This window comes from Enterobacter cloacae complex sp. IR5401, from assembly GCF_049238425.1.
Classification (GTDB): Bacteria; Pseudomonadota; Gammaproteobacteria; order Enterobacterales; family Enterobacteriaceae; genus Enterobacter; species Enterobacter hormaechei_C.
Window position 1 is genome coordinate 402,241 of the sequence record NZ_JBMKHN010000002.1, and the last position, 57,316, is coordinate 459,556.

Sequence of the window (57,316 nt, forward strand, 5' to 3'; positions counted from 1 at the left end):
GATCGCAGACAAAATCATAACCCTGGATTCACATGCATCTTACACTCTCGAACTATTTTCGCTATGGTTAGGGTTAAGCGTTGCTGCTGGCACAGTCACGGCAATATAATGAGAATTGTTATCATTCAAAATGCTTGAGGAGTAAGAAATGGCTAATACTAAGCTTGTCCTGGTGCGCCACGGCGAAAGCCAGTGGAACAACGAAAACCGCTTCACTGGTTGGTATGACGTTGATCTGTCCGAGAAAGGCGTGAGCGAAGCAAAAGCGGCAGGTAAACTGCTGAAAGAAGAAGGCTTCACCTTTGACTTTGCTTACACCTCTGTGCTGAAACGTGCCATCCATACCCTGTGGAACATTCTGGACGAGCTGGATCAGGCCTGGCTGCCGGTTGAGAAATCCTGGAAACTGAACGAGCGTCACTACGGTGCGCTGCAAGGTCTGAACAAAGCGGAAACCGCAGAAAAATACGGTGACGAGCAGGTTAAGCAGTGGCGTCGTGGTTTTGCGGTTACGCCTCCAGAGCTGAGCAAAGATGACGAGCGCTACCCGGGCCACGATCCGCGTTACGCGAAGCTGACTGAGGCTGAACTGCCGCAGACCGAAAGCCTGGCGCTGACCATCGACCGCGTTGTGCCTTACTGGAACGAAACCATTCTGCCACGCCTGAAAAGCGGCGAGCGCGTCATTATCGCTGCTCACGGAAACTCCCTGCGTGCGCTGGTGAAATACCTGGACAACATGGGTGAAGATGAAATCCTCGAGCTGAACATCCCTACCGGCGTGCCGCTGGTGTACGAGTTCGACGAAAACTTCAAGCCAGTTAAACATTACTACCTGGGTAACGCCGACGAAATCGCTGCAAAAGCGGCAGCCGTGGCGAACCAGGGTAAAGCGAAGTAATATTTGCCGGATATAAAAAAAGCGTGGAGAAATCCACGCTTTTTTATTACCCGCGACATACTTAGCCGCGACGCGCTTTAACCGCATCCGCCAGCTGACGCAGGATCGCATCGGTATCGTCCCAGCCAATGCAGGCATCCGTCACGCTCTTACCGTAGACCAGCGGCTCGCTGCCCTCCAGGTTCTGGTTGCCTTCAACCAGATGGCTCTCAATCATCACCCCAATCACTGCGCGTTCACCGCTGGCGATTTGCTGACACACATCTGCGCCGACTTCCATCTGCTTTTTGAACTGTTTGCTGGAGTTGGCATGGCTGAAATCGATCATCACCTGCGGTGCCAGACCTGCTTTCTCCAGCCCTGCTTTTACCTCCGCTACGTGTTTAGCGCTATAGTTAGGCTCTTTACCGCCGCGCAGTATGATATGGCAATCGCCATTACCGCTGGTATTCACGATAGCCGAGTGGCCCCACTTGGTCACCGACAGGAAGCAGTGCGGCGCGCCCGCCGCATTAATGGCGTCAATGGCGACCTTGATGGTGCCATCAGTGCCATTTTTGAAACCCACCGGGCATGACAGGCCAGACGCCAGCTCGCGGTGAACCTGAGATTCAGTCGTACGCGCACCAATAGCGCCCCAGCTCATCAGGTCAGCCAGATACTGCGGGGTGATCATATCGAGGAATTCTCCGGCAGCAGGCAGCCCGCTGTCGTTGATCTCCAGCAGCAGCTTACGCGCAATGCGCAGGCCGTCGTTAATCTGGAAACTGTTGTCCATATGCGGATCGTTGATTAACCCTTTCCAGCCCACGGTGGTACGCGGTTTTTCGAAATAAACGCGCATCACGATTTCCAGTTCGCCTTTCAGCTCTTCACGCAGGGCGAGCAGACGCGACGCATACTCTTTGGCCGCAGCAGGATCGTGAATGGAGCATGGCCCGATCACTACCAGAAGACGATCGTCGCTACCTTTCAGGATCTTGTGGATCGCCTTGCGGGCATGAGACACCGTGTTGGCGGCATTTTCGGTGGCGGGGAATTTTTCAAGGAGCGCTACGGGAGGTAATAACTCATTGATCTCTTTAATGCGTAAATCGTCGTTCTGATAATTCATCTTCTTTCCGGCTCTGCCATATCTTTAGTAATGAAAGCAATCCTTTCAATCTAACTTGTCGGCCACGAAGTGTAAACGGGCTTTTACACTTCGCGCAGATAATTCCTGGAATTCGCCTAAAATACGCAACAAAATAGCGAAAAATGAGATCTGGCCTAAGCTTTTTACTTGTAACGACTGTTTTTAAATATTTATACGCGATTCCATCCTGACATAATTCAGGAGTCCGGAATCTTTCGCCACTGAACAAGATGCACTGTTGGAGAATGTTATCCAGCGTAACGATAAGAACAGGAGCACCATGATGAAAATGACGAAACTGACTACGCTTTTCCTGACGGCAACCCTTACCCTGGCAAGCGGTAGCGTACTGGCTGCTGATGCAGGCTCATCCGGCAGCAACGGCGACGCGAATGCCGCTGCCGAAGCAGGCCAGGTTGCGCCGGATGCAAAACAGAATATTGCGCCAAACAATGTTGATAACAGTAATATCAACACGGGCAATACCAATACTGGCGGGACGAACACAGGCACGATGAACCATGAGGGTATGACTACCGACGAGGTGCATAAAAACTCAGTCTGTAAAGACGGGAAATGCCCGGACCCGAATGACAAAGTGGGCAGCGATGCCAATACCAAAACGGACGGTACTACCCAGTAACCTTCCATAAGGTAAAACAGGGAGAGCGAATGCTCTCCTTTTTTATTTAAGCTCTTAAAAACGCTACACTAAAAATAATAATAAATCAGGAACGATACCATGGCGCACTCCCACTCCCATTCCCACTCCACTGGCGATGAAAATGCCAAACGGCTTTTGCTGGCTTTTGGCGTCACTGCCACCTTTATGATTATTGAGGTCACAGGCGGACTGATATCCGGATCGCTGGCGCTGCTGGCCGATGCAGGACACATGCTTACCGATGCCGCGGCGCTGCTCTTCGCGCTGCTGGCCGTGCAGTTTGCCCGTCGCCCTCCCAATACCCGCCACACCTTTGGCTGGCTCAGGCTGACCACGCTTGCCGCCTTTGTGAATGCGATTGCCTTAGTGGTGATTACCATACTCATCGTCTGGGAGGCTTTTCAGCGCTTTCGGCATCCTCAACCGGTAGCTGGCACAACGATGATGATGATTGCCATTGCCGGCCTGGTTGCCAATATTCTGGCGTTCTGGATATTACATCGCGGCAGCAGCGAAAAAAATCTGAACGTGCGGGCCGCAGCGCTGCACGTGCTCGGTGATTTGCTGGGTTCTGTTGGTGCGATTGTGGCCGCGCTGATCATTATGGGTACGGGCTGGACCCCCATCGACCCGATTCTTTCCGTGCTGGTATCGTGCCTGGTATTGCGCAGTGCCTGGCGGCTGTTAAAAGAGAGCGTCAATGAGCTGCTGGAAGGCGCGCCCACATCACTGGATATTGGCGAACTGAAGCGCAACCTGAGTCGCTCCATTCCTGAGGTTCGTAACGTCCATCACGTTCACGTCTGGCTGGTGGGTGAGAAACCTCTTATGACGCTGCACGTTCAGGTTGTTCCACCCCACGATCACGACGCGCTGCTTGAACGTATTCAGCATTTCCTCGAGCATCACTATGAGATTGCGCACTCCACTATCCAGATGGAGTACCAGCCTTGCAGCGGGCCAGACTGCCACCTTAACGAGGCGCAGTCCGGCCACTCACACGCACATCATCATTAACGGGAAAGCGCGCGAGAGCCACGCTCACGCGCGCTGTTAATCCACATGCGGCTGCCGTTGAGAGCAATGAAGGTCAGGAGCATATACTCCAGCGACATGGCATAAACGCCCTGAAGGGCAAAAATCACCACGCTAATCACGTTAATCACCACCCACAACAGCCAGTTCTCAACGTATTTACGGGTCATCAGGATCATTGCGGCAATCGACAGCACCATCATGCAGGAATCCCAGAACGGGAAGGCATCCGGCTGAAGCTCAGGCATCGTCACGTTCAATCCCAGTCCCGACATCACCGAGACCGCCACGCGCGTCAGGAAGGCAAATACCGGATCAATAAAGACGGTCATAAAGCCGATAGCCACCACGCAGGCCGCGAACCAGGCGATGGCTTTAGGCAACGGCAGCCAGCGGATTTGCAACTCCGCCTCCTGCTGGCTGTTTTGCCGAGACCAGGCGTACCAGCCATAGATATTGGCCGCGAAGAAGAACAGCTGTAGAAGCAGGCTGGCGTAGAGCTGGATCTGGAAGAAGATGATCGCAAACAGCGTGACGTTTATCAGCCCGAACGCATAGTTGCTGATCTTCTCAAGGCTGGCCAGCCAGATACAGAGTAAACCGGCCAGCGTACCCACCGCTTCAATCCACGACAGGTCATAGCCGCCCGCACCAATCGGGATATGAACCAGGATGTTCTGTGTGCTAAAAAAATCCATTTTTTCTCCGGGGCGTAATAAGTTAAGTACGTAGTGTAGCCGCAAAATCCAGCATACGGTTAAGTGGAATTAACGCGCCTTCACGCAGAGCGGCATCCACGTGGATCTCATGCGCTGCGCCACCGTTCTCAAGCGCCTCCGAAATCGCTTTGAGCCCATTCATCGCCATCCACGGGCAATGCGCGCAGCTTCGGCAGCTCGCCCCTTCTCCGGCGGTTGGCGCTTCAAGCAGCTCTTTTTCCGGCACGGCCTGTTGCATTTTGTAGAAGATACCGCGATCGGTCGCCACGATGAGCTGCTTGTGTGGCAGCGTTTTTGCCGCGTTAATTAACTGGCTGGTTGAGCCGACGGCGTCCGCCATGTCGACGATCGACTGCGGAGATTCCGGGTGCACCAGTATCGCGGCCTGCGGGTATAAGCCTTTCATCCGGGTCAGCGCCTGGGTCTTGAACTCATCGTGGACGATACAGGCCCCCTGCCAGCACAGCACATCCGCACCGGTCTGTTTTTGTACGTAGTTTCCCAGGTGACGATCGGGCGCCCAGATGATTTTCTCCCCCAGGCTGTCCAGATGTTCAATCAGCTCAACGGCGATACTGGACGTCACTACCCAGTCCGCCCGGGCTTTCACCGCCGCAGACGTGTTGGCATAGACCACCACGGTACGGTCAGGGTGGGCATCACAGAAGGCGGTGAACTCATCAATCGGGCAACCGAGGTCAAGGGAGCAGTCGGCATTCAGCGTCGGCATCAGTATGGTTTTTTCCGGGCTGAGAATTTTTGCCGTTTCGCCCATGAAGCGCACACCTGCAACCAGCAGGGTGGAGGCAGGATGTTTAGCACCGAAACGCGCCATTTCCAGGGAATCTGAGATACAGCCGCCCGTCTCTTCCGCCAGCTGCTGAATTTCCGGGTCGGTGTAGTAATGCGCCACCATCACCGCATCACGCTCTTTAAGCAGGCGCTTGATTTTCTCTCGATAGAACTGTTTTTCATCCCGGCTTAGCGGAGCAGGCTTTGGCGGGAAGGGATAGATTGCGGTTTCGGGATCAAACATCACACTCATTATGGCTTCTCGTTTTACTGGCTTAACAATATTGCCTTTGTTTTGCATGAGATAACAAAAATGAGGCAATGGTGTTTTGTATACTAAACAAGATAGCGAATTTGAGGGGGAATGTCATCGGGAAATGATGCCGGTAGCATCTGTCGGGTGGCGGCTTCGCCTTACCCGACCTGCAAGGCACTGGCGAACGACAGATAGCAAAAAGGCGCCTTTAGGGCGCCTTTTTACATTGGTGGGTCGTGCAGGATTCGAACCTGCGACCAATTGATTAAAAGTCAACTGCTCTACCAACTGAGCTAACGACCCCTTACGGGATGTACTTCAAATCTATTCAGGCTGGTGGGTCGTGCAGGATTCGAACCTGCGACCAATTGATTAAAAGTCAACTGCTCTACCAACTGAGCTAACGACCCATTCGGGTGTTGCCTGAATTATCACTCGGTACCAATAAAATTGGTGGGTCGTGCAGGATTCGAACCTGCGACCAATTGATTAAAAGTCAACTGCTCTACCAACTGAGCTAACGACCCGAGTGGTGGGTGATGACGGGCTCGAACCGCCGACCCCCTCCGTGTAAAGGAGATGCTCTACCAACTGAGCTAATCACCCACTCTGTGCTGCCGGAACTGCTTTAAGTGGTGGGTCGTGCAGGATTCGAACCTGCGACCAATTGATTAAAAGTCAACTGCTCTACCAACTGAGCTAACGACCCACTTTTGCGCTGCTTTCACGTTGTTTGATATCCCGTGGCAACGGCGGCATATATTACTGATTTAAGAATTCTGCGCAACAAAAATTTCGATGAAGATCACTTAACTGCTTAGGAATCATGCTGCACGACCAGAAATAACGCGATTTCTGGTCATGCGATAATCAACCCATCGAACTCAAACGTTTTTGTGCCTGTTTGGCGCCGTCTGTACCCGGGAATTTCGCAACCACCTGCTGATAAACCGCTTTGGCTTTTGCAGTGTCGCCTTTGTCCTGCATGATCACGCCGACTTTATACATCGCATCAGGCGCTTTCGGCGATTTCGGGTAATTTTTCACCACAGAGGCAAAATAAAACGCCGCATCATCCTTTTTACCCTTGTTGTAATTCAACTGACCCAGCCAGTAGTTCGCATTTGGCTGGTAAGTGGAATCAGGGTACTTCTTAACGAAGTTCTGAAACGCAACGATAGCATCGTCCTGGCGCGATTTGTCCTGCACCAGGGCAATGGCCGCGTTGTAGTCCGTATTCGCGTCACCGCTTTGTACAGGCGCACCAGACGACGCGGAGGCATCTGCCGCAGGTGCAGGCGTCGCCGCACCGCTTTGATCGCCTGCTGCTGGCTGTGCTGCTGCTCCGCCGCTGTTCAGGCTATCCATCTGCAACAAAATTTGCTTCTGGCGCTCCACAACCTGATTAAGCTGATACTGACTCTCCTGGATCTGACCACGAAGGGAATCAATATCATTCTGGTTATCGGAAAGCTGCTGCTGGAGTTGAGTTAAAAGCTGGCTGTGAGCGTTAGAAATACGCTCGAGTTGAGTGACTCGATCTTCTACCGAGCCTGAGCCGACACTACTGATTGGTGCCTGAGCAAAAGCGGCCCAGGGGGCCGCTATTCCAACCAGTAACGACAGACTCATCAGATGATGTCTGAAGTTACTGCTCATGCAATTCTCTTAGTAAACGAGTACGGCACGACGGTTTTTGGAGTAAGCCGCTTCGTCGTGACCCAGTACTGCTGGTTTTTCTTTACCGTAAGAAACGATGGAGATCTGGTCAGCAGAAACGCCTTTACCCTGGAGGTACATTTTAACAGCGTTTGCACGACGTTCACCCAGGGAGATGTTGTACTCCGGAGTACCACGTTCGTCCGCATGACCTTCTACGGTGACTTTGTAAGACGGGTTGCTACGCAGGAAGTTTGCGTGCGCATCCAGCATTGCAGCGAAGTCAGAACGAATGTCGTATTTATCCAAATCGAAGTAAACGATGTTGTTCTGCTGTAACTGCTGCATCTGAAGACGCGCTTGCTCTTCAGAAGACATATTGCCATTGCCGTTAGCGTCCATACCGGTGCCGGCACCCATCATGCCTTCGCCGCTCTGGTCATTGCTGGCGTTCTTGTTAGAAGAACACGCTGCGATTGCCATAACAGGCAGAGCGATCATCAGCCCCTTCAGCACTTTGTTCAGTTGCATTTCTAAGATTCCTTTAGTAATCAATTAATTATTATTACAGATACGGCGACCAGGCAGGTGATTTTACCTGTCCATCAGTTGCCGGAAGACGCGCTTTGAAACGCCCATCTGTAGAAACCAGATTCAGCACGGATCCCATCCCCTGAGAAGAGCTGTAGATTACCATGGTGCCGTTAGGTGCCAGACTTGGCGTTTCATCCAGGAACGTTGACGACAGTACTTGTACGCCCCCCGTTACCAGATCTTGTTTGGCAATGTGCTGCTGACCACCCGCAGTACTGACCATTACCATTGTTTTACCATCGGCACTGACGTCAGCATCCTGGTTCTGAGAACCTTCCCAGGTAATACGCTGCGCTGCTCCGCCGTTGATATTCACTTTATAAACCTGTGGACGACCTGCCTGGTCAGACGTAAATGCCAGATTCTGGCTGTCCGGGAACCAGGTTGGCTCAGTGTTGTTGCTACGACCATCCGTGACCTGACGGATCTGACCAGAACCAATATCCATCACGTACAGGTTCAGGCTACCGGTTTTAGACAGGGCAAACGCCAGTTTGGTACCATCCGGAGAGAACGCAGGCGCACCGTTGTGACGTGGGAATGACGCAACCTGACGCACAGCACCGTTAGAGAGCGTCTGGATGACCAGCGCGGAACGGCCGCTTTCGAAGGTCACGTACGCCAGCTTAGAGCCGTCCGGAGACCATGCCGGAGACATCAGCGGCTGTGGTGAACGGTGTACGGTGAACTGGTTGTAACCATCGTAGTCAGAGACGCGCAGCTCATAAGGGAACTGGCCGCCGTTGGTCTGTACTACGTACGCGATACGGGTACGGAACGCACCTTTAATACCGGTCAGCTTCTCAAACACTTCGTCACTCGCCGTGTGGCCTGCATAACGCAGCCACTGCTTGTTCACCTTATACGTGTTTTGAGCCAGAACGGTACCCGGCGCACCGCCAGTATCCACCAGCTGATAAGCGACGTTATAGCCGCCGTCTGGCGCAGGAGTAACCTGTCCGACAACCACGGCATCAATACCCAGTGCAGACCATGCAGCAGGTTGAACTTCCTGAGCTGTACCCGGCTGCTGCGGCAGACGAGAACGATCTAAGGGGTTAAATTTACCGCTGTTACGCAGGTCAGCTGCAACAATGCCGCCAATATCTTCAGGCGCAGCGCCCGGGCCTGCCCACTGGAACGGAACGACACCGATTGGACGCGCTGAGTCGTTCCAGTCGGTAATGTCGATGCTTACTGTGGCATGCACTGCTGACGTCAACAGTACTAAAAAACCAAAAGCTAATCGTAATGCCTGCTTCATCATATCTCCCTTATCCGAACAATAAGTCCTGGATAATTTAGCAGAAGGTTAACAAACTCAAATACACAAAACTATCAGAACCCGATAACAGCAGCTCTGCTTATGGCTTAAAGTTCAGCGAAGCGTCTTTGAACACTTCATAGACAGCCTGTGATGGAGGTTTTGGCAGTTTTGCCTGATTCACTGCCACAAGTGCAGCCTGGCATAATGCTTCATCTCCCCCTTCTGACTCAACGCTCAGCACCATACCATCCGTAGCCAGTTTAATATGCAGTCGGCACGTTTTCCCGGTATAGAGCGATTTATCGTTAAGTCTGCTGGCAATAGCCGCGGCAATCTGATTCTTATAGTCGTTGATCTCAGCGCCAGAAGCACCGTTGTTCTTAGTGTTACCACTTCCTGCCGGTGCTGCGTTACTTCCTTTCGCCCCACCGCCCGTTTTCGGTGCATTCTTACCGGAGCTCAGGTCCCCCAGCAGATCGTCAACCCCTGCGGCAGCGGCTTTTTCCGCAGCAGCGGCCTTCTTAGCTGCGGCTTTTTCAGCAGCAGCTTTCTTATCAGCAGCGGCTTTCTCAGCTGCCGCTTTTTTATCAGCAGCGGCTTTTTCCGCAGCGGCGGCTTTTTCTGCCGCAGCTTTCTCGGCCGCGGCCGCTTTTTTCGCAGCATCGGCAGCCGCTTTCTTCTCTGCTTCCTGCGCAGCTTTTTTGGCGGCTTCCGCTTCGGCTTTCTTCTGTGCGTCAGCGGCAGCTTTTTTCGCCGCTTCGGCTTCTGCTTTCTTCTTCGCATCAGCAGCGGCTTTCTTCGCCGCTTCGGCTTCCGCTTTCTTCTGCGCATCAGCAGCAGCTTTCTTCGCGGCTTCTGCGGCTAACTTAGCTTGAGCATCTGCCTGCGCCTTCGCGTCTGCCGCGGCTTTGGCTGCCGCCTCTTCCGCCTGCTTCTGCTGTTCCTGAGCTTTCTTCGCTGCGGCTTCAGCCTGTTTCTGCTGCTCCGCCTGCTCTTTAGCGGCTTCCTGCGCCTGCAAACGCTCTTTCTCAAGCTGCTTCAGACGTTCCTGCTCGGCGGCCTGCTTTTCACGCAGCTCTTCCGCCTGCTGTTGCGCCTGTTTTTCACGCTGTTCTTCCGCGCGTTTTGCGCTCGCCTGCTGCTGTTGCTGGCGATTATAGTTCTGCACTACCGCACCGGGATCCACCATGACGGCGTCGATGGACGAGCCCCCATCGCCGCCTGATGCATCAAGGTGCTCATCGAACGAACTCCAGATCAGCGCTGCAAAAAGAAATACGTGCAGCACTGCGGAGACGATTATCGCTCGCTTAAGCTTGTCGTTCTGTTCGGTTGCCTTTGACACTATCGGTTCCCAAAAACTACGCAGATGATCAAATAGGCTGAGTCATTAAGCCAACTGACTTAACGCCCGCGCTATGTAGCAAGTTCAGCGCTTTGATAATTTCATCATATGGTACGTCTTTCGCACCACCGATTAAGAAGACCGTCTTCGGATTTGACTCCAGACGTCGTTGCGCTTCAGCAATAACCTGCTCTGGCGGAAGCTGATCCATACGATCTTTCTCTACCACCACGCTGTACTGCCCTACGCCGGAAACCTCAATGATGACCGGAGGATCGTCATTGGTGCTTACCGCCTGTGATTCTGTCGCATCCGGCAGATCAACTTCCACGCTCTGGGTGATGATGGGCGCTGTCGCCATAAAGATCAGCAGCAGCACCAGCAGCACGTCCAGTAACGGAACGATATTGATTTCGGACTTGAGCTCGCGACGACCTCGTCCACGCGATCTGGCCATGGTTTACCCCTTGTTGCTCTCGGTGCTGGTAAACGCCTGACGATGCAGAATCGCGGTGAACTCTTCCATAAAGTTGTCGTAGTTCAGTTCCAGTTTGTTCACGCGCTGGTTCAGACGGTTGTACGCCATTACCGCCGGAATTGCGGCGAACAGACCGATTGCGGTCGCGATCAGTGCTTCTGCGATACCCGGTGCAACCATCTGCAACGTTGCCTGCTTCACCGCCCCCAGGGCGATAAAGGCGTGCATGATCCCCCACACCGTACCAAACAGGCCGATATACGGGCTGATGGAGCCAACGGTTCCGAGGAAAGGAATATGCGTTTCAAGATTTTCCAGTTCGCGGTTCATGGAGATGCGCATCGCACGCGACGCCCCTTCTACCACGGCTTCCGGCGCATGGCTGTTAGCGCGATGTAAGCGAGCGAACTCTTTGAAACCGCTGTAGAAAATTTGTTCGGAGCCTGAAAGGTTATCACGGCGTCCCTGGCTTTCCTGGTACAGACGAGAAAGCTCAATTCCCGACCAGAACTTATCTTCAAACGCTTCGGCTTCGCGGCCGGCGGCATTAAGGATACGCGTTCTCTGGATGATGATGGCCCAGGATGCGATTGAAAAACCAATCAAAATCAACATGATAAGTTTAACCAGAAGGCTTGCCTTCAGGAACAAATCAAGGATATTCATGTCAGTCACTGCTTAAACTCCGCGACAATAGACTTAGGAAGCGCACGAGGCTTCATTATGGTTGGATCAACACAGACAATCAGGACTTCAGCTGAGTTCAGTACCGTGTTCTCTGCATTGACTATCCGCTGCGTGAAAACCAGTGAAGTTCCGCGCATTGATGTAATTTCTGTTTGAACTTCGAGCATATCGTCGAGTCTGGCAGGCGCAAAATACTCAAGCGTCATCTTGCGTACCACGAAGGCAACTCGCTCAGCCAACAGCACCTGTTGACTAAAGTGATGATGGCGCAGCATCTCTGTGCGTGCCCGTTCATAAAAAGCAACGTAGCTGGCGTGGTAGACCACACCACCGGCATCGGTATCTTCGTAATAGACACGTACCGGCCATCGAAACAGCGTTGTATTCACTTTACATCCCGGTAATACAAGAAAAGTTGGAGCTTTCAAACTTCGCTACTATACGCGCGGGAATGATGGTTTGGAATGGGGGAAAGTAAACGGAGAGTAAATTTTTATGGGCCATGGTAAGCCCATAACGTTAACGGACATTTCTTATTCAGTAGAAGAAGAAAATCAAACCGGCGAGGAGAACCAGATCGGCAATCAGTGGGCAGAAGATGCCCTGCCAGTGTAGCGCTTTCGGACGAAAGCCGACACCGTGAATCACGCCTGCGCACACAGCCCACATAATCAGGAAACCGTGCCAGATTTCAAGCTCGCTGGTTTTCGCCGCGAAGCGCGACGGGTCCCAGAAGATACAGCCTGCCAGCAGTAATGCCATAATGAGGGAAAGCGCCCTCAGGGGGCGCTTATCCATTACCGCATATAAGGTTGCGATAATATTCATTAGTGCTTTTCTTCACCTGCTTTGGTCGCTTCTACATGCTCAAGCGCCAGGGCAGTGATGACACCAAACGCACAGGCAAGAAGCGTCCCTAAAATCCATGCGAAATACCACATATTCAGCTCCTTACTTAGTACATAGAGTGGGTGTTGCTTTCGATATGTTCTTTAGTGATGCGACCGAACATTTTCCAGTAACACCAGGTGGTGTAGAGCAGGATAATCGGTACGAACACGCAAGCAACATAGGTCATTAAGTTCAGCGTCAACTGACTGGACGTTGCATCCCACATGGTCAGGCTGGCATTCATCATGGTGCTGGATGGCATCACGAACGGGAACATCGCAATCCCCGCCGTCAGGATGATGCACGCCAGCGTCAGTGAAGAGAATACGAACGCCAGAGCGCCTTTCTCCAGACGAGACGTCAGCACGGTCAGCAGCGGCAGCAGCACACCCAGAGCCGGGATAGCCCACAGCGCAGGAGTATTGTTGAAGTTCACCAGCCATGCACCGGCCTGACGCGCCACTTCTTTGGTCAGCGGGTTAGACGGTGCAGTATGGTTGATCGCGGAGGTCACCACGTAACCATCAATACCGTACACCACCCACACGCCAGCCAGCGCGAAGCAGACCAGCGTCACCAGCGCCGCCACCTGAGCGGTAGCGCGGGAACGCAGGTGCAGTTCACCTACGGTACGCATCTGGAGATAGGTTGCGCCCTGGGTGATGATCATCGCCACGCTCACCACGCCCGCCAGCAGACCAAACGGATTCAGCAACTGGAAGAAGTTACCGGTGTAGAACAGACGCATATATTCGTCGACGTGGAACGGTACGCCCTGCAACAGGTTACCGAACGCCACACCAATGACCAGCGGTGGAACGAAGCTACCGATGAAGATGCCCCAGTCCCACATGTTACGCCAGCGGGTGTCTTCAATCTTGGAACGGTAGTCGAAACCCACCGGACGGAAGAATAAAGAGGCCAGCACCAGAATCATCGCCACATAGAAGCCGGAGAACGCAGCCGCGTAGACCATCGGCCAGGCAGCGAACAGCGCGCCGCCTGCGGTGATCAGCCACACCTGGTTACCGTCCCAGTGCGGGGCGATGGAGTTGATCATGATTCGACGCTCGGTGTCATTACGACCGAGGAAACGGGTGAGCATGCCCACGCCCATGTCGAAACCATCGGTGACCGCGAAACCAATCAGCAGAACACCGATCAGCAGCCACCAGATAAAACGCAATACTTCATAATCGATCATTTGATGACTCCTGTCTTAGCGTGCCGGCTGAGTAGTCGCAACAGACTGCTCGTAGTGATAGCGACCGGTTTTCAGGCTGCTTGGGCCAAGGCGCGCGAACTTGAACATCAGGAACAGTTCAGCCACCAGGAACAGGGTGTACAGACCGCAAATGAGCAGCATGGAGAAGATCAGGTCGCCTGCGGTCAGGGAGGAGTTCGCTACCGCTGTTGGCAGCACCTCACCGATTGCCCACGGCTGACGGCCATATTCCGCAACAAACCAGCCGGACTCGATAGCAATCCATGGCAGTGGGATACCGTAAAGCGCGGTGCGCAGCAGCCATTTTTTCTCACCGATACGGTTACGAATGACTGACCAGAACGAGGCCGCGATGATCAGCAGCATGATAATGCCGCAACCCACCATGATGCGGAACGCGAAGTACAGCGGCGCAACGCGTGGAATAGAGTCTTTGGTTGCCATCTGAATCTGCGCTTCCGTCGCGTCAGAGACGTTCGGGGTATAGCGTTTCAGCAGCAGACCGTAACCGAGGTCTTTCTTCACGTCGTTAAATTGATCGCGAACGGCCTGGTCGGTAGAGCCGGCGCGCAGCTGTTCCAGCAGCGAGTAAGCTTTCATCCCGTTACGGATACGCTCTTCATGCTGCACCATCAGATCTTTCAGGCCAGTCACCTGTTTGTCGACGGAGCGCGTGGCGATAATACCCAGAGCGTAAGGAATTTGAATGGCGAAGCGGTTTTCCTGCGCTTCCTGGTCAGGCACGCCGAACAGGGTAAACGCTGCCGGTGCCGGCTGGGTTTCCCATTCAGCTTCAATTGCGGCGAGTTTGGTTTTCTGCACGTCGCCCATTTCGTAACCGGATTCATCACCCAGAACAATAACGGACAGAATCGCGGCCATACCGAAGCTTGCTGCAATAGCAAAAGAACGCTTGGCGAACGCGAAGTCACGGCCGCGCAGCATATAGTAGGAGCTGATGCCCAGCACGAACATCGCGCCGCACACATAGCCAGACGCCACGGTGTGAACGAATTTAACCTGGGCAACCGGGTTCAGGACCAGCTCAGCGAAGCTGACCATCTCCATACGCATGGTTTCGAAGTTGAAATCAGATGCGATTGGGTTTTGCATCCAGCCGTTCGCCACCAGGATCCACAGTGCGGACAAGTTGGAGCCTAATGCCACCAGCCAGGTTACCGCCATATGCTGGACTTTACCCAGACGGTCCCAACCGAAGAAGAACAGACCTACAAAGGTGGATTCGAGGAAGAAGGCCATCAGACCTTCAATGGCCAGCGGCGCACCGAAAATATCCCCCACATAGTGGGAATAGTAAGACCAGTTTGTCCCGAACTGGAACTCCATGGTCAGACCGGTTGCCACGCCCAGCGCAAAGTTGATACCAAACAACTTGCCCCAGAACTTGGTCATATCTTTATAAATCTGTTTGCCGGAGAGGACGTAAACCGTTTCCATGATGGCCAGCAGGAACGCCATACCGAGCGTCAGCGGCACAAACAGGAAGTGGTACATCGCGGTCAAGGCAAACTGTAAGCGCGACAGTTCGACTACGTCTAACATTATGACTCCTTGCTCATCGCATGAAGACTCCGAGAGTGAACCCCGTTAGATAAGGATCCACACGCATGCCCCAATACAAAGTTATCTGCTTCCCTTCTTCGTTGCTTATTCTCTACAAGAGGAAAAAGCAATGATGAAAGGTTACAAATACGTTAAGAAAAAACCAAATTGATCCCGTAAATATAATACGCTGCAAAACCCTTACAATAAACAGGTTTTTATTCGAACAGATTTACGTTTTTCGACGGCGATCAATTTATAGCAAAATTACCACTTTTCGGCCATTTTGATCGGGAACAATTTAACGCCTTTTGGAGCCTTTTTCCAAGGATTAAACATTGATTTAAATCAAAAACGGCCAGAGCTGTTAATGATGTTTCTTTGTGGTGCGGATAGTAAAAACCTTGTTAATGATATGTACATTTAAAGGCGTTGATGGTTATAAAAGCCAGAGGATAATATAAACAGTTGTGATTTTTATTAACGCGCGTGAAAAAACGCATTTTGCCGGAAGATAAACATATAATGTTATCTGCTTCACAGTATTTTTCTTTCGCTTTGCTACCTGCCGAAACGATTACATTTTATTCACTTTTAATAATCTTAAAATTAACACCCTTTCGTGACTATTTGATGAAATAAAGGCCGCAGGAATGCGGCCTTTATTTTATTTTGAGGATTACCTTTCAATTTTTATGCTGAAGGTACGTGACTGGCCTGGCCGGAAAGACCCCGTAATGGCTGAGCCCTCTTCCCCGTGCGCCTTGTACACCTCATTCATGTCCGTTTCGCAGCAGGCCTGGACCTCACGGTTCACAGACAAAGCCACGTCACAGGAGCGGGTCTCCGAAGGGTTGTACAGACGAAGAATCATCTCGTCACGATCCTCCGCTTTTTTCAGCGCACTGAGTACGCATCCGTTAGGCGCCAGCGTTAGCAGGCTATAGCTACAGGGGGTGGTGAAAGAGGCGCGGTTAAGCTTCATCGCATCCCACGGAATTTTGTTATAACAGTGCACTGGCGTTAACCACGACTTCGCCTGCTGCGCAACGCCAGCACTGACGGGCAAACCATTAAAACTGAACAGGCTAAAGCGACAGGTTAACTGGCCCCGCATCTGCGAATCAGGTACCGGCATTTTGATTCCGGACGGTCTGCCAGGGCGCAGAAGTAAGTCTTCCTTCCCAAGCACCCCCACGCCGCGAAGCAACGTCAGGGCAAACGTTTTTTGACGCTCGCCAGTCACTTCAAATTCGCGTAACCCTTCGGTAAACAGCGCCATCCCGTTACGCCGTTCCTGGAGCACCGCGTAGTTAAGCAGATTCCACACCGGCAGCGGCGCTTCCTTCCAGCCCTCCTCCTGCCAGTTCGCCATCGCTTCATCCTGTACAGGTCGCGTCAGCGAACCGAACTGGGTATCAGCTAACACCGTGTCTGCGGTGAAGGGCGTCGGGATCAACACCCGAACACGGTGGTCATCCGCGTGATTTCCGAGACGCGCCTCAATGTCGATACGTCGGCTGTTATGGCTGAGCGTGACCGTGAGTTCTGCCTCAAGCGTTCCCGTCTGCTGACGCGCAGAACGTTCAGCGAGATCCGCCGGCACCGCCATGCGATGGCGGATCACCGCCCTGCTCTGCCAGACCTCGTGGATCACCTCAACCTCATGCTCGCCCTGCGCGGAAGTGAGTCTCCACTCTTCCCGTGAAGGCGAGTAGTCGTACTCATCGCCATCATCCGAGCTCTCTTCTATTTCCAGCGCGCGGTCATAGATAAGCCCGGACGCTTTATCGAGCAGACGCAGGGTGCCGTCGTCGTTTAACGTTATTTCCCAGAAAGCATTTTCCAGTAATGCCTCCGACGTTGTTTCAGGCGCCAGCAGCTTGCCAGCCACGTGCGGCTCGATATAGAGCGTGCGGTAACCCATTGATGGCAGGATCTGGTTGAGCTGGATATCAAACTCCATAAAGGGATCGTAGTTGCCGTAATGCACAATCTGCCGGTCTATTAAGCCGGGGTCGATTTCACGCGCGCTGCGCAGGCAGTAAGGGATTTCATTCCCCCTATCGTCCAGCAGGCGGAACTGGCTGGCGCGCAGACGTATCGTAGTGTTAATCACTTCCTCACGCGGCCAGGGCGTGAGGTTAAACATCACCAGTTTGTCTTCCTCGCACTGCGGCATGTTGTCGACAATCTTGCGCATATAGAAGCATGTCAGGTTATCGGCCATGTCTTCCGCCAGCTCGAAGCGTGACATCACCTCACGATGCACTTTGTCACTACAGCAGCAGCCGATACTGTCATGGGCGTGATTCTTGAGGATCTCTTTCCACATTTTTTCCAGCAAGCCGTGGTGATACTCAAAGCCCAGCGTCCAGGCAAGCGTGGCCAGCGGCTCAAGGACATTGACGATTTTATTCTCTATCCGGGCGTGGGCGATTTTGATTTCCATTCGCGTGGAGCCTATTGTCCGGTGCACCCGCATATATTTACCGTCAATAAACTCTCCTTTCAGCGTTGCCAGTTCATCGCGGTGCTCGTCAATGCGGTCAAACACCTCCTCGAAGCGGCTCATCACAAACTGACGCTGCGGATAGATTTCGCGCAGCTTATCCATCACCGCAAAGATGTTCTGCTGGAGCGGCATCTGATCATGGCCGTTAGGCAGCAAAATTTCTTTCGTCACGGAGGCTTTTTCCAGCACCTCGAAGTACGTGTCGAGCCGTTTGCGCAGCCCGGCCTCATCCTCCGGTAAGTACTTACCAATCGCGTAGCCCAGCGGTAGCACCTGTGCCGTCACTTCACTGCCGTCCTGACTTTGCCAGAGAAATTCGGTTTTATCGGTACCATGCCGCTCGGAACACCCGCGCCAGAACATGGTGCGCGTGATGCCAAAACCGTTGTAAATGTGTGGCAGCTGGGAAGACATGCCGAAGGAGTCCGGCAGATAGCCAATTTTCATCGGCTCGCCAAAGGCCAGACAGTCGCGAATGCCGTACATCAGATTTCGGACAATCGACTCGCCGGAGACAAGGGTGGTGTCCGTCTGGGTATACCACGGCCCGATAATCAGCTTCCCGGCCGCCACCAGCGCCTTCACGCGTGGCCTGTTTTCCGGTTTCACGGCAAAATAATCTTCCAGCACCGCCGTCTGGCCGTCGAGAACGTAGTATTTATATTCTGCGTCCTGCTCAAGACGGGTAAGGATCTCTTCCATATTATTGACCAAAAGAATACGTGACGCTTCGGTGGTGAAGTACCACTCCCGGTCCCAGTGCATATGTGGCGTGATATGAACGCGAGATACAGCTTTCATCTTCGTTTCCTGTCAGTGCGTGTTTAGGATGTTATGTCTTCAGTCACGTAGGTGCCGCTCTTCACGGCCTGGCGTCGCCAGAGGAGTAAAATGAGCGTAGAGATTGCGGCGCCAATCAGCGCGGCGCCAAACCAGCCGGCAGCGGCCAGCACGCCGCCCAGCCCGGCATCATGCAGTAAGAAGAGAGAGAAAATGCCCGCGCCCGGGGTGGATAGCCCAATCCCCATCGCCCCGACAATCGCTCCGGTCGCCATTGACCCCAGAACAAATGAGCCGATGACCCGCAACGGATCCTCGATAGCCATCGGAATTGCTCCTTCGGTGATGCCCGCCAGCCCCAGCAGCCAGGTGGACTTGCCGGTTTCAATTTCGAACTGTTTGAACAGGTTCGGAGCCAGCATCGTTGATGCCGTCACGGTAAAGGCCGATACCATTTTGACGGAGGCAAAAATCGCATAAGGCCCGTATACGCCATTGGCCATCGCCCCCAGACAGAACGCGTAAGAGGCTTTGTTGACCGGACCGCCCAGATCGAACGAGCACATAAAGCCCAGGATCGCCCCCAGCAGCAGCGCGTTCGCGCCGGACAGACCGTTAAGCCAGGCGGTGAGGGCGTTATTGATCCAGGCCACCGGTTCGCCGATCACAAACAGCATCAGGCTGCCTGCGCCCAGCACACCAATCACCGGATAAAGATAAAAGGTCAGAAAGCCGTTGTAGCGGCTACTCAGCCGGATGTGGTTTTTCACCCAGCGCATCAGGTAGCCCGCAATCAGCCCGCCGACGATGGCCCCCAGAAAGCCGGAGCCGATCATATTGGCGGCAAGACCCGCCGCAAAGCCTGGCGTTAGCGCAGGTTTATCCGCCAGCGAGTAAGCGGTGTAGGCCGCCAGAACAGGCACCATCAGAATACCGAGCATCCCGCCGCCCAGTTTGCGGTACATCCACAGCCACGAATTTTCCTGATCGAACAGATGCTGCAAGCCCAGGATTTGCGCCAGCAGTACCGACACGGCCAGCACCGTGCCGCCAGCGACAATCAGCGGCACCGCAAAGGAGATACCGCTGAGCAGCGCCTGCTTGAGTTCGGTTTTAACGCACTTTTTCGCGTCCGTGTCGACGTGCGCAGGACGCGCATCGGATACAGGCTGTAGCGCCAGCGCACGCTCAATGAGCGCTTCCGCATGGCGCAAGGGTTCCGCGACGGGCACGGAAATGGCAGGGATCCCCTGAAAACGCTCGCGCTCTTTAATCGCCACTTCCGCCGCGAAGATACACGCTTTTGCCTCCTGCAACTGCTGCGCGGTGATGCGCCCCTCAATACCGTTTGCCCCCTGCTTTTCGACCACCACATTGACGCCGAGCTTTCGTCCCGCTTTTTCGAGATATTCCGCTGCCATGTAGGTATGGGCGATCCCGGCCGGACAGGCGGTAACGCAGACGATCGTCGGGGCATTCTCCGCAACGGCGGTTTCTTGCGCGTCAGGCGCCGTTTCCAGCGCCGCAAGCACCGCTTCAGCGCTGGTCGCCGTCATCACGCGGCCCCTGAGATCGTCATCCGCCAGGCGAGACGTCAGTTCCGTCAGGACCTGAATATGCGTTGACCCCGCTTGTGCGGGAGGAATGGCGAGCAAAAAAATCAGCTCGACCTCCTCCGGTCCGTCCACGCCTTCCCAGGCCAGCGGCTCACACAGTGTGGCCACGGCAAAAGCCGCTTCCTTTACCGCCGCTGATTTACCATGAGGTACGGCCAGTCCCTCGCCCAGCGCCGTCGGGCCAAGCGATTCGCGATGGAAAACCTCTGCCAGAAACGTATCGGCGTCGGCTATTTTGCCCAACGCTACCAGCCGCGTCGCAAGCTGACGGATTGCCTCATCACGGCTGGTAAACTGCGCCTGCACGCAGACAGCACGGGGGTCGGTCAGAGTCGTCAGGTTCATAAAGATCCTCCCCTATCCAAAGTTTTTGTCTGGGGAGGATTGTGGCAGAGCCAATAATACATTTATGTGATCATTTTCACTAACACCGAAATTTGTATCTTATTTGTATTATTTACAAATCAGACACTGAAGGCATAATTCCCTGAAAAGGTATTAAATAGGCGTGACCCAATGGGCAATAAACCGATGTACCGGCAGATCGCCGATGCGTTCCGCGAGAAAATTAATGCCGGTGAGTTAAAACCTGGCGACGCGCTGCCGACAGAATCCAGCCTTCAGGAGGCGTTTAGCGTCAGCCGTGTCACCGTGCGGCAGGCGTTGAAGCTGCTCGCCGACGAGCAGATCATCGAAAGCATTCAGGGCAGCGGCTCGTATGTAAAAGAGGAGCGGGTGAATTACGATATTTATCAGCTTACCGGCTTTTACGAAAAACTGGCGGATCGCAACGTTGATACGCACAGCGACGTCAGCGTCTTCGAAGTGGTGAAAGCCGATGAGCGGCTCGCGGCAAAACTGGCGCTCAATCCGGATGATAAGGTCTGGCACGTCAAGCGCGTACGCTTCATCAGGGAAAAGCCGGTGAATCTGGAAGAGACATGGATGCCGCTGGCGATGTTCCCCGACCTCACCTGGGAAGTGATGGAACAGTCGAAATACCATTACATTGAGCAGATCAAAAAGATGGTTATCGATCGCAGCGAGCAGGAGCTGGTGCCAGTCATGCCATCGGACGAGGCGATTGCCGCCCTGGCGCTCGATCCGGCAAAACCGATTCTGGAAAAAGTCTCCCGTGGCTTTCTGAAAGACGGCCGGATATTTGAATACAGTCGCAACGTGTTTAACTCCGACGACTATAAATTCACTCTGGTGGCTAAACGCAGACAATAAAAAAAGGCCGCTTTACAGCGGCCAACCATGTCGAAACGGACATTTTTTTATACTTCAACGCGCCCCATACGGGGAGCAGAGAGGACTTACTTAATGATGGATTTCAGTGCTTCACCGATATCCGCCAGGCTGCGAACGGTTTTCACGCCTGCGGCTTCCAGTGCTGCGAATTTCTCATCAGCCGTACCTTTACCGCCTGCGATAATCGCGCCCGCGTGACCCATACGTTTGCCTTTCGGCGCGGTCACACCCGCGATGTAACCCACCACCGGCTTGGTCACATGATCTTTGATGTAAGCAGCCGCTTCTTCTTCCGCGCTACCACCGATCTCACCGATCATCACGATCGCTTCGGTCTGTGGATCTTCCTGGAACAGCTTCAGGATGTCGATGAAGTTAGAGCCCGGGATCGGGTCACCGCCGATGCCCACGCAGGTGGACTGGCCGAAACCGTAGTCGGTGGTCTGCTTAACCGCTTCATAGGTCAGGGTACCGGAACGGGACACAATGCCCACTTTGCCTGGGCGATGAATGTGGCCCGGCATGATGCCGATTTTGCATTCGCCCGGGGTGATAACGCCTGGGCAGTTCGGGCCGATCATGCGCACGCCTGCTTCGTCCAGCTTCACCTTCACGGTCAGCATATCCAGCGTCGGGATACCTTCGGTGATGGTGATGATCAGCTTAATGCCTGCGTCGATCGCTTCCAGAATAGAGTCTTTGCAGAACGGCGCCGGAACGTAGATCACGGTCGCGGTTGCGCCCGTCGCTTCTACGGCTTCACGCACGGTGTTGAACACCGGCAGGCCCAGGTGGGTGGTGCCGCCTTTACCTGGCGTTACGCCGCCTACCATCTGCGTACCGTAGGCAATTGCCTGTTCGGAGTGGAAAGTCCCCTGGCTACCGGTGAAGCCCTGGCAGATAACCTTGGTATCTTTATTAATTAAAACGGACATTATTTCCCCTCCACTGCGGCAACAACCTGCTGAGCTGCATCCGTCAGACTTTTCGCTGCAATAATATTCAGGCCGCTGTCAGCCAGTTTTTTCGCGCCGAGTTCAGCGTTGTTCCCTTCCAGACGTACAACAACCGGAACGTTAACGCCCACTTCTTCGACCGCGCCGATGATACCGTCGGCGATCAGGTCGCAACGTACGATACCGCCGAAGATGTTCACCAGAACCGCTTTCACGTTGCTGTCAGAGAGAATGATTTTGAACGCTTCGGTTACGCGCTCTTTGGTTGCGCCACCGCCCACGTCGAGGAAGTTCGCTGGCTCACCGCCGTGCAGCTTAACGATGTCCATGGTGCCCATTGCCAGGCCCGCACCGTTAACCATGCAGCCGATGTTGCCATCCAGCGCCACGTAGTTCAGTTCCCACTGTGCAGCCTGCGCTTCACGCGGATCTTCCTGAGACTGGTCGCGCATTTCGCGCAGATCGGACTGGCGGAACAGCGCGTTGCCGTCAGCGCCCAGCTTGCCGTCGAGGCAGATCAGGTCGCCCTGGGTGGTGATCACCAGCGGGTTGATCTCGATCAGCGCCAGATCGCGCTCCAGGAAGATGGTCGCCAGACCCATGAAGATCTTGGTGAACTGCTGAACCAGCTTGCCTTCCAGACCCAGTTTGAACGCCAGCTCACGACCCTGGTAAGGCATTGGGCCCGCCAGCGGATCGATAGCCACTTTGTGGATCAGGTGCGGGGTCTCTTCCGCCACTTTTTCGATTTCCACACCGCCTTCGGTAGACGCCATGAACACCACGCGACGGGAGCTACGGTCTACGACTGCGCCGAGGTACAGTTCTTTCGCGATGTCGGTCGCCGCTTCAACCAGGATCTGGTTAACCGGCTGGCCGTTCGCATCTGTCTGGTAGGTTACCAGACGCTTGCCGAGCCAATGTTCAGCAAACGCACGGATCTCTTCTTTGCTCTTAACAACCTTCACACCGCCCGCTTTACCACGGCCACCAGCGTGAACCTGACATTTAACTACCCACGGGCCGGCACCGATTTTAGACGCGGCTTCTTCTGCTTCACGCGGGGTAGTACAGGCATAACCCACCGGAGCCGGTAAGCCATACCGGGCAAACAGCTGTTTGGCCTGATATTCATGTAAGTTCATGTGTTCTATCCATCCTTCAGGTAATCGTTAGGTAGTGCTTTTGTAGGCCCGGCAACCAACGCGCCGCCGGGCAAGACTGCAAAAACTAGACGTCCAGCAGCAGACGCGTTGGATCTTCCAGCAGCTCTTTAATGGCAACCAGGAAGCCTACGGACTCGCGGCCGTCGATCAGGCGGTGATCGTAAGAGAGCGCCAGGTACATCATCGGCAGGATCTCCACTTTACCGTCTACCGCCATTGGACGATCTTTAATGGCGTGCATACCCAGGATCGCGCTCTGCGGCGGGTTGATGATCGGGGTAGACATCAGCGAGCCGAACACGCCGCCGTTGGTAATGGTGAAGTTACCGCCGGTCAGGTCCTCAACGGTCAGCTTGCCGTCGCGGCCTTTCACGGCCAGCTCTTTGATTTTCTTCTCAATGTCAGCCATACCCAGGGTATCTACGTCACGCAGAACCGGGGTCACCAGGCCGCGTGGAGTAGAAACCGCCATGCTGACATCGAAGTAGTTGTGGTAAACCACGTCATCGCCATCGATAGACGCGTTCACTTCCGGGTAGCGTTTCAGCGCTTCAACTACCGCTTTCACGTAGAAGGACATGAAGCCCAGACGGATACCGTGACGTTTTTCAAACGCGTCACCGTACTGCTTGCGCAGGTCCATGATTGGTTTCATGTTGACTTCGTTGAAGGTAGTCAGCATCGCGGTGGAATTTTTCGCTTCCAGCAGACGCTCGGCCACGCGCTTACGCAGGCGGGTCATTGGCACGCGTTTTTCGCTACGTGCGCCCAGAGCGGGCTGTGCCGCTGGTGCTGCCGCAGGGGCTTTCGCTTCCGCTTTCGCCTCAGAAGGCGCTTTTGCCAGATGCTTGTCGATGTCTTCACGCGTCAGACGGCCACCCACGCCGGTGCCTTTGATGGCTGCCGGATCGAGGCTGTGCTCAGCCAGCAGGCGACGGATCGCCGGGCTGAGCGCGTCGTTGGTCTGATCGGACAGAGACGCCTGCTGGCGCTGGGCCGGGGTAGACGCTTTTTCTTCAGATTTGGCGCTGGACTCTTTGCCCGCGCTGTTACCTTCACGCAGGCGACCCAGGATCTGGCGAGAAGTGACGGTCGTACCTTCATCTTCCAGGACTGCATCCAGAATGCCATCCGCTGAAGCCGGTACTTCCAGTACCACTTTGTCAGTTTCGATTTCTACCAGCACTTCGTCACGGGTTACCGCGTCGCCTGGTTTTTTGTGCCAGGTGGCGACGGTTGCATCTGCTACGGACTCAGGCAGGTCGGGAACAAGAATATCTACGCTACTCATTATGTATCCTTTAATTAATCGACGTTCAGCGCGTCATTGACCAGATCTTGTTGCTGCTTCTGGTGAACGGACATATACCCTACCGCCGGAGAGGCGGAGGCCGGGCGACCTGCATAACGCAGGGCAGACCCAAATGGAATCACTTCACGGAAATGATGCTGGCTGCAATACCATGCGCCCTGGTTGAGCGGCTCTTCCTGGCACCAGACAAAATCATGAACGTGAGCGTACTGTTTCAGCACTTCCTGCATCGCCTGATGCGGGAACGGATAAAGCTGCTCGATACGCACGATGGCGACATCTTTCTGATCGTTCTTACGGCGCTGTTCCAGCAGGTCGTAATAAACCTTACCAGAACACATTACGACACGCTTAACGGCCTGCGGATCCAGCTCGTCAATTTCACCGATGGCCGGCAGGAAGGTGCCGTTTGCCAGCTCTTCCAGGCTGGAGACCGCCAGTGGATGGCGCAGCAGGGATTTTGGCGACATGACTACCAGCGGACGGCGCATACCGCGCAGCGCCTGACGACGCAGCATGTGGTAAACCTGAGCCGGAGTGGACGGCACGCAAACCTGCATGTTCTGCTCGGCGCAGAGTTGCAGATAACGCTCCAGACGCGCGGAGGAGTGCTCCGGCCCTTGTCCTTCATAGCCGTGCGGCAGCAGCATCACCAGACCGCACATACGGCCCCATTTCTGTTCGCCGGAGGAGATGAACTGGTCGATAACCACCTGCGCACCGTTGGCGAAGTCACCGAACTGCGCTTCCCAGATAGTCAGGGTGCGGGGTTCTGCGGTGGCATAGCCGTACTCGAAGGCCAGAACCGCTTCTTCTGACAGCACGGAGTCCCAGACCTTGAACTGACCCTGACCGTTATGCACGTGCTGAAGCGGAGTATACGTTGAACCATTAGACTGGTTGTGTACAACCGCATGACGGTGGAAGAAGGTGCCACGACCCGCATCTTCACCGGACAGACGAACCGGAATACCTTCGTCAACCAGCGTCGCATAGGCCAGCGTTTCCGCCCCGCCCCAGTCGAACAGCTTCTCACCCGCCGCCATTGCCTGGCGGTCGCCATAGATCTTGGCCACGCGGGACTGCATCTCGATCGCTTCCGGCACGGTGCTGATGCGTTTAGCCAGCTCCTGCAAACGCTTCATCTCAACCTTGTTCGGGTAGCTCTCGTCCCACTCGTGGTTGAGGTACGGCGACCAGGTAAAGGAGTGCATGTTCATTGGACGCAGCTCTTTGACCACGCATTCACCCGCGTCCAGCGCGTCGCGATAAAGATTGACCATTTCGGTCGCATCTTCCAGCGTCGCCACTTTTTCGCTTTCCAGCTTGTCAGCATAGATTTTACGCGGCGTCGGATGTTTTTTGATTTTCTGGTACATCAGCGGCTGGGTTGCACTTGGCTCATCCGCTTCGTTGTGGCCGTGACGGCGGTAGCAGAAGAGGTCAATGAACACGTCGCGCTTGAAGGTGTTACGGAAGTCCAGCGCCAGACGGGTAACGAAAGCAACGGCTTCAGGGTCATCCGCGTTAACGTGGAAAATTGGCGCCTGAACCATTTTACCGATGTCGGTGCAGTACGGGGTGGAACGCGCATCCAGCGGGTTAGAGGTGGTGAAGCCCACCTGGTTGTTGATTACGATGCGAACGGTACCGCCCACTTCATAACCACGCGCTTTCGACATGTTCAGGGTTTCCTGAACCACGCCCTGCCCTGTGACCGCCGCATCACCGTGAATGGTGATTGGCAGCACTTTATTGCTGCTCGGCTCGTCCAGACGATCCAGACGCGCACGCACGGAACCGATAACCACCGGGCTAACGATTTCCAGGTGCGACGGGTTAAATGCCAGCGCCAGGTGAACCTGACCGCCCTCGGTTTCGATATCAGACGAGAAGCCCATGTGGTACTTCACGTCACCGGTGCCGAGGTGCTCTTTATGTTTACCCGCAAATTCGTCGAACAGATCCTGCGGCTTTTTACCCAGCACGTTAACCAGCACGTTAAGGCGTCCACGGTGCGCCATGCCCAGCACCACTTCGCGCGTACCGCTCTTACCGGCATGACGAATCAGCTCTTTCAGCATCGGGACTAACGCATCGCCGCCCTCCAGTGAGAAGCGTTTTGCGCCAGGGAATTTCGCGCCCAGATAGCGCTCAAGGCCTTCCGCTGCGGTCAGTTCGCTGAGGAAACGTTTTTTCTCTTCTGCTGAGAAATTCGCGTGGCCTGCCACGGATTCGATACGCTGCTGGATCCAGCGTTTCTCTTCGGTGGAGGTAATGTGCATATATTCCGCGCCGATGGAGCCGCAGTAGGTTTGCTTGAGCGCGTCAATCAGATCGCCCAGCTTCATCGTGTCTTTGCCGATGGCAAAAGAACCTACGTTAAAGCTTTCCTGGAAATCGGCCTCGGTCAGATCGTGATAAGCCGGATCGAGATCCGCTACACGTTCCTGCTGCCACAGTCCCAGCGGATCGAGATTCGCATGCTGGTGACCACGGAAGCGATAAGCGTTGATAAGTTGCAGGACTTTTACCTGCTTCGCATTGGTGTCAGGGTCGGAAATCGCAGAAGAGTAACGTGAGGCATCCTTCGCCAGACGACGGAAATAATCACGTGTTTTTGAATGGAATTGATCCGGTTTGACCCCTGTACCAGGCAACTGCTGGAACATGGAACGCCAGTTTGCGTCCACTGAGTCAGGATCGGTTAAGAAGTCTTCATAGAGCTGTTCTATCCAGCTCTGGTTTGAACCAGAGAGGTAAGAAGAGTCCAGCCAGGCTTTCATTGCGCCGTTCTGCATCGTGATCCCTTAAGCATTTTTATGCTTACTTTCGCCGTAGAAACTACCACGCACACCACGTGTACGTGCCGGGGTTCACCTGCGAGCTCTTTTCATTTGGCCCGCGAAGGAACCTTTAGAAACTGTCTAAACTTCAGGGCAGTTTTTAAAGGTTTCTGCAATCTGTCCCCTCTCCCTTTGGGAGAGGGTTAGGGTGAGGGGAACAGCGCTCCCCTCTCACTACTTACGCACTGCGCTGCAACAACATCGACTTAATATGGCCGATGGCGCGCGTTGGGTTCAGCCCCTTAGGACACACACTGACGCAGTTCATGATGCTATGGCAGCGGAATACGCTGAAAGCGTCACTTAGCCCTTCCAGACGATTCTCGGTTTCGGTATCGCGGCTGTCGATCAGGAAGCGATAGGCAGCCAGCAGACCCGCAGGGCCGATAAATTTATCCGGATTCCACCAGAACGACGGGCATGACGTTGAACAGCATGCACAGAGAATACACTCGTACAACCCATCGAGTTTTTCACGCTGCTCAGGAGACTGTAAGTGCTCGCGAGCGGGTGGATTTTGTCCATTATTCAATAAGTAAGGCTTAATCTTCTCATATTGTGCATAGAATTGCCCCATGTCCACCACCAAATCACGCACGACCGGCAGGCCAGGCAGAGGACGGATAACAATTTTCTGGCCAGGGCGGTTTAGCGCTGAAATTGGCGTGATGCAGGCCAGGCCATTTTTGCCGTTCATGTTCACACCGTCAGAACCACACACCCCTTCACGGCAGGAGCGACGGAACGACAGCGTAGGATCTTTCTCTTTCAGCTGGATTAAGGCATCCAGCAGCATCATGTCGCGACCTTCTTCCGCTTCGAGGGTGTAATCCTGCATACGCGGAGCATCGTCTACATCCGGGTTATAACGATAAACTGAGAATTCGAGTTTCATTATCCTGTCTCCGCATTAGTAAGTACGAATCTTCGGCGGGAACGCCGGACGCAGTTTCGGTTCCATATTAACGCTACGACGCGTCATGGTTTCCGACTCTGGCAGATACAGGGAATGGCACAGCCAGTTTTCGTCATCACGATCCGGGAAATCGAAGCGGCTATGGGCGCCACGGCTTTCGGTACGGAAGTTTGCCGACATCGCGGTCGCGAACGCGGTTTCCATCAGGTTATCCAGCTCAAGGCACTCAACGCGCTGGGTGTTGAACTCGCTGGAGGTATCGTCCAGACGGGCATTCTTCAGACGCTCGCGAATCGCTTTCAGCTGCTCAAGCCCTTTGGCCATCGCGTCACCTTCACGGAATACCGAGAAGTTGTGCTGCATACACTCTTGCAGCGCTTTACGAATTTCCACCGGATCTTCGCCGTTACGGTTGCCGTTCCAGCGGTTGAGGCGCTCAAGAGAGGCATCGATTTCGTCGTCGGTCGCATCACGCAGCGCGCCCTGCTCGGCAATAGATTCCTGGAGATGCAGCCCCACCGCACGACCAAATACCACCAGGTCCAGCAGGGAGTTGCCGCCCAGACGGTTTGCGCCGTGCACGGATACGCAGGCGATTTCGCCTACCGCGAACAGGCCAGGGATGACCACGTCTTCGCCCTGCTCGTTCACGGTCAGCGCCTGACCGGTCACTTTGGTCGGAATACCGCCCATCATGTAGTGACAGGTTGGGATAACCGGAATTGGCTCTTTCACCGGGTCGACGTGCGCGAAGGTGCGGGACAGCTCCAGAATGCCCGGCAGACGGGATTCCAGCACTTCTTTACCCAGATGGTCGAGTTTCAGCTTCGCGTGTGGACCCCAAGGGCCGTCACAGCCTCGGCCTTCACGAATTTCGATCATGATGGAACGCGCCACCACGTCACGGCCCGCCAGGTCTTTCGCGTTTGGCGCATAACGCTCCATGAAGCGCTCGCCATGTTTGTTCAGCAGGTAGCCACCTTCACCACGGCAGCCTTCTGTCACCAGTACGCCCGCCCCGGCGATACCGGTTGGGTGGAACTGCCACATCTCCATGTCCTGCACCGGCACGCCCGCGCGGATAGCCATACCGACACCATCACCGGTGTTGATGTGGGCGTTGGTGGTGGACTGGTAAATACGGCCTGCACCGCCGGTCGCCAGCACCGTAGCGCGGGCTTTGAAGTAGACCACTTCACCAGTTTCGATGCACAGGGCGGTACAACCCACCACGGCGCCATCGGCGTTTTTCACCAGATCCAGCGCATACCACTCGGAGAAGATGGTGGTGTGGTTTTTCAGGTTCTGCTGATATAACGTGTGCAGCAGCGCGTGGCCGGTACGGTCAGCCGCCGCTGCGGTACGTGCCGCCTGCTCGCCGCCGAAGTTTTTCGACTGGCCGCCAAACGGACGCTGATAGATGGTGCCATTTTCCAGACGGGAGAACGGCAGACCCATGTGGTCCAGCTCCAGAATCGCTTCCGGGCCGGTTTTACACATATATTCGATGGCATCCTGGTCACCGATGTAATCGGAACCTTTTACCGTATCGTACATGTGCCATTCCCAGTTATCTTCATGGGAATTACCCAGCGCAACGGTGATACCGCCCTGCGCAGACACTGTGTGGGAACGGGTCGGGAATACTTTAGAGAGCAGCGCACAGGTCTGGCCGCTCTGGGAAATTTGCAGTGCGGCGCGCATACCTGCGCCACCCGCACCAATCACAACAGCATCAAATTCTCTGACTGGCAGTTTCATTACACACCCCACACCACAACAAATCCATAAATGACGTAAACCAGCAGAGCAACAACAATAATCAGTTGCAGCGGAAGGCGAATCGCCAGCGGTTTAACGTAATCGGTCAACACCTGCCACATGCCAATCCAGGCATGAATAATGATGGAGAACAGGGCCAGCAGGGTGAACACTTTGGTGAAGGCCGATCCGAAGAAACCACTCCAGATTTCCCACGTCAGCGTCCCGCTGGTCGCGAAGAAACCGATCATATAGATGATGTAAAGGGTGAGAACGATGGCGGTAGCACGGACCAGGATGAAGTCATGTACGCCGTTGCGTCCTAATGCGGAGGCGTTGCTTACCATACGAGAACTCCTGCGAGAAGTGAAAGCACGACAGTGATCACAAATGAAATGTTAGCGGTACGTTTACCGGCCTCGAACGTCTCTTCCAGGTAGCCAAAGTCCATCAGCATATGGCGAACGCCACCAACCACGTGATAGGCCAGCGCGGTCAGAATGCCCCACATGATAAATTTCACGAAGAAGTTGTTCATGATGGCTGAGGCCTGGAGGAATCCTTCAGGGGATGAGAGGCTGGTTCCCAGTAACCACAGCAAGATACCGACCGCCACAAACGTAATCACACCAGAAACACGGTGCAGAATGGACGCTATTGCTGTTACAGGGAATCGGATCGTTTTGAGATCCAGATTGACAGGTCTTTGTTTTTTCACATTTCTTATCATGAATAACGCCCACATGCTGTTCTTATTGTTTCCTTCCTCCGGACTGCGATGCGGGTCAGACAGCGTTCCTTTTCTATAACTGCGCGTCATGCAAAACATTGCTTCCAAATGCTAAAACGACACGTTACAACGCTGGGTGGCTCGGGATTGCAGGGTGTTCCGGAGACCTGGCGGCAGTATAGGCCGTTCACAAAATCATTACAATTAACCTACATACAGTTTGTTGGGTTTTCTCTGGAACAGTGATCGGGGTCACGATAACAACATCTTTTTAAATTTTAATCATCTGATTTGACAAATGTTAAACAATATTGTTACAAACGTCATCAGAAAAGGCATATAATGCGCAAAAGTTATGAGGTCTCTCTTTCACCTGACAAATAGTTATGTAACAGTGTGATGGTATTGACCGAAGTTATCAGGACAGTTATTAGTGATATACAGGTTTGAATAATTCGGACTGCAAAAACGCTGATTTGCTGTTGTTTCACTGATATTTCATTCGTTTACCTGCAAGGCGCCATAGCTCTGTACCCTGGTTTCTCCTCGTGAGCTGAGCGGTAAGCCAAATAACAATCTGGTAACGATGATTAACAGCTGAAAGCAAATCCGGTAAAGCGCAGTCTTAAGCATAAGGCGCTAAGGAGACCGTAAATGGCTGATACAAAGGCAAAACTCACCCTAAATGGTGATGATGCTATTGAACTGGATGTGCTAAAAGGCACGCTCGGTCAGGATGTTATTGATATCCGTACGCTGGGTTCCAAAGGGGTATTCACCTTTGACCCTGGATTCACCTCCACCGCATCTTGCGAATCCAAAATCACCTACATTGACGGTGACGAAGGTATCCTGCTCCATCGCGGCTTCCCCATCGATCAGTTAGCCACCGAATCCAACTATCTGGAAGTGTGCTACATCCTGCTGAACGGCGAAAAACCGACGCAGGCTCAATACGATGAATTTAAAACCACCGTGACCCGTCACACCATGATCCATGAGCAGATTACCCGTCTGTTCCATGCGTTCCGTCGTGACTCTCATCCGATGGCGGTTATGTGCGGTATTACCGGTGCGCTGGCGGCGTTCTACCACGATTCTCTGGACGTGAATAACCCACGTCACCGTGATATTGCGGCGTTCCGTCTGCTCTCCAAAATGCCTACCATGGCGGCGATGTGTTACAAATACTCTATCGGTCAGCCGTTTGTGTATCCACGCAACGACCTCTCCTACGCGGGTAACTTCCTGCGCATGATGTTCTCCACGCCGTGCGAAGAGTATGAAGTGAACCCGGTGCTGGAACGCGCGATGGACCGTATTCTGATCCTGCACGCTGACCACGAACAGAACGCCTCGACCTCTACCGTCCGTACCGCAGGCTCTTCCGGCGCGAACCCGTTCGCCTGTATCGCTGCGGGTATCGCCTCCCTGTGGGGACCGGCGCACGGCGGCGCGAACGAAGCAGCACTGAAGATGCTGGAAGAGATCAGCTCCGTTGAGCATATTCCTGAGTTCGTGCGCCGCGCGAAAGACAAGAATGACTCCTTCCGTCTGATGGGCTTCGGTCATCGTGTTTACAAAAACTACGACCCTCGCGCGACCGTCATGCGTGAGACCTGCCACGAAGTGCTGAAAGAGCTGGGCACCAAAGATGATCTGCTGGAAGTGGCGATGGAGCTGGAACACATCGCACTGAACGACCCGTACTTCATCGAGAAGAAACTCTACCCGAACGTCGATTTCTACTCTGGCATTATTCTGAAAGCGATGGGCATTCCGTCTTCCATGTTCACCGTGATCTTCGCCATGGCGCGTACCGTGGGCTGGATTGCGCACTGGAACGAAATGCACAGCGAAGGCATGAAAATCGCCCGTCCTCGTCAGCTGTATACCGGCTACGAGCAGCGTGATTTTAAGTCTGACCTGAAGCGCTAAAAGTTAAGCCCGGTGGCGCTACCGCTTACCGGGCCTACAAATGCGAAACGTAGGCCGGGTAAGGCGTAGCCGCCACCCGGCTTTTTTATTTTTGACAATGTGGACACCAGTAAAAGGGTCTCGAAGAGAGCATAATCCTGTCGATAATCCCGCCGCACCGCTCACACTTTTTACCCGCCCGATGAAACACCTTGAACCGGAACAGCGCCCCGTGGTGCTTGTTTTCATCTACGATGCCACGCGTGTTGTACGACAGCCGTGGAATATCCAGCAACGCGTGCGACAGCGCCTCCAGCTTTTCATCGCTTAGCTGCGACGCTTTGTGCTGCGGTGCCAGCCCGACTTCCCAGAGGATCTCCACCCGCAGGTAGTTTCCCAGCCCCGCCAGAAATGCCTGATCGAGCAACAGCCCGGAAAACTGCCGGTTGCGGAATGTGGGCGATAGCAGTCGGGCCTTCACATCGCTCGCCGTCAGGCGCATATCCAGCACGTCCGGCCCAACCCGCTGTAAGAACGGGTGCGTGAGCAACTGCTCCGGCGTTAACATTTCGATATCAGAAGCGCTGTAGAGCAGGATCGCCTTATCCGCCGTTTGTAGCCGCACGCGCAGCACGCGGGTCGTTTGCGGCTGCTCGTCCGCTTCCACCACCCGCCAGACGCCGTAAAGCTGATTATGGCTGTATAACGTCAGGTTATGGGAAAAGTGGGTGAGTAACGCTTTGCCGCGCGTTTCAATGTGGGTCACCGTCTGTCCCACCAGCTGCGCTTCAAACGGTTTGAGTTGAGGAAAGGCAAACCAGACGTGTGTCAGAGGTTTGCCCTTTATCGCCGCCTCCAGGCTATCCGCCGCGCGGCGGATCTCCGGACCTTCTGGCATGTTATTGTCCTTTCATGATTATTCTGCGCTGACAACAATGCCCTCTTCCGAGAACGCCGTCCGCAGGCGTCGCGCAAACTGGAGCGCATGCTCGCCGTCACCGTGTAAGCACACCGTATCAGCCTGAACGTTTGCCGTTGTACCCTCCGTTGAGGTTACTCGCCCGAAGCGCACCATCTCCAGCGTCTGCGCCAGCGCTTTACCTTCGTCGGTGATCAGCGCACCGGCCTGCGTGCGCGGAACCAGGCTGCCGTCCGGCAGGTATCCCCGATCGGCAAACACTTCCTGCCGCGTAATCAGCCCCAGCCGTTCGCCGGCACGGATAAGCTCGCTGCCCGCCAGGCCAACCAGAATCAGTTGCGGATTACAGTCCCGCACCGCACGGGCAATGGCATCCGCCAACACCGGATCTTTCGCCGCCTGGTTATAGAGCATGCCGTGCGGCTTGACGTGGCGCAACACGCCATTCTCAGCGCGCACTATCGCCTCCAGCGCGCCGATCTGGTAGAGCATTTGCGCGTAAACCGTCTCAGGCGGCAGATCCATCGCCGTGCGGCCAAAGTTTTCCCGGTCCGGAAAGCTGGGGTGAGCGCCTATCGCCACGCCGTTTTTCATGGCATTGCGCACGCTCGCCAGCATAGTCTGCGCATCGCCGGCATGAAACCCGCAGGCGATATTCACCGAGGAGACCAGCGTCATCAGCGCCGCATCGGCGCTGCTGCCCTCTCCCAGATCGGCGTTTAAATCAATCTTTACCATCGAGCCTCCACGCCAGCTGTTCGAGATAACGCTGCTGATCCTGCCGGGCTTTCAGTGCCTCCTCCAGCGAACACTGCACAAAATGAATTGGCTGACCGAGAGGAATTTGCGCCAGATGGTAGCGATCCGCTTCGATAATGCAGGCAATACGCGGATATCCTCCCGTGGTTTGCGCATCGTTCATCAGTACAATGGGCTGTCCGTTGCCTGGCACCTGAATCACCCCCGGCAACAGACCATGGGAAAGCAGCTCCCGGTCAGTTGTGCGGGTCAGCGGCTGGCCCTGAAGCCGGTAACCCATGCGGTTACTCTGCGGGCTGATCTTCCACGGCGAGCGCCAGAAAGACTCTTTCGCGGCTTCATCAAACTCCTGGTATTCCGGTCCTGGTAAGGCGCGGATCACGTTCCCCCACAGCAGCTGTTTCACGCCCTGCGTGGTGGTGAAATGGCGCGTTGAGGTCTTTATTCGCAGACGATCGCCGTCGCGCAGCAGCCGTCCTTCATGGCCGCCCATTCCCGCTTTCTGGTCAGTGCTGGATGAGCCCAGCACCTCCGGCACGTCGATCCCCCCCGCTACCGCAAGATAGCTACGCACGCCGTGCAGAGGACGCTTGAGCGTCAGACGCTGCCCGGCCTTCGCCCGCAGGCGCCAGCCGGTCCACACCGCTTTGCCGTCCAGCGTTGCGTCACAGCCCGCGCCGGTTAAGGCAAACCAGGTTTCCTGACCAAACTCAATCACGCACTGACCCAGCGTAATTTCTAACGCCGCCGTGCTGCCTGCGTTACCTACCAGCAGGTTGGCAATCTCCAGCGAAGGGCGATCGAGCGCACCGCAGTAGCTCACGCCCGACTGACGCAGCCCAAAACGCCCGGCATCCTGTACCGAGGTGTAAAGCCCTGCGCGAATAAGCGTTAACATACTCCCTCCTTCTGCGGGATAAAGCGCAGCGTATCCCCCGGCCGCAGGAGTATGGGCGCGTCCTGGCCTGGTTCAAATAACGGCGTGGACGTGTGCCCAATCAGCTGCCAGCCTCCCGGTGAAGCGAGCGGATAAATTCCCGTTTGCTCGCCACCAATCGCCACGCTGCCCGCCGGTACGCTCAGGCGCGGCTCAGCCCGGCGCGGCGTATGCAGCTGGGGCGATAACCCGCCCAGATAGGGGAAACCCGGCTGAAATCCCAAAAACCAGACAACATAGTCGACTGAGCTATGCAGCTCCACAACCTGCTTCTCCGTTAATCCACAGTGCTCGGCCACCACGCCAAGGTCGGGGCCTCCCTTGCCGCCATAGACAACCGGGATCTCAATCGTCCGCGATTCCGGCTCCAGCGCCTCGCTCTCCTCCCACCAGCGTTGCAGACGCTCAATGGCATCCAGCGCCCCCGTGTGCGGATCACGCAGCACCACGGTGATATTATTCATACCCGGAATAGCTTCAACCACGCCGGGTAGCTCGGGCAGTCGCTGAGCCAGACGCCAGATACGCTTTTGCGTAGCAAGCGTCACCGGAGGCTCAAGTTCCAGAACCACTGCGGTTTCACCCAGAAGATAACAACGCGCTCGCTGCACTTAACTACCTCTCATCAGGCTGGATTAGGGATATCAATAAACGTCACATCCAGATCGGTATTTTCCGTCAGCCACTCGCTGAGGGCGCGGATGCCGCCACGCTCGGTGGCGTGATGGCCCGCCGCGTAAAAATGCAGGCCTTGTTCACGGGCTGAGTGGATAGTCTGCTCGGAGACTTCGCCGGTAATGAAGGCGTCGACACCAAAACGCGCCGCGCTGTCAATAAAGCCCTGGCCGCCGCCGGTGCACCATGCCACGCGCTTCACGGTATCCGGCCCGGTGTCGCCGCACCACAGCGGACGACGCCCCAGGCACGCTTCGATCCACGAAGCCAGCTCCAGACCCGGAACTGGCATCGACAGTTCGCCCCACGGCACCAGGGGTTCAATTTCACCCATCACGGTAATCCCCAGCAGCTGCGCAAGCTGAACGTTGTTCCCTAGCTCAGGATGCGCATCGAGCGGCAGGTGATAGCCGTACAGGTTGATGTCATTCGCCAGCAGCGTTTTGAGTCGGTTGCGCTTCATGCCGCGAATAATCGGTGATTCGTTTTTCCAGAAATAACCGTGGTGGACAATCACCGCATCGGCTTCCTGACGCACCGCCTCATCCAGCAGCGCCTGGCTTGCCGTCACGCCGGTGATAATTTTTTGCACCGTCTCGCGCCCCTCCACCTGCAAGCCATTCGGGCCGTAGTCGCTAAACGAAGCCGTGTTGAGTTTTTCGTTAATCAGGCGTTCCAGTTCACTGTTTTTCATCATCATTCTCTCAAACTTTTCGGGCGGCTTCGTACGCCGCCAGCGTGGCGACGCGCGCCTGTTTATGGTCGACAATGGGACGGGGATAGTTCAGGGTAACACGCTGTTTATCCGCCCATACCCAGGGTTCATGAATGGCTTTGGCCGGGACATCCTTAAGCTCAGGCAGCCAGCGGCGGATAAACTCGCCGTCGGCGTCAAATCTTTGTCCCTGCGTGGTCGGATTGAAGATCCGAAAATAGGGAGCTGCATCCGTTCCGGTGGAGGCCGCCCACTGCCAGCCGCCGTTATTCGCCGCCAGATCGCCATCGATCAGCTGAGAGATAAAATAACGCTCTCCGGTTCGCCAGTCGATAAGCAGATCCTTCACCAGGAAGCTGGCGGTAATCATACGCAGACGGTTATGCATCCACCCGGTTTCATTGAGCTGCCGCATAGCTGCATCAACAATCGGGAAGCCGGTAAGCCCATGCTGCCATGCCTTAAGCAGCTTCTCATTCGACTGCCACTGTACCTGTTCGGTCCAACGAATAAAGGGCCGATGTTTACACAAATCAGGATGATACGTCATCAGATGGCGATAGAACTCACGCCAGATCAGTTCGTTCAGCCACACTGCGCCCGCCCCCCCGTCTAACGCCTGAGGCTGTTCCGCCAGCAGGCGATGTAAACACTGGCGCGGAGAGAGCGCGCCCAGCGCTAGACAGGCCGACAAGCGGCTGGTGCCTTCAATCGCTGGAAAATCCCGACGCGCCTCGTACTCAACCGCCCCCTGCGCGCAGAACTGACGCAACCGGGCGATAGCCGCTTTCTCGCTGGCGGGGAATACTGTTTCATCGAACGACTGCTGGGGATAATTCAGCCTGATCGCCGGCAGATCCGTTATCGTTTCCCCTCTCACGGACGGGGCGGTAACGCACTCAGGTAGTCCCTCTTTCAGGCGTTTGATAAAGGCATTTTTAAACGGCGTGAAAACTTTATACATCTCGTGACTGCCGGTCATTACGCTGCCAGGCGCGAGCATCACGCTGTCATCAAAGCCTTCACAGACCACGCCCGCAAGGGATTTCTCCAGCTGACGATCCCGCTGCTGCTCGTTGAATTCATACTGATAGTTGTAATAAAGATGCGTTACTGCGTACTGCTGGCAGATTGCCTGCACCGTCTGACGCTGAGCGGCAAAATCATGGGCCTCTTTATAGATCAGCGGAATGCCTTTTTCGGCCAGTGAATGTTGCAGGTCATTCAGATACGCGCTGAGCAGTGCCGCTTGCCGGGGCGCCATGTCATGCTGCCGCCACTGTTCAGGCGTGGCGATAAACAGGGCCAGCACATTCGCGTCTTTAGCGCGGCAGGCCGCCGCGAGAGCGAAGTTGTCGTGAATGCGTAAATCCGCGCGAAACCAAACCAGATGGGTGGGCATAAAACTCCTGGCAATTGTCCATTATGTCCGTAAGGGCATGCCGTAAAAGGAAAAAGGCATGCATTGAACTACTTTGCCATGAAGTGTAGACGGGATGAAATAAAAAAGGCCGCCCGAGGCGGCCTTAACGCTACTTGTCCTGCACTATCGGGGTAAAGGCAATAAACACATCCGGTTTATCACTCTTTACAACGAGTGCGCTGGCGACAATGAACGCAATGCATAAATAGCGTTTCACTATGCGGTCCCTGCTGCTAACCGCTCCACCTATCACCACCGGTGATAAATCGGTGGACACAAGCCCGGGTAGGCGGACTGCTTTACGGCTATGGATACACCTTTCCCAGGACCGATGCCCATTTGCGAGATGGCGGAAAGGGACGTGGCATCATAATTAACACCAACGCCAAAAGTAAGTTATTTCAGTAAAATTAGGAATTTATAAAGGTGAAGTGGATTGCGAACTTTTTAAAGAAGGGTATGATAAAAATCCCGGGTAGGGGCTGCAAGATTACCCAACGGACCGCGAATCCCGAGGGACAAAAAAACCGCCACTTTGCTGTAGGCGGTTTTTTTATGGCTAAGATGTCACACCGTATCAGTAGAAATCGCAGGTTGCTTTCTCGGCCTGATCCATCCACACCGGCTTCTCGCTGGTTTTCGCCCAGACGCGATGCAGGTAACTGTAGAAACGTGCGCGATCTTTCCAGAACAGCATCACCGGCAGGGCCAGCACGCCAGCCACAACGGCGAAAGTGCGACGCATGAAAATGATATGAGCCGGAAACTCTTTATAAAGATCCATATTTTTCTCCCCTGTAGTTGGCCGGAAACCGTCTCCGGAAAATGTGAAATCTGTGACCTGGTTAAAATAATACCGCTTTGTTTGTAATTTTACTACTCATCCGACCACTTATTTTCATCCATTTCGTGAATATTTACATTCATGCCTGTAATTAAGTTACAAAAAAGTTAACGATTTACTTACCAATAGTTAAATTGTGGCTTTTCCCTTTTTTATACTTTTTTTACACCTGCCCTTCTGATTTTTGCGAAATCTTTGCGCCACAAATCCTACCGTTTGTACAACAACAAAAGTCACCCGGAGGTGGAGTGTGAGTGCAGGTCTGATTGCCGGCATCGTGCTGGTGTTCCTGTTATTGGGTTATCTGATTTATGCCCTGATTAATGCGGAGGCATTCTGATGGCTGCTCAGGCGTTTTTGCTTATTGCCAGCTTTTTACTGGTACTGTTTGTGCTCGCCAGGCCGCTGGGAACAGCGCTGGCGCGGCTGATAAACAACGTGCCATTGCCGGGCACGCGAAATATTGAAAATGTGCTCTGGCGCATTTCAGGTATCAGCGACCGGGAAATGAACTGGCGCCAATACCTGATGGCGATACTGCTTCTGAATATCGTGGGGCTTATTGCCCTCTTTACGCTGCTGATGCTCCAGGGCAGTCTGCCGTTGAACCCGCAGCAGTTACCGGGTTTATCCTGGCATCTGGCGCTGAACACGGCGGTCAGCTTTGTCACCAACACCAACTGGCAGTCTTACGCCGGTGAAACCACGCTCAGCTACTTCAGCCAGATGGCCGGGTTAACCGTGCAGAACTTTCTTTCTGCGGCCAGCGGTATCGCGGTGATCTTCGCCCTGACGCGCGCGTTTGCCCGTCAGAATGTCAGCACTCTCGGCAACGCCTGGGTTGATGTCACACGCATCACCCTTTGGATCCTGGTGCCTGTTGCGCTGATTATTGCCCTGTTCTTTATTCAGCAAGGCACTCTGCAAAACCTGCTGCCTTATACCCCTTTTACCTCGCTTGAAGGGGCCAGGGAACTCCTGCCAATGGGGCCGGTGGCGTCGCAGGAAGCAATCAAGATGCTGGGCACCAATGGGGGCGGCTTCTTCAACGCCAATTCATCGCACCCGTTTGAAAACCCAACGGCGTTAACCAATTTTGTACAGATGCTGGGAATCTTCCTGATCCCCACCGCGCTCTGCTTCGCCTTTGGCGATGTAGTTAACGATCGCCGCCAGGGCCGTACGCTGCTGTGGGCCATGTCGTTAATCTTCGTGGTCTGCGTAGCACTGGTGATGTGGGCCGAATGGAACGGCAACAGCCACTTTATGCAGCTGGGGGCTAACAGCAATATCAACCTGGAAGGCAAAGAGAGCCGCTTCGGCATTCTTGCCAGCAGCCTCTATGCGGTGGTCACCACGGCGGCCTCCTGCGGGGCGGTGAACGCCATGCATGACTCTTTCACCGCGCTCGGCGGCATGATCCCGATGTGGCTGATGCAGATTGGCGAGGTAGTTTTCGGTGGGGTCGGTTCGGGGCTGTACGGCATGCTGTTGTTCGTCCTGCTCGCCGTGTTTATCGCCGGGCTGATGATCGGCCGCACGCCGGAATATCTCGGCAAAAAAATCGACGTCCGCGAAATGAAATTAACCGCGCTGGCGATCCTGGTCACCCCCGCCCTTGTGCTGCTCGGTACCGCCCTGGCGCTGATGACCGACGTCGGGCGCAGCGGCATCTTTAACCCGGGCATTCACGGCTTTAGCGAAGTGCTTTACGCCGTTTCGTCTGCCGCAAACAACAACGGCAGCGCCTTTGCAGGGTTAAGCGCCAACTCACCGTTCTGGAACTGTCTGCTGGCGTTCTGCATGTTCGTCGGTCGTTTCGGCGTGATTATTCCCGTCATGGCGATCGCCGGAACACTGGTGAATAAGAAGATCCAGCCGACCACCACCGGTACGTTACCGACTCACGGCGCGCTGTTCGTCGGCCTGCTGATTGGCACCGTTCTGCTGGTAGGTGCCCTGACCTTTATCCCCGCCCTCGCGTTAGGCCCGGTTGCGGAATATCTCTCTTTACGCTGATTTTGCGGAGAATTTGTCATGAGTCGTAAACAACTGGCCCTGCTCGAACCGACCTTAGTTCGTCAGGCCCTCATGGATGCGGTAAAAAAACTGAGCCCGCGCGTCCAGTGGCACAACCCGGTGATGTTTATTGTCTGGACTGGAAGTTTACTCACCACCGTACTGGCGATTGCCATGGGAACGGGACACCTTTTGGGGAATGCAACCTTTACCGGCGCCATCAGCCTGTGGCTGTGGTTTACCGTGCTGTTCGCCAACTTCGCCGAAGCGCTGGCGGAAGGCCGCAGTAAAGCGCAGGCCAACAGTCTGAAAGGAGTCAAAAAAACCGCCTTTGCGCGCAAATTACGCGAACCTAAATACGGCGCGCACATGGACCACGTACCGGCGGATGAACTGCGTAAAGGTGACGTGGTGCTGGTGGAAGCCGGCGACATCATCCCCTGCGACGGGGAAGTGATTGAGGGCGGCGCGTCGGTAGACGAAAGCGCCATTACCGGGGAATCCGCACCGGTGATCCGTGAGTCGGGCGGAGATTTCGCCTCAGTTACCGGCGGAACGCGCATTCTTTCCGACTGGCTGGTGATCCAGTGCAGCGTTAACCCGGGCGAAACCTTTCTCGACCGGATGATCGCCATGGTGGAAGGCGCGCAGCGTCGTAAAACGCCGAACGAGATCGCTCTGACCATTCTGCTGGTGGCGCTCACCATTGTCTTCCTGCTGGCAACGGCGACCCTGTGGCCTTTCTCCGCCTACAGCGGTACAGCGGTCAGCATCACCGTACTGATCGCCCTGCTGGTCTGTCTGATCCCCACCACTATTGGTGGCCTGCTTTCCGCGATTGGCGTGGCGGGGATGAGCCGGATGCTGGGCGCTAACGTCATCGCCACCAGCGGACGCGCCGTTGAAGCGGCGGGGGACGTAGACGTGCTGCTGCTGGATAAAACCGGGACCATCACCCTGGGCAATCGTCAGGCCTCTGACTTTTTACCTGCTCCCGGCGTGGATGAAAAAACGCTGGCTGACGCGGCGCAGCTTTCCTCGCTGGCTGATGAAACGCCGGAAGGCCGCAGTATCGTGATCCTCGCCAAGCAGCGCTTTAACCTGCGCCAGCGCGACGTACAAAGCCTGCACGCCACGTTCGTTCCCTTCACGGCGCAAACCCGCATGAGCGGCATTAACATTCAGGACCGGATGATCCGTAAAGGGTCCGTTGATGCCATTCGCCGTCATATTGAAGCCAATAATGGACACTTCCCCCCGGAAGTCGACCATCTGGTGGAAAGCGTGGCGCGTCAGGGGGCAACCCCGCTGGTGGTGGCGGAAGGTGCAAGCGTTCTGGGGGTGATCGCTCTGAAGGATATCGTTAAAGGCGGTATAAAAGAGCGTTTCGCCCAGATGCGTAAGATGGGCATTAAAACGGTGATGATCACCGGGGATAACCGTCTGACTGCGGCGGCCATTGCCGCCGAAGCGGGCGTGGATGATTTCCTTTCCGAAGCGACGCCGGAAGCAAAGCTGGCGCTCATTCGCCAGTATCAGGCGGAAGGTCGTCTGGTGGCGATGACCGGCGACGGCACCAACGACGCCCCGGCGCTGGCGCAGGCCGACGTGGCGGTGGCAATGAACTCCGGTACCCAGGCGGCAAAAGAGGCGGGCAACATGGTGGATCTCGACTCGAACCCGACCAAGCTGATCGAGGTGGTGCACATCGGGAAGCAGATGCTGATGACGCGCGGCTCGCTGACCACGTTCAGTATCGCCAACGACGTAGCGAAGTATTTCGCCATCATTCCGGCGGCGTTTGCGGCAACCTACCCGCAGCTAAATGCCCTGAACGTGATGCACCTGCACTCTCCGGCCTCGGCCATTCTGAGCGCGGTGATCTTCAACGCGCTGATTATTGTCTTTCTTATTCCGCTGGCGCTGAAAGGGGTGAGCTATAAGCCGCTGACGGCCGCCGCCATGCTGCGCCGTAACCTGTGGATTTACGGTCTGGGTGGGCTGGTGGTGCCCTTTATTGGGATCAAGGTTATCGACATGTTGCTAACGCTGTTCGGGCTGGTTTAAAAGGTGGATCCAATGACGATGTTACGTCCCGCTATACTGTTGTTTATTCTGCTGTCTCTGATTACCGGCGGGCTTTACCCGCTGATGACTACCGCGCTGGGCCAGTGGTGGTTTCAGGATCAGGCCAACGGCTCGCTGATTATCCAGAACGGTGAAAACCGCGGCTCGCGTCTGATTGGGCAGAACTTTACGGACCCACGCTACTTCCAGGGACGCCCTTCCGCCACTGCGGAAAGTCCGTATAATCCAATGGCCTCCGGCGGCAGCAATCTGGCGGGCAGTAACCCTGACCTGGACAAAGCCATTGCTGAACGCGTTGCCGCCCTGCGCGCTGCGAATCCGCAGGCCAGCCGTGAGGTGCCGGTTGAGCTGGTCACCGCCTCCGCGAGCGGGCTGGATTACAGCCTGACGCCGGACGCGGTGGTCTGGCAGATCCCACGCGTGGCCGCCGCCCGTCAGCTGACCGTCGAGCAGGTGAGCCAGCTGGTTGCAGAACATACGCAAAAGCCGCTGGTCAGCTTCATCGGCATGCCGGTAGTGAACATTGTTGAGCTGAATCTGGCGCTGGATGCGCTAAGGAAGAACTAAATGACCGACGAGCCCATGCGCCCGGATCCGGACAGGCTGCTTGAACAGACGGCTGAAGCCCACCGTGGCAAGCTGAAAATTTTTTTCGGCGCCTGCGCGGGTGTCGGGAAAACCTTCGCCATGCTGACGGAAGCCCAGCGGCTTCGGGCACAGGGGCTTGATATTCTCATCGGCGTGGTGGAAACCCACGGTCGCAAAGAGACTGCTGCGCTGCTGACGGGGCTGGCGACGCAGCCGCCCCAGCTTATCAGCCATCGCGGGCGGCTGGTCACGGAGTTTGATCTTGATGCCGCCCTCGCCCGCCGCCCTGCCCTGATCCTGATGGACGAACTGGCGCACAGCAATGCGCCAGGCTCCCGCCATCCGAAGCGCTGGCAGGATGTTGAGGAGCTGCTTGAGGCAGGCATTGACGTCTTCACCACGGTGAATGTTCAGCATCTGGAAAGCCTGAACGACGTGGTGAGCGGCGTAACCGGTATCCAGGTGCGGGAAACCGTCCCCGATCCGTTTTTTGATTCTGCCGATGAAGTCGTACTGGTTGACCTGCCGCCGGACGATCTGCGCCAGCGCCTGCATGAAGGCAAAGTGTATATTGCCGGCCAGGCCGAACGCGCCATCGAACATTTTTTCCGCAAAGGAAACCTGATTGCCCTGCGCGAGCTGGCCCTGCGCCGCACCGCCGATCGCGTTGATGACCAGATGCGCGCCTGGCGAGACCTACAGGGACAAGAGCGCGTCTGGCACACGCGGGACGCCATTCTGTTATGCATTGGTCACGGCAGCGGCAACGAAAAACTGGTTCGCACCGCCGCCCGGCTTGCAGCGAAGTTTGGCAGCGTCTGGCACGCGGTCTACGTCGAAACGCCGCAGCTGCATGGCCTGCCGGAAAATCAGCGCCGCGCCATTTTGAGCGCGCTGCGGCTGGCGCAGGAGCTGGGCGCCGAAACCGCAACCCTTTCCGATCCGCAGGAAGATAAAGCCATTCTGCGCTACGCGCGGGAGCACAACCTGGGCAAGATTGTCATTGGACGTCGCCAGCACCGCCGCTGGTTTAGCCGCGAATCTTTTGCCGACAGGCTGGCCCGCCGCGCGCCGGATCTTGATTTAGTCATCGTCGCGCTGGATGACAAGCCCGCCCCCCTGCCCAACCGTACGCCGGACGCTCGCACCTTTGGCGATAAATGGCGCATTCAGATCCGGGGCTGCATGGTGGCCGTGGTCCTCTGCGCCCTGATTACGGTGATTGCCAGCCAGTGGCTCATCGCCTTCGACGCCGCCAATCTGGTCATGATTTATCTGCTCGGCGTCGTTGTGGTCGCGCTCTTTTATGGCCGCTGGCCGTCGGTGCTGGCGACGGTGATCAACGTCATCAGCTTCGATCTCTTCTTTATTGCTCCGCGCGGGACGCTTGCTGTCTCGGACGTGCAGTACATTCTGACCTTTGCCGTGATGCTTACCGTCGGGCTGGTGATCGGGAATCTGACGGCAGGCGTGCGCTACCAGGCACGCATTGCCCGCTATCGCGAGCAGCGCACGCGCCATCTGTATGAAATGTCAAAATCGCTGGCGGTTGGCCGCACGCAGCGAGATATCGTGCAGACCAGCGAGCAGTTTATCCGTTCGACCTTTCATGCCAGTAACCTGATTTTGCTCCCCGACGAACAAGGGCGCCTTCGCCCGCTGACCTCCCCTTCGGGGATGACGCCCTGGGATGAAGCGATTGCCCGCTGGAGTTTCGATAAGGGTTTACCTGCCGGCGCCGGCACCGACACGCTGCCCGGCGTGCCTTACCAGATCCTGCCGCTGCGCAGCGCGGATAAAAATCACGGGCTGGTCATCGTCGAGCCGTCTAACCTGCGTCAGCTGATGATCCCCGAGCAGCAGCGCCTGCTTGAAACCTTCACCCTGCTGGTCGCCAGCGCCCTTGAACGGCTGGCGCTCACCGCCAGCGAAGAGCAGGCGCGGCTGGCAAGCGAGCGCGAAAGTATTCGCAACTCGCTGCTGGCAGCGCTGTCTCACGATTTGCGCACGCCGCTTACCGTGCTGTTTGGCCAGTCCGAAATTCTGACGCTGGATCTGGCGGCGGAAGGATCAAAGCACGCGATGCAGGCCAGCGAAATTCGCCAGCACGTGCTGAATACCACGCGCCTGGTGAACAACCTGCTGGACATGGCGCGCATTCAGTCCGGCGGGTTTAACCTCAAAAAAGAGTGGCTCACCCTTGAGGAGGTTGTCGGCAGTGCGCTGAAGATGCTGGAGCCGGGTCTCGGCGGGCGCCATATTGAGCTGGACATGCCGGAACCCCTGACGTTAATCCATGTGGATGGCCCGCTGTTTGAGCGCGTGCTGATTAATCTTCTGGAAAATGCCGCTAAATACGCCGGGGCAAAGGCCCGGCTGGGGATTTCTGCCAGGGTGGATAAACGTGTGCTGCGGCTCGACGTCTGGGATAACGGGCCGGGTATTCCGGCCGGTCAGGAGCGCGCCATATTCGAAAAATTTGCGCGCGGTAATAAGGAATCCGCCATTCCTGGCGTTGGGCTGGGGCTGGCGATCTGCCAGGCGATTGTCGACGTGCATGGCGGCACCATTTCCGCAGAGAACCGCCCGGAAGGTGGGGCACGCTTTTGTGTTACACTTCCTCTGGAAAGCCCACCAGAACTTGATGAATTACCAGAGGATTTGTGATTAACGTTCTGATTGTTGAAGATGAGCTCGCTATCAGCCGATTTCTGCGTACTGCGCTGGAAGGCGACGGTTTGCGCGTTCATGAAGCCGGAACGCTTCAACGAGGGTTGATTGAAGCCGCGACCCGCAAGCCAGATCTGGTGATCCTGGATCTGGGACTTCCGGATGGCGACGGCATCGATTTTATTCGTGAGGTGCGTCAGTGGAGCCAGATGCCTATTCTGGTGCTCTCTGCCCGCACCGAAGAGACGGATAAAATCGCCGCGCTGGATGCCGGAGCGGATGATTATCTGATCAAACCGTTTGGCATTGGCGAGTTACAGGCCCGGCTTCGTGTGGCGCTGCGTCGACACAGTGCCACCTCCCCTTCCGACCCGGTGTACGCCTTTGGCGATATCCGCGTCGATCTTGCTGCACGCCGCATCGTAAGAGGAGAAGAAGAGATCCACCTTACGCCTATTGAGTTTCGTCTGCTGGCCGTGCTGCTCAATAACCATGGTAAAGTGTTAACGCAGCGACAGCTGTTAAGCCAGGTCTGGGGGCCGAATGCTGTCGAGCATAGTCACTATTTACGCATTTATATGGGACACCTTCGCCAGAAGCTTGAAGCCGATCCCGCGCGTCCTCGTCATTTATTAACAGAAACCGGTATCGGATATCGGTTTATGATCTGAATAAGTATTCACTTTAATTTTAAATAAAAACTTACCAGCCTGAATATAGCCATGAAAATAACGATGAGATTATTTTCACGGCTATATTCGCCCTCCTTAAACACAATTAAAACATCCATTTAACACCGAACCAACAAAACAGCATTTTGATCTGTGTTATTCACTCAAAACGACTAATTATTTCTGAAATGATCGGTTATTGGTGATCTGTTTCACAGTTAATCCCTTTTCCCTGGATAAAATGACCATGCTTTCAATTACTGAAAGGAAACTGAACATGGAAAACAATAATCGTTTAATGCCCCATATAAGGCGGACAACACATATCATGATGTTTGCCCACCGAAACTGTTTTGACTTTCATCTCTTTAACGCCCGGTAGTCCTTCGACTTCTGGCGCATCTGCTTACAGGTCATCCTGAAAAACGCTATTTTACAGGCTGTTGCCTGTGAACACCTGCGCTCATTCCTTGTGATTCAGATTCTCCGCAACCGGGCGGACTGAATTCTACTCAGCAAAAAAGCAATTAACTGATTTCGTATCAGCGGACACGCTTTGCTTTTTTTTCCGGAAATAATCGATTTCTTTACCGCAAGAAGTCGAGGGCCCCATATTGCCTGAAATAAAGAGATAAAGATGAAAACGTTAAAAATTGCCGTCAGCCGTGCCTGCCCTGAATGCTTTACCACTTCGCGCGACATTGTGGATATCACCGCATCGGATTATATTGATGTGGCAGCCGTGGTTCTGGCCGTCAGCGATATTTTCAATGGCGCCATAGAAGAAATAGAAGCCACGGGATTCGGTATTCCGGTGTTTATTGCCACGCATAAAGAAGAAAGGGTTCCGGCTGAATTTCTGTCGCGTATTCACGGCGTTTTTGAGTACTCCGACACCAGCAATGCGTACTACGGACGCCAGCTTGAAGCGGCTGCGCAGAAGTACGAAACCCAGCTCCGCCCGCCGTTCTTCCGCGCGCTGGTCGATTACGTCCAGCAGGGGAACAGTGCGTTTGACTGCCCCGGACATCAGGGAGGCCAGTTCTTCCGCCGCCATCCGGCCGGAAACCAGTTTGTCGATTTCTTTGGCGAAACGCTTTTCCGCGCCGATCTGTGCAATGCCGACGTGGCAATGGGCGATCTGCTGATCCATGAAGGCGCGCCATGCATCGCCCAACAGCATGCGGCAAAAGTCTTTAATGCGGATAAAACCTACTTCGTGCTGAACGGCACCTCCTCTTCCAACAAAGTGGTGCTCAATGCCCTCCTCACGCCAGGCGATCTGGTGCTGTTCGATCGCAATAACCATAAATCTAATCACCACGGAGCACTGTTACAGGCAGGCGCGACGCCGGTGTATCTGGAAACGGCGCGCAACCCGTACGGGTTTATCGGCGGTATTGACGCACACTGTTTCGACGAGAGTTACCTGCGGGAACTGGTGTCAGAGGTCGCGCCTGGTCGCGCGCGGGATGAACGTCCGTTCCGTCTGGCGGTGATCCAGCTGGGCACCTACGACGGTACCATTTATAACGCCCGTCAGGTGGTGGATAAGATTGGTCACCTGTGCGATTACATTCTGTTTGACTCCGCCTGGGTGGGTTACGAGCAGTTTATCCCGATGATGGCCGACTGCTCGCCGCTGCTGCTGGAGCTGAACGAAAACGATCCGGGCATTCTGGTTACCCAGTCGGTGCATAAGCAGCAGGCGGGCTTCTCGCAAACCTCGCAAATCCATAAGAAGGACAGCCATATAAAAGGCCAGGCGCGCTATGTCCCGCATAAGCGCCTCAACAACGCCTTTATGATGCACGCCTCCACCAGCCCGTTCTATCCGCTGTTTGCCGCCCTGGATATCAACGCCCGCATGCACGAGGGGCAAAGTGGGCGCAACATGTGGATGGACTGCGTGGTGACCGGTATCGAAGCACGGAAACTGATCCTTCAGAACTGTCAGTTTATTCGTCCGTTCGTGCCAGAGACGGTGGATGGCCGTCCATGGGAAAGCTGGGATACGGCAGAGATTGCAACCGATCTGCGCTTCTTCCATTTTGTTCCGGGCGAACGCTGGCACGCCTTTGAGGGATATGCCGAGCATCAGTATTTTATCGATCCCTGCAAACTGCTGCTGACCACGCCAGGCATCAACGCCCGCACCGGCGAGTACGATGATTTCGGCGTGCCCGCCACCATCCTCGCCAACTTCCTGCGTGAAAACGGCATCGTGCCTGAAAAATGCGACCTCAACTCCATTCTCTTCCTGCTCACCCCGGCGGAGGACATGGGCAAATTGCAGCAGCTCGTCGCCCAACTGGTGCGCTTCGAAAAACTGCTCCAGAGCGATGTGCCGCTGAAAGAGGTTCTGCCCTCTCTTTATAAGCAACATCCGGAACGTTATGCGGATTATACCCTGCGTCAGATTTGTCAGGAGATGCACGACCTCTATGCCCGCCATAACGTGAAGCAGCTGCAAAAAGAGATGTTCCGCAGGTCTCACTTCCCGCGCGTCATGATGAACCCGCAGGAGGCGAACTATGCCTATCTGCGCGGTGAGGTCGAGCTGGTGTCCCTGCGCGACGCGGAAGGCCGTATCGCCGCGGAAGGCGCGCTGCCTTACCCACCGGGGGTGTTGTGCGTGGTTCCGGGGGAAGTCTGGGGCGGTTCCGTGCTGCGCTACTTCGCCGCGCTGGAAGACGGGATCAATCTGCTGCCGGGCTTTGCGCCGGAGTTACAGGGGGTTTACGTCGAGGAGTGTGACGGTCGCAAACAGGTGCGCTGCTACGTCATCAAACAACCTGCCGCTCAGCCATCGCTGCTGAAAGGAGAAAAATTATGAGTAAGGCCAACAAGATGGGCGTGGTGCAACTCACTATTCTCACCATGGTGAATATGATGGGTTCGGGGATCATCATGCTGCCCACCAAGCTCGCTGAAGTGGGGACGATTTCGATTATCTCCTGGCTTGTTACCGCCGTGGGTTCGATGGCGCTGGCATGGGCCTTTGCCAAGTGCGGAATGTTCAGCCGCAAGTCCGGCGGGATGGGTGGCTATGCCGAATATGCGTTCGGTAAGTCCGGTAACTTTATGGCGAACTATACCTACGGCGTGTCGCTGCTGATCGCCAACGTGGCGATTGCCATTTCCGCTGTCGGTTACGGCACGGAGCTGTTTGGGGCGACGCTGACCCCGGTGCAGATTGGGCTGGCAACCATCGGCGTGCTGTGGATCTGTACCGTCGCCAACTTTGGCGGCGCGCGCATCACCGGACAACTTAGCAGCATTACCGTCTGGGGCGTGATTATCCCGGTTGTCGGCCTGTGCATCATCGGCTGGTTCTGGTTCAGCCCGACCCTGTACGCCAACTCCTGGAATCCGCATCACGTACCGTTCTTCACTGCCGTGGGATCGTCCATCGCCATGACGCTGTGGGCCTTCCTCGGGCTGGAGTCAGCCTGTGCGAATGCGGAAGTGGTGGAAAACCCGGAGAAAAATGTGCCGATCGCGGTACTCGGCGGGACGCTGGGGGCGGCGGTGATCTATATCGTCTCGACCAACGTGATTGCGGGAATTGTGCCCAACATGGATCTGGCCAACTCCACGGCGCCGTTCGGGCTGGCGTTCGCGCAGATGTTTACGCCGGAGGTAGGGAAAGTGATCATGGGACTGATGGTGATGTCCTGCTGCGGCTCGCTGCTGGGCTGGCAGTTCACCATCGCTCAGGTGTTTAAATCCTCGGCTGACGAAGGCTATTTCCCGAAAATCTTCTCCCGCGTCACCAAAGCGGATGCACCGGTGCAGGGCATGCTGGCGATTGTCATCTTCCAGAGCGGATTGTCGCTGATGACCATCAGCCCGTCACTGAACAGCCAGTTTAACGTGCTGGTCAACCTGGCGGTGGTGACGAACATCATTCCGTACATTTTGTCGATGGCGGCGCTGGTGATTATTCAGAAGGTGGCGAAGGTTGATCCGCGCAAAGCCCGTGCGGCCAATATTGTGGCGCTGATTGGCGCAATTTACAGCTTCTATGCGCTCTATTCCTCCGGCCAGGAAGCGATGCTGTATGGTGCGATGGTGACCTTTATGGGCTGGACGCTGTACGGTCTGGTGTCGCCGAGATTTGAATTGAAGAACAAGCACAGTTAGGTAAAAGCAAAACGGCAACCCTGAGGTTGCCGTTTTTAGTGTTTTCTCCCTCTCCCCGTGGGAGAGGGCCGGGGTGAGGGCATCAGCCCGCACCAAACACCACTTACGCGTTTTTCAGCACTTCGCTGACAATCTCTACCGCTTCTTTCTCAATCTGCTGACGATGCTCAGCGCCGAGGAAGCTTTCGCAATAGATTTTGTACGCATCTTCCGTACCGGATGGACGCGCGGCGAACCAGCCGTTTTCGGTCATCACCTTCAGGCCGCCGATGGATGCGCCGTTACCCGGTGCCGCCGTCAGACGCGCGGTGATCGGGTCACCTGCCAGGGTGCTGGCGCTGACCATCTCCGGAGAGAGTTTTGACAGAGCTGCTTTTTGCGCAGACGTGGCGCCAGCCTGGATACGGTTATAGCTTGGCGCACCAAAACGTTCCGCCAGCTCGTTGTAATGTTCCTGCGGGTTCTTACCGGTGACCGCGGTGATTTCCGCCGCCAGCAGGCACATGATGATGCCGTCTTTATCGGTTGACCATGGGGTGCCGTCGAAGCGCAGGAAGGATGCCCCCGCGCTCTCTTCACCGCCAAAGCCAAAGCTGCCGTCGTGCAGACCGTCAACAAACCACTTGAAGCCCACCGGCACTTCCACCAGCTTGCGGCCCAGCGCATCGACCACACGGTCAATCATGGCGGAAGAGACCAGCGTTTTACCCACCGCGACCTCTTTGCCCCACTGCGGACGGTGCTGGAAGAGATAATTAATGGCCACAGCCAGGTAGTGGTTCGGGTTCATCAGCCCAGCCGGGGTGACGATACCGTGACGGTCGTAGTCCGGGTCGTTAGCAAACGCCAGATCGAACTTGTCGCGCAGCGCCAGCAGGCCAGCCATTGCGCATTCGGAGGAGCAGTCCATACGGATCGCGCCGTCTTTGTCCAGGTGCATAAAGCGGAAGGTCTGATCGACGTGATCGTTCACGATGGTCAGATCCAGCTTGTAGTGCTCGGCAATGCGTTTCCAGTATTCAATACCGGAGCCGCCCAGTGGATCCACGCCCAGCTTCAGACCGGCTTTCTGGATAGCGGCCATATCGACGATATCCGCCAGCCCTTCCACGAACGGCTGAACCAGATCCTGCTCTTTCACGTGGCCGGAGGCCATGGCTTCATCCAGTGAGATACGCTTCACGCCGCTCAGACCGTTAGCCAGTAACGCGTTGGCGCGATCTTCCACCACTTTCGTGACGTTGGTATCCGCCGGGCCACCGTTTGGTGGGTTGTACTTGATGCCGCCATCTTCCGGTGGGTTGTGGGACGGGGTGATCACAATGCCGTCAGCCTGCGCGCCACCTTTTTTGTTGTGTACCAGAATAGCGTTAGACACCGCAGGCGTTGGCGTGAAACCGTTGTTCTCCTGAACAATCACGTCTACGCCGTTCGCCGCCAGCACTTCCAGCACGGAGATAAAAGCAGGTTCAGACAGGGCGTGGGTATCTTTCCCTACATAGCACGGACCGGTGACGCCATTTTTGGCGCGCTCTTCCGCGATGGCCTGAGCAATGGCCAGAATGTGCGGTTCGTTAAAGCTGTGGCGCGCCGCGCTGCCGCGGTGGCCAGATGTACCAAACTTCACTGCGTGTTCTGCGTTGCCCACCACCGGTTTCAGCACGTAGTACTGCGCGGTCAGTTGAGCGACGTTAATCAAATCGCGTTGTTGCGCAGGTTGTCCTGCACGGCTGTGATTTGCCATTGCCTGGTCCTTCTGATGCAAGGGTTAAATTGTACCGCAAACCTTTTCGATCAATTCCGCCGGGAACTGCATGGACTGCATGATATGTTCGATCATGCTGCACTTGCGGCCCGTATTGGTATTAGTGATCACCCAGTATGGCGTACCGGGAACGTGTTTGGGTTTGGTTTGGTTGCCATTTTGCAGCAAGGTCTGCTCGTCGCCTGCGAAATAAACGCGCGTGCGACCGTGCAGCGACTCTGTCGCTTCTGCAAATGCGTTGTTATCCAGTGAGTAAAGTGTAGACAGCACCAGCATAAAGCGGTTAACGGCCTTTTTCTGCTCGGCATATTCATCGGACAGCAGCAGCTCGCGCATCGCGCGCACTTTGTCCTTTGCCGGCATGACGGCAGGTTTTACTTGTGCAACAACGCTCGGCTGAGACACGACATCTTTAGTGACAGGAGTGGGCTGTGAGGCGGCGGAAATTTTAAGCATGCGCCGTAAAATGTCGGACGCGCTCTCCCCAATATGCCGCGTCTGGCTGGCAATATACTGATAGAGTTCGTCATCAACTTCGATTGTTTTCATCTTAATCCAGTGCGATATCTTATCTGAATACAAGTCGTTGAGATTATAAGGTCAAATCCCAACAGCGGATAGCGTCAAACCAGGTTGGCGGCAAAAGTCAGATTAAACTGGATCCTTGCCCCCGGGCGGCAGAATGGTCAACATGATACCCTAACCTGACAAACCTAAAAAAAGAACTTTGCCATGAAATTGAATACCCGAGCGCAAACTGCACAATCGCCGAACAATAATTCTCCCATCGTACTGGTTCACGGCCTGTTTGGTAGCCTGGATAATCTGGGTGTGCTGGCGCGCGATTTAGTGACCGATCACGAGATCCTCCAGGTTGATATGCGCAATCACGGTCTTTCAGGGCGCTCGGAGGAGATGACGTACGCAGCCATGGCGCAGGATCTGCGGGACACCCTCGATGCGAATAATATTCAGAAAGCGACGCTTATCGGGCATTCAATGGGCGGTAAAGCGGTGATGGCGCTCACTGCGCTGGCACCTGAGCGAATTGCCGGGCTGGTGGTCATCGACGTTGCGCCCGTCAATTACGACGTTCGCCGTCACGATGAGATTTTTGCCGCCATCAATGCGGTCACCGAAGCGGGTGTCGCAACCCGCCAACAGGCGGCTGCCGTTATGCGCGAGCATCTTGATGAAGAAGGCGTGGTCCAGTTCCTGCTGAAATCGTTTGTTGACGGGCAATGGCGCTTTAACGTCCCGGTGCTGTGGGATCAGTATTCGCATATTGTGGGCTGGGAAGCCGTCCCCGCCTGGCCGCACCCTACCCTTTTTATTCGCGGCGGCAACTCCCCTTACGTCACTGACGCGTACCGTGACGCGCTGCTGGCGCAATTCCCGCAGGCTCGCGCTCACGTCATTGCGGGTGCCGGGCACTGGGTACACGCGGAAAAACCGGATGCCGTCCTGCGCGCCATTCGCCGCTATCTTACTGATACAGCGAATTGATTAAAAAGCCAGCGACCGGAAGACGACGGGCTTCCAGTCGTTGGCGTGTGGATTTGGGTGATGTATGATGGCGCGCTTATCGCCCGGGCATTAGCAGGGCGGCGTGTTTCCCCCGAAGTCTCAGAATCATGGCCAAAGAACAAACGGACCGTACGACACTAGATCTGTTCGCGAATGAGCGTCGACCGGGACGACCGAAAACGAATCCGCTTTCGCGCGATGAACAGCTGCGTATCAATAAACGCAACCAGCTTAAACGCGATAAAAATCGTGGGCTTAAGCGTGTCGAACTGAAGCTGAATGCCGATGCCGTCGATGCGCTTAACGAATTAGCTGACGCGCGCAACATCAGCCGCAGCGAATTGATCGAAGAGATGCTGATCGCCCAGCTTGAGACGTTACGCGGCAAGGCGTGAGTCAGAAAATCCCCAATATTACCTTTTTCATGTAGCACAGAGTGCAGTCCTGCGTGATAGCTGTTTCCGCAGGGTTGCCTGTTCTGCTATTATTGCCCTTATCCGTGGACAATTTGCGCCACCATACCATTAAGTTTCAAGAGGTTATTTTACTCATGGCAATCATCGGCATTTTCTTTGGCAGTGATACCGGCAATACTGAAAATATCGCAAAAAACATTCAAAAACAGCTCGGTAAAGACGTTGCTGATGTGCATGACATCGCCAAGAGCAGCAAAGAAGATCTCGAGGGCTATGACATCCTGCTGCTGGGCATCCCCACCTGGTACTACGGTGAAGCACAGTGTGACTGGGACGATTTCTTCCCGACGCTGGAAGAAGTAGACTTCAACGGCAAGCTGGTTGCCCTGTTTGGCTGTGGCGATCAGGAAGACTATGCTGAGTATTTCTGTGATGCGCTGGGCACTATTCGCGACATCATTGAGCCACGCGGTGCGGCGATCGTCGGTCACTGGCCAACGGCGGGTTACCATTTCGAAGCTTCCAAAGGTCTGGCAGATGACGATCACTTCGTTGGCTTGGCCATTGATGAAGACCGTCAGCCAGAGCTGACCGCTGAGCGTGTAGAAAAATGGGTTAAGCAGGTTCGTGAAGAGCTGAACCTGGACGATATCCTTAACGCCTGATATCCCTGCGGCGCAACTCCGGTTGCGCCCGTTTTCCAGGTAAAACCGATTAAATTAATTGCTACAAACTTTTAACTTTTTCGCCCAGACCTGTACAATATCCCCCTGGTAAAAAGTGGGTGCCATCGAACAAGTTTGTTGGTGATACCACGTTTTTATAAGCATACTTTGCTTGAGACTTGCAGTTTTCATTTAGCCATGGCAGTTCTATAATGAGACGCATTATCCCAAGTGCATTTTCTGTCACTTCTTCTTTTGAAGTGAATCGTTTAGCAACAGGACAGATTCCGCATGACTGACAACAATACCGCATTAAAGAAAGCTGGCCTGAAAGTAACGCTTCCTCGGTTAAAAATCCTTGAAGTGCTTCAGGGGCCAGACAATCACCATGTCAGTGCGGAAGACCTTTATAAGCGTCTTATCGATATGGGTGAAGAGATTGGGCTGGCAACCGTCTATCGTGTGCTGAACCAGTTTGATGACGCGGGCATTGTTACTCGTCATAATTTCGAAGGCGGTAAATCCGTGTTCGAGCTGACTCAGCAGCACCACCACGATCACCTGATCTGCCTCGACTGTGGCAAGGTCATTGAATTTAGCGATGATTCCATTGAATCGCGCCAGCGTGAAATCGCCGCCCGTCATGGCATCCGCCTGACCAACCACAGCCTGTACCTGTACGGTCACTGTGCTGAAGGTGATTGCCGCGAAAATGAACATGCGCACGACGCAAAATAAGTGAGTGTTCATACTCTGAGCCAGCCGTGAGGTTGGCTTTTTTTTGCCTGAAAAAAGCCCGGTGACGCTGCGCCACCGGGCGTAAAGCAACTTATTTATTGTTATTGCGTATCTCGTTCCAGATCTTATCGCAACGCTTCGCCACTTCCTGATCGTTACCGGTTTTACGCGCCTGAATACAGGCCTGGTAATCCATTACGCGAACGTTTTCCTGCGTGACGAATTGCTCATGGGTTTTGTCTTTTTTCAGCACGTTCAGCACGCTTTGACAGGCCTCAATCTTCTCAGGTGAACCCTGTGCGGTATTGATGCACGCGCTGTAGGCCTCTTTCAGACGGGAGTCCTCTTTCGGCGCCTGATCCTGCGCGCATGCCACCAGCCCGAAGGTCAGCAACGCAACGATTACCCTTTTATTCATCATGTTCAGTCTCCATAACGGCGGGACACCGCCCGCCGCAGCATTCATCAGAAGATGGTAAATGGCGCAATGACCATGAATTTCACGTCACGTTCATCCTGGAAGATGTTGCCGTAGCCGCCCGCGTAGCTCGGGATATCGGAGTGGTTGTCATACTGGGTGAAGTGCAGTTTGAACATCGTGCCTTTCGCACGGCCCTCCTGAAGGGTATAAATCGCATCCAGACTGTATGAAGACTCTTTCAGACGGTAGTTCGGATCGTAGTACGCGTCTGGCGTTGCCATATCCCCGGGCTTCGCATCCCAGGCGTACGCGTAGGACGCGCCCACTGCCCAGCCGGGCAGGTTCCAGTT

The 57,316-nt window shown here is 55.1% G+C and carries 53 protein-coding genes and 5 tRNA genes (1 of these 58 cut by a window edge); 18 read left to right on the plus strand and 40 right to left on the minus strand.

The window, feature by feature from the left end; all coding sequences use genetic code 11:
- The first annotated feature begins 148 nt into the window (after positions 1 to 148).
- Positions 149 to 901: a 2,3-diphosphoglycerate-dependent phosphoglycerate mutase gene (gene gpmA, locus ACOTX1_RS04905; protein ID WP_003858562.1), complete on the plus strand. Its 753-nt coding sequence runs from the start codon at positions 149 to 151 to the stop codon at positions 899 to 901.
- 61 nt (positions 902 to 962) lie between these two features.
- On the opposite strand, the gene aroG is transcribed toward gpmA, so the two are convergent.
- The gene (gene aroG / locus ACOTX1_RS04910; protein WP_003858564.1) at positions 963 to 2,015 is read right to left on the minus strand and encodes a 3-deoxy-7-phosphoheptulonate synthase AroG; all 1,053 of its coding nucleotides are present in this window, start codon (positions 2,013 to 2,015) and stop codon (positions 963 to 965) included.
- A gap of 304 nt (positions 2,016 to 2,319) precedes the next feature.
- Between aroG and ACOTX1_RS04915 the strand changes: the two genes are divergently transcribed.
- A complete protein-coding gene (locus tag ACOTX1_RS04915) occupies positions 2,320 to 2,679 on the plus strand; it encodes a protein YbgS (protein WP_003858566.1) in 360 nt (119 codons plus the stop codon).
- A gap of 99 nt (positions 2,680 to 2,778) precedes the next feature.
- The gene (zitB, locus tag ACOTX1_RS04920; protein ID WP_003858568.1) at positions 2,779 to 3,717 is read left to right on the plus strand and encodes a CDF family zinc transporter ZitB; all 939 of its coding nucleotides are present in this window, start codon (positions 2,779 to 2,781) and stop codon (positions 3,715 to 3,717) included.
- Here zitB and pnuC read toward each other — a convergent pair.
- The 20 genes from pnuC to mngA form a co-directional block, all read right to left on the minus strand.
- The gene (gene pnuC / locus ACOTX1_RS04925) at positions 3,714 to 4,433 is read right to left on the minus strand and encodes a nicotinamide riboside transporter PnuC (protein ID WP_023315654.1); all 720 of its coding nucleotides are present in this window, start codon (positions 4,431 to 4,433) and stop codon (positions 3,714 to 3,716) included. The genes zitB and pnuC overlap by 4 nt on opposite strands.
- A 22-nt stretch (positions 4,434 to 4,455) precedes the next feature.
- Positions 4,456 to 5,499, minus strand: coding sequence for a quinolinate synthase NadA (gene nadA, locus ACOTX1_RS04930; RefSeq protein WP_023315653.1), 1,044 nt, complete (start codon positions 5,497 to 5,499; stop codon positions 4,456 to 4,458).
- 230 nt (positions 5,500 to 5,729) lie between these two features.
- Positions 5,730 to 5,805, minus strand: a tRNA-Lys gene (locus tag ACOTX1_RS04935).
- 31 nt (positions 5,806 to 5,836) lie between these two features.
- Positions 5,837 to 5,912 (minus strand) — tRNA-Lys (locus ACOTX1_RS04940).
- A gap of 41 nt (positions 5,913 to 5,953) precedes the next feature.
- Positions 5,954 to 6,029 (minus strand) — tRNA-Lys (locus ACOTX1_RS04945).
- 3 nt (positions 6,030 to 6,032) lie between these two features.
- Positions 6,033 to 6,108, minus strand: a tRNA-Val gene (locus ACOTX1_RS04950).
- Positions 6,109 to 6,135: 27 nt separating this feature from the next.
- Positions 6,136 to 6,211: transfer RNA gene (locus ACOTX1_RS04955), tRNA-Lys, on the minus strand.
- Positions 6,212 to 6,372: 161 nt separating this feature from the next.
- Positions 6,373 to 7,161 (minus strand): cell division protein CpoB, encoded by a 789-nt coding sequence (gene cpoB, locus ACOTX1_RS04960; RefSeq protein ID WP_003858574.1) that lies wholly within the window; start codon positions 7,159 to 7,161, stop codon positions 6,373 to 6,375.
- A 9-nt stretch (positions 7,162 to 7,170) separates the two neighbouring features.
- A complete protein-coding gene (gene pal, locus ACOTX1_RS04965) occupies positions 7,171 to 7,692 on the minus strand; it encodes a peptidoglycan-associated lipoprotein Pal (RefSeq protein ID WP_003858578.1) in 522 nt (173 codons plus the stop codon).
- A 34-nt stretch (positions 7,693 to 7,726) separates the two neighbouring features.
- Positions 7,727 to 9,019, minus strand: a complete 1,293-nt coding sequence (gene tolB / locus ACOTX1_RS04970) for a Tol-Pal system beta propeller repeat protein TolB (RefSeq protein ID WP_017384962.1) — start codon at positions 9,017 to 9,019, stop codon at positions 7,727 to 7,729.
- 100 nt (positions 9,020 to 9,119) lie between these two features.
- The gene (gene tolA, locus ACOTX1_RS04975; protein WP_023315652.1) at positions 9,120 to 10,367 is read right to left on the minus strand and encodes a cell envelope integrity protein TolA; all 1,248 of its coding nucleotides are present in this window, start codon (positions 10,365 to 10,367) and stop codon (positions 9,120 to 9,122) included.
- 28 nt (positions 10,368 to 10,395) lie between these two features.
- Entirely contained in the window at positions 10,396 to 10,824 is a 429-nt protein-coding gene (gene tolR, locus ACOTX1_RS04980; protein ID WP_003858589.1) for a colicin uptake protein TolR, read from the minus strand.
- Between the two features lie 3 nt (positions 10,825 to 10,827).
- A complete protein-coding gene (gene tolQ / locus ACOTX1_RS04985; RefSeq protein WP_003858590.1) occupies positions 10,828 to 11,520 on the minus strand; it encodes a Tol-Pal system protein TolQ in 693 nt (230 codons plus the stop codon).
- Positions 11,517 to 11,921, minus strand: coding sequence for a tol-pal system-associated acyl-CoA thioesterase (ybgC, locus tag ACOTX1_RS04990; RefSeq protein ID WP_003858593.1), 405 nt, complete (start codon positions 11,919 to 11,921; stop codon positions 11,517 to 11,519). The genes tolQ and ybgC overlap by 4 nt, the downstream gene beginning before the upstream one ends.
- Before the next feature lie 148 nt (positions 11,922 to 12,069).
- The gene (gene ybgE, locus ACOTX1_RS04995; protein WP_263521490.1) at positions 12,070 to 12,360 is read right to left on the minus strand and encodes a cyd operon protein YbgE; all 291 of its coding nucleotides are present in this window, start codon (positions 12,358 to 12,360) and stop codon (positions 12,070 to 12,072) included.
- The gene (gene cydX / locus ACOTX1_RS05000; protein ID WP_003858598.1) at positions 12,360 to 12,473 is read right to left on the minus strand and encodes a cytochrome bd-I oxidase subunit CydX; all 114 of its coding nucleotides are present in this window, start codon (positions 12,471 to 12,473) and stop codon (positions 12,360 to 12,362) included. Before cydX ends, ybgE begins: the two co-directional genes overlap by 1 nt.
- A gap of 14 nt (positions 12,474 to 12,487) precedes the next feature.
- Positions 12,488 to 13,627 carry a cytochrome d ubiquinol oxidase subunit II gene (gene cydB / locus ACOTX1_RS05005; RefSeq protein WP_003858599.1) on the minus strand — a complete coding sequence of 380 codons (1,140 nt, stop codon included), beginning with the start codon at positions 13,625 to 13,627 and terminating at the stop codon, positions 12,488 to 12,490.
- Positions 13,628 to 13,642: 15 nt separating this feature from the next.
- Positions 13,643 to 15,211, minus strand: coding sequence for a cytochrome ubiquinol oxidase subunit I (gene cydA / locus ACOTX1_RS05010; RefSeq protein WP_003858601.1), 1,569 nt, complete (start codon positions 15,209 to 15,211; stop codon positions 13,643 to 13,645).
- A gap of 679 nt (positions 15,212 to 15,890) precedes the next feature.
- Entirely contained in the window at positions 15,891 to 18,527 is a 2,637-nt protein-coding gene (mngB, locus tag ACOTX1_RS05015; RefSeq protein WP_023315651.1) for a mannosylglycerate hydrolase, read from the minus strand.
- Positions 18,528 to 18,550: 23 nt separating this feature from the next.
- Positions 18,551 to 20,467, minus strand: coding sequence for a PTS 2-O-a-mannosyl-D-glycerate transporter subunit IIABC (gene mngA, locus ACOTX1_RS05020; RefSeq protein WP_023315650.1), 1,917 nt, complete (start codon positions 20,465 to 20,467; stop codon positions 18,551 to 18,553).
- 171 nt (positions 20,468 to 20,638) lie between these two features.
- Between mngA and ACOTX1_RS05025 the strand changes: the two genes are divergently transcribed.
- A complete protein-coding gene (locus tag ACOTX1_RS05025; protein ID WP_023315649.1) occupies positions 20,639 to 21,355 on the plus strand; it encodes a GntR family transcriptional regulator in 717 nt (238 codons plus the stop codon).
- 86 nt (positions 21,356 to 21,441) lie between these two features.
- On the opposite strand, the gene sucD is transcribed toward ACOTX1_RS05025, so the two are convergent.
- The 8 genes from sucD to sdhC all read right to left on the minus strand — a co-directional run bounded on the left by sucD (position 21,442) and on the right by sdhC (position 31,078).
- Positions 21,442 to 22,311: a succinate--CoA ligase subunit alpha gene (gene sucD, locus ACOTX1_RS05030; RefSeq protein WP_003858609.1), complete on the minus strand. Its 870-nt coding sequence runs from the start codon at positions 22,309 to 22,311 to the stop codon at positions 21,442 to 21,444.
- The gene (gene sucC, locus ACOTX1_RS05035) at positions 22,311 to 23,477 is read right to left on the minus strand and encodes an ADP-forming succinate--CoA ligase subunit beta (RefSeq protein WP_003858611.1); all 1,167 of its coding nucleotides are present in this window, start codon (positions 23,475 to 23,477) and stop codon (positions 22,311 to 22,313) included. The genes sucD and sucC overlap by 1 nt, the downstream gene beginning before the upstream one ends.
- A gap of 85 nt (positions 23,478 to 23,562) precedes the next feature.
- Positions 23,563 to 24,789 carry a 2-oxoglutarate dehydrogenase complex dihydrolipoyllysine-residue succinyltransferase gene (gene odhB, locus ACOTX1_RS05040; RefSeq protein WP_003858613.1) on the minus strand — a complete coding sequence of 409 codons (1,227 nt, stop codon included), beginning with the start codon at positions 24,787 to 24,789 and terminating at the stop codon, positions 23,563 to 23,565.
- Positions 24,790 to 24,803: 14 nt separating this feature from the next.
- The gene (gene sucA / locus ACOTX1_RS05045; protein WP_003858615.1) at positions 24,804 to 27,611 is read right to left on the minus strand and encodes a 2-oxoglutarate dehydrogenase E1 component; all 2,808 of its coding nucleotides are present in this window, start codon (positions 27,609 to 27,611) and stop codon (positions 24,804 to 24,806) included.
- Positions 27,612 to 27,834: 223 nt separating this feature from the next.
- Positions 27,835 to 28,551, minus strand: coding sequence for a succinate dehydrogenase iron-sulfur subunit SdhB (gene sdhB, locus ACOTX1_RS05050; RefSeq protein WP_003858617.1), 717 nt, complete (start codon positions 28,549 to 28,551; stop codon positions 27,835 to 27,837).
- 15 nt (positions 28,552 to 28,566) lie between these two features.
- Positions 28,567 to 30,333, minus strand: a complete 1,767-nt coding sequence (gene sdhA / locus ACOTX1_RS05055) for a succinate dehydrogenase flavoprotein subunit (protein WP_003858619.1) — start codon at positions 30,331 to 30,333, stop codon at positions 28,567 to 28,569.
- Positions 30,333 to 30,680: a succinate dehydrogenase membrane anchor subunit gene (gene sdhD, locus ACOTX1_RS05060; protein WP_023315647.1), complete on the minus strand. Its 348-nt coding sequence runs from the start codon at positions 30,678 to 30,680 to the stop codon at positions 30,333 to 30,335. Before sdhD ends, sdhA begins: the two co-directional genes overlap by 1 nt.
- Positions 30,674 to 31,078, minus strand: a complete 405-nt coding sequence (gene sdhC, locus ACOTX1_RS05065) for a succinate dehydrogenase cytochrome b556 subunit (protein ID WP_032634661.1) — start codon at positions 31,076 to 31,078, stop codon at positions 30,674 to 30,676. Before sdhC ends, sdhD begins: the two co-directional genes overlap by 7 nt.
- A gap of 639 nt (positions 31,079 to 31,717) precedes the next feature.
- On the opposite strand from sdhC, the gene ACOTX1_RS05070 reads away from it, so the two are divergent.
- Positions 31,718 to 33,001 carry a citrate synthase gene (locus ACOTX1_RS05070; protein ID WP_003858624.1) on the plus strand — a complete coding sequence of 428 codons (1,284 nt, stop codon included), beginning with the start codon at positions 31,718 to 31,720 and terminating at the stop codon, positions 32,999 to 33,001.
- Between the two features lie 85 nt (positions 33,002 to 33,086).
- Here the strand turns inward: ACOTX1_RS05070 and nei are convergent, their stop codons facing one another.
- The 7 genes from nei to ACOTX1_RS05105 all read right to left on the minus strand — a co-directional run bounded on the left by nei (position 33,087) and on the right by ACOTX1_RS05105 (position 39,192).
- A complete protein-coding gene (nei, locus tag ACOTX1_RS05075) occupies positions 33,087 to 33,878 on the minus strand; it encodes an endonuclease VIII (protein WP_023315645.1) in 792 nt (263 codons plus the stop codon).
- A gap of 18 nt (positions 33,879 to 33,896) precedes the next feature.
- The gene (pxpA, locus tag ACOTX1_RS05080; RefSeq protein ID WP_023315644.1) at positions 33,897 to 34,637 is read right to left on the minus strand and encodes a 5-oxoprolinase subunit PxpA; all 741 of its coding nucleotides are present in this window, start codon (positions 34,635 to 34,637) and stop codon (positions 33,897 to 33,899) included.
- Positions 34,624 to 35,556 (minus strand): 5-oxoprolinase subunit PxpC, encoded by a 933-nt coding sequence (gene pxpC, locus ACOTX1_RS05085; protein WP_023315643.1) that lies wholly within the window; start codon positions 35,554 to 35,556, stop codon positions 34,624 to 34,626. The genes pxpA and pxpC overlap by 14 nt, the downstream gene beginning before the upstream one ends.
- Positions 35,550 to 36,206 (minus strand): 5-oxoprolinase subunit PxpB, encoded by a 657-nt coding sequence (gene pxpB, locus ACOTX1_RS05090; protein WP_003858633.1) that lies wholly within the window; start codon positions 36,204 to 36,206, stop codon positions 35,550 to 35,552. Before pxpB ends, pxpC begins: the two co-directional genes overlap by 7 nt.
- Before the next feature lie 14 nt (positions 36,207 to 36,220).
- Positions 36,221 to 36,964, minus strand: a complete 744-nt coding sequence (locus ACOTX1_RS05095; RefSeq protein WP_032634659.1) for a type 2 GTP cyclohydrolase I — start codon at positions 36,962 to 36,964, stop codon at positions 36,221 to 36,223.
- A 10-nt stretch (positions 36,965 to 36,974) separates the two neighbouring features.
- A complete protein-coding gene (phrB, locus tag ACOTX1_RS05100; RefSeq protein WP_022650613.1) occupies positions 36,975 to 38,387 on the minus strand; it encodes a deoxyribodipyrimidine photo-lyase in 1,413 nt (470 codons plus the stop codon).
- 598 nt (positions 38,388 to 38,985) lie between these two features.
- On the minus strand, positions 38,986 to 39,192 hold the full coding sequence (locus ACOTX1_RS05105; protein ID WP_003858637.1) for a YbfA family protein: 207 nt from the start codon (positions 39,190 to 39,192) through the stop codon (positions 38,986 to 38,988).
- Positions 39,193 to 39,502: 310 nt separating this feature from the next.
- On the opposite strand from ACOTX1_RS05105, the gene kdpF reads away from it, so the two are divergent.
- From kdpF to potE, 9 genes are all read left to right on the plus strand, one after another.
- Entirely contained in the window at positions 39,503 to 39,592 is a 90-nt protein-coding gene (gene kdpF, locus ACOTX1_RS05110) for a K(+)-transporting ATPase subunit F (RefSeq protein ID WP_003858638.1), read from the plus strand.
- Positions 39,592 to 41,271 carry a potassium-transporting ATPase subunit KdpA gene (gene kdpA / locus ACOTX1_RS05115; protein ID WP_023315641.1) on the plus strand — a complete coding sequence of 560 codons (1,680 nt, stop codon included), beginning with the start codon at positions 39,592 to 39,594 and terminating at the stop codon, positions 41,269 to 41,271. Before kdpF ends, kdpA begins: the two co-directional genes overlap by 1 nt.
- An 18-nt stretch (positions 41,272 to 41,289) precedes the next feature.
- On the plus strand, positions 41,290 to 43,338 hold the full coding sequence (gene kdpB, locus ACOTX1_RS05120) for a potassium-transporting ATPase subunit KdpB (protein ID WP_023315640.1): 2,049 nt from the start codon (positions 41,290 to 41,292) through the stop codon (positions 43,336 to 43,338).
- A 12-nt stretch (positions 43,339 to 43,350) separates the two neighbouring features.
- A complete protein-coding gene (kdpC, locus tag ACOTX1_RS05125; protein ID WP_003858641.1) occupies positions 43,351 to 43,926 on the plus strand; it encodes a potassium-transporting ATPase subunit KdpC in 576 nt (191 codons plus the stop codon).
- The gene (kdpD, locus tag ACOTX1_RS05130; RefSeq protein ID WP_023315639.1) at positions 43,927 to 46,614 is read left to right on the plus strand and encodes a two-component system sensor histidine kinase KdpD; all 2,688 of its coding nucleotides are present in this window, start codon (positions 43,927 to 43,929) and stop codon (positions 46,612 to 46,614) included.
- Entirely contained in the window at positions 46,611 to 47,288 is a 678-nt protein-coding gene (gene kdpE, locus ACOTX1_RS05135; RefSeq protein ID WP_003858643.1) for a two-component system response regulator KdpE, read from the plus strand. The genes kdpD and kdpE overlap by 4 nt, the downstream gene beginning before the upstream one ends.
- Before the next feature lie 277 nt (positions 47,289 to 47,565).
- Complete coding sequence (gene speFL / locus ACOTX1_RS05140) at positions 47,566 to 47,670, plus strand: leader peptide SpeFL (RefSeq protein WP_003858645.1); 105 nt, start codon at positions 47,566 to 47,568, stop codon at positions 47,668 to 47,670.
- A gap of 255 nt (positions 47,671 to 47,925) precedes the next feature.
- Positions 47,926 to 50,124 carry an ornithine decarboxylase SpeF gene (gene speF, locus ACOTX1_RS05145; protein WP_022650609.1) on the plus strand — a complete coding sequence of 733 codons (2,199 nt, stop codon included), beginning with the start codon at positions 47,926 to 47,928 and terminating at the stop codon, positions 50,122 to 50,124.
- Positions 50,121 to 51,434: a putrescine-ornithine antiporter gene (gene potE, locus ACOTX1_RS05150; RefSeq protein WP_003858648.1), complete on the plus strand. Its 1,314-nt coding sequence runs from the start codon at positions 50,121 to 50,123 to the stop codon at positions 51,432 to 51,434. The genes speF and potE overlap by 4 nt, the downstream gene beginning before the upstream one ends.
- A 103-nt stretch (positions 51,435 to 51,537) precedes the next feature.
- Here potE and pgm read toward each other — a convergent pair whose 3' ends face one another.
- Positions 51,538 to 53,178: a phosphoglucomutase (alpha-D-glucose-1,6-bisphosphate-dependent) gene (gene pgm, locus ACOTX1_RS05155; RefSeq protein WP_023315638.1), complete on the minus strand. Its 1,641-nt coding sequence runs from the start codon at positions 53,176 to 53,178 to the stop codon at positions 51,538 to 51,540.
- Positions 53,179 to 53,202: 24 nt separating this feature from the next.
- Positions 53,203 to 53,748 carry a replication initiation negative regulator SeqA gene (seqA, locus tag ACOTX1_RS05160; protein ID WP_003858650.1) on the minus strand — a complete coding sequence of 182 codons (546 nt, stop codon included), beginning with the start codon at positions 53,746 to 53,748 and terminating at the stop codon, positions 53,203 to 53,205.
- Positions 53,749 to 53,931: 183 nt separating this feature from the next.
- Between seqA and ybfF the strand changes: the two genes are divergently transcribed.
- From ybfF to fur, 4 genes are all read left to right on the plus strand, one after another.
- Positions 53,932 to 54,705: an esterase gene (gene ybfF, locus ACOTX1_RS05165; protein ID WP_023315637.1), complete on the plus strand. Its 774-nt coding sequence runs from the start codon at positions 53,932 to 53,934 to the stop codon at positions 54,703 to 54,705.
- A gap of 128 nt (positions 54,706 to 54,833) precedes the next feature.
- Positions 54,834 to 55,121 carry a LexA regulated protein gene (gene ybfE, locus ACOTX1_RS05170; RefSeq protein WP_003858652.1) on the plus strand — a complete coding sequence of 96 codons (288 nt, stop codon included), beginning with the start codon at positions 54,834 to 54,836 and terminating at the stop codon, positions 55,119 to 55,121.
- A 155-nt stretch (positions 55,122 to 55,276) separates the two neighbouring features.
- A complete protein-coding gene (gene fldA / locus ACOTX1_RS05175) occupies positions 55,277 to 55,807 on the plus strand; it encodes a flavodoxin FldA (RefSeq protein ID WP_003858653.1) in 531 nt (176 codons plus the stop codon).
- A gap of 291 nt (positions 55,808 to 56,098) precedes the next feature.
- Positions 56,099 to 56,545, plus strand: a complete 447-nt coding sequence (gene fur, locus ACOTX1_RS05180) for a ferric iron uptake transcriptional regulator (protein WP_003858655.1) — start codon at positions 56,099 to 56,101, stop codon at positions 56,543 to 56,545.
- A gap of 91 nt (positions 56,546 to 56,636) precedes the next feature.
- Here the strand turns inward: fur and chiQ are convergent, their stop codons facing one another.
- Positions 56,637 to 56,963: a ChiQ/YbfN family lipoprotein gene (gene chiQ / locus ACOTX1_RS05185; protein WP_032634658.1), complete on the minus strand. Its 327-nt coding sequence runs from the start codon at positions 56,961 to 56,963 to the stop codon at positions 56,637 to 56,639.
- 47 nt (positions 56,964 to 57,010) lie between these two features.
- Positions 57,011 to 57,316, minus strand: the 3' portion of a protein-coding gene (chiP, locus tag ACOTX1_RS05190; RefSeq protein WP_023315635.1) for a chitoporin ChiP. It continues 1,092 nt past the right edge of the window; the window shows 306 of its 1,398 coding nt (coding positions 1,093-1,398); its start codon lies off the right edge, out of view; its stop codon occupies positions 57,011 to 57,013.

What these genes read in the sequence shown, in the direction of transcription:
- ACOTX1_RS04915 (WP_003858566.1), top strand. Translation starts at nt 2,320, where the DNA reads ATGAAAATGACGAAACTGACTACGCTTTTCCTGACGGCAACCCTTACC.
- phrB (WP_022650613.1), bottom strand. Translation starts at nt 38,387, where the DNA reads ATGCCCACCCATCTGGTTTGGTTTCGCGCGGATTTACGCATTCACGAC.
- cydB (WP_003858599.1), bottom strand. Translation starts at nt 13,627, where the DNA reads ATGATCGATTATGAAGTATTGCGTTTTATCTGGTGGCTGCTGATCGGT.
- cydX (WP_003858598.1), bottom strand. Translation starts at nt 12,473, where the DNA reads ATGTGGTATTTCGCATGGATTTTAGGGACGCTTCTTGCCTGTGCGTTT.
- fur (WP_003858655.1), top strand. Translation starts at nt 56,099, where the DNA reads ATGACTGACAACAATACCGCATTAAAGAAAGCTGGCCTGAAAGTAACG.
- seqA (WP_003858650.1), bottom strand. Translation starts at nt 53,748, where the DNA reads ATGAAAACAATCGAAGTTGATGACGAACTCTATCAGTATATTGCCAGC.
- potE (WP_003858648.1), top strand. Translation starts at nt 50,121, where the DNA reads ATGAGTAAGGCCAACAAGATGGGCGTGGTGCAACTCACTATTCTCACC.
- zitB (WP_003858568.1), top strand. Translation starts at nt 2,779, where the DNA reads ATGGCGCACTCCCACTCCCATTCCCACTCCACTGGCGATGAAAATGCC.
- fldA (WP_003858653.1), top strand. Translation starts at nt 55,277, where the DNA reads ATGGCAATCATCGGCATTTTCTTTGGCAGTGATACCGGCAATACTGAA.
- speF (WP_022650609.1), top strand. Translation starts at nt 47,926, where the DNA reads ATGAAAACGTTAAAAATTGCCGTCAGCCGTGCCTGCCCTGAATGCTTT.
- sdhC (WP_032634661.1), bottom strand. Translation starts at nt 31,078, where the DNA reads ATGTGGGCGTTATTCATGATAAGAAATGTGAAAAAACAAAGACCTGTC.
- cydA (WP_003858601.1), bottom strand. Translation starts at nt 15,211, where the DNA reads ATGTTAGACGTAGTCGAACTGTCGCGCTTACAGTTTGCCTTGACCGCG.
- gpmA (WP_003858562.1), top strand. Translation starts at nt 149, where the DNA reads ATGGCTAATACTAAGCTTGTCCTGGTGCGCCACGGCGAAAGCCAGTGG.
- sdhA (WP_003858619.1), bottom strand. Translation starts at nt 30,333, where the DNA reads ATGAAACTGCCAGTCAGAGAATTTGATGCTGTTGTGATTGGTGCGGGT.
- odhB (WP_003858613.1), bottom strand. Translation starts at nt 24,789, where the DNA reads ATGAGTAGCGTAGATATTCTTGTTCCCGACCTGCCTGAGTCCGTAGCA.
- sucC (WP_003858611.1), bottom strand. Translation starts at nt 23,477, where the DNA reads ATGAACTTACATGAATATCAGGCCAAACAGCTGTTTGCCCGGTATGGC.
- ybfF (WP_023315637.1), top strand. Translation starts at nt 53,932, where the DNA reads ATGAAATTGAATACCCGAGCGCAAACTGCACAATCGCCGAACAATAAT.
- chiQ (WP_032634658.1), bottom strand. Translation starts at nt 56,963, where the DNA reads ATGAATAAAAGGGTAATCGTTGCGTTGCTGACCTTCGGGCTGGTGGCA.
- cpoB (WP_003858574.1), bottom strand. Translation starts at nt 7,161, where the DNA reads ATGAGCAGTAACTTCAGACATCATCTGATGAGTCTGTCGTTACTGGTT.
- pxpC (WP_023315643.1), bottom strand. Translation starts at nt 35,556, where the DNA reads ATGTTAACGCTTATTCGCGCAGGGCTTTACACCTCGGTACAGGATGCC.
- sucA (WP_003858615.1), bottom strand. Translation starts at nt 27,611, where the DNA reads ATGCAGAACGGCGCAATGAAAGCCTGGCTGGACTCTTCTTACCTCTCT.
- speFL (WP_003858645.1), top strand. Translation starts at nt 47,566, where the DNA reads ATGGAAAACAATAATCGTTTAATGCCCCATATAAGGCGGACAACACAT.
- ACOTX1_RS05095 (WP_032634659.1), bottom strand. Translation starts at nt 36,964, where the DNA reads ATGAAAAACAGTGAACTGGAACGCCTGATTAACGAAAAACTCAACACG.
- ACOTX1_RS05105 (WP_003858637.1), bottom strand. Translation starts at nt 39,192, where the DNA reads ATGGATCTTTATAAAGAGTTTCCGGCTCATATCATTTTCATGCGTCGC.
- tolB (WP_017384962.1), bottom strand. Translation starts at nt 9,019, where the DNA reads ATGAAGCAGGCATTACGATTAGCTTTTGGTTTTTTAGTACTGTTGACG.
- ybfE (WP_003858652.1), top strand. Translation starts at nt 54,834, where the DNA reads ATGGCCAAAGAACAAACGGACCGTACGACACTAGATCTGTTCGCGAAT.
- mngA (WP_023315650.1), bottom strand. Translation starts at nt 20,467, where the DNA reads ATGAACCTGACGACTCTGACCGACCCCCGTGCTGTCTGCGTGCAGGCG.
- sucD (WP_003858609.1), bottom strand. Translation starts at nt 22,311, where the DNA reads ATGTCCGTTTTAATTAATAAAGATACCAAGGTTATCTGCCAGGGCTTC.
- pnuC (WP_023315654.1), bottom strand. Translation starts at nt 4,433, where the DNA reads ATGGATTTTTTTAGCACACAGAACATCCTGGTTCATATCCCGATTGGT.
- sdhD (WP_023315647.1), bottom strand. Translation starts at nt 30,680, where the DNA reads ATGGTAAGCAACGCCTCCGCATTAGGACGCAACGGCGTACATGACTTC.
- kdpD (WP_023315639.1), top strand. Translation starts at nt 43,927, where the DNA reads ATGACCGACGAGCCCATGCGCCCGGATCCGGACAGGCTGCTTGAACAG.
- pgm (WP_023315638.1), bottom strand. Translation starts at nt 53,178, where the DNA reads ATGGCAAATCACAGCCGTGCAGGACAACCTGCGCAACAACGCGATTTG.
- pal (WP_003858578.1), bottom strand. Translation starts at nt 7,692, where the DNA reads ATGCAACTGAACAAAGTGCTGAAGGGGCTGATGATCGCTCTGCCTGTT.
- mngB (WP_023315651.1), bottom strand. Translation starts at nt 18,527, where the DNA reads ATGAAAGCTGTATCTCGCGTTCATATCACGCCACATATGCACTGGGAC.
- kdpB (WP_023315640.1), top strand. Translation starts at nt 41,290, where the DNA reads ATGAGTCGTAAACAACTGGCCCTGCTCGAACCGACCTTAGTTCGTCAG.
- kdpA (WP_023315641.1), top strand. Translation starts at nt 39,592, where the DNA reads ATGGCTGCTCAGGCGTTTTTGCTTATTGCCAGCTTTTTACTGGTACTG.
- ACOTX1_RS05070 (WP_003858624.1), top strand. Translation starts at nt 31,718, where the DNA reads ATGGCTGATACAAAGGCAAAACTCACCCTAAATGGTGATGATGCTATT.
- nei (WP_023315645.1), bottom strand. Translation starts at nt 33,878, where the DNA reads ATGCCAGAAGGTCCGGAGATCCGCCGCGCGGCGGATAGCCTGGAGGCG.
- ACOTX1_RS05025 (WP_023315649.1), top strand. Translation starts at nt 20,639, where the DNA reads ATGGGCAATAAACCGATGTACCGGCAGATCGCCGATGCGTTCCGCGAG.
- nadA (WP_023315653.1), bottom strand. Translation starts at nt 5,499, where the DNA reads ATGAGTGTGATGTTTGATCCCGAAACCGCAATCTATCCCTTCCCGCCA.
- aroG (WP_003858564.1), bottom strand. Translation starts at nt 2,015, where the DNA reads ATGAATTATCAGAACGACGATTTACGCATTAAAGAGATCAATGAGTTA.
- ybgE (WP_263521490.1), bottom strand. Translation starts at nt 12,360, where the DNA reads ATGAATATTATCGCAACCTTATATGCGGTAATGGATAAGCGCCCCCTG.
- kdpC (WP_003858641.1), top strand. Translation starts at nt 43,351, where the DNA reads ATGACGATGTTACGTCCCGCTATACTGTTGTTTATTCTGCTGTCTCTG.
- tolR (WP_003858589.1), bottom strand. Translation starts at nt 10,824, where the DNA reads ATGGCCAGATCGCGTGGACGAGGTCGTCGCGAGCTCAAGTCCGAAATC.
- sdhB (WP_003858617.1), bottom strand. Translation starts at nt 28,551, where the DNA reads ATGAAACTCGAATTCTCAGTTTATCGTTATAACCCGGATGTAGACGAT.
- pxpA (WP_023315644.1), bottom strand. Translation starts at nt 34,637, where the DNA reads ATGGTAAAGATTGATTTAAACGCCGATCTGGGAGAGGGCAGCAGCGCC.